Raw genomic sequence first — 56,084 nt, 5'->3', positions numbered from 1 at the left:
AGCAGGAGCCGGGATTTTCTGTGGCGGAGGATGTGGGATTTGAACCCACGAGGGGCGTGAACCCCGCACGCGTTCCAGGCGTGTGACATAGGCCGCTAGTCGAATCCTCCGAGAAGAAACATTAGCAGCCGTGGCAATTATTTTACCAATCGCCAGGTCAGGGCCTATTTTCGGCGATCTAAGGCCGTTTTGTGTCGAATGGTCCTTGGGCCGCGCGCCGGTGGGTGGTGGCGGACCGTGCGGCCGGAGGTCCATTTGGCTAAACCGGCGCGCGGACGTTAAAGTATGGGGCAGGATTCCGCGTGGCGTCCATCCTCTGAACTCCCCCAGGGCAGGAATGCAGCAAGGGTCAGGAGGCTCTGGCGGGTGCGCGGGGTCCCCTTTTTGTATGGCGTGCGTTACAATTGGGGGCTGAAAGTCGCCCTATACATGGAAGGTAGACATACGCATGTCGCTTCTTACTTTGGAATCGTCCGAACTCGCGGAGCTCGCCGCCCAGGTCCGTAAGGACTACGAGGACCTTAAGGCTAAGGGCCTGAAATTGGACCTGACCCGCGGAAAGCCGGCCAAGGCACAGCTGGACCTCTCCAATGATTTGCTGGCGCTGCCCGGCCCGGGCCATTACACCGATGCGGCCGGAAACGACCTGCGTAACTACGGCAACCAAAAGGGCATCAAAGAACTGCGCGATATCTGGGGCAAGCTGACCAACATGGACCCAGAGCTGCTCGTGGCCGCAGACTCGTCCTCGCTGAACATCATGTTCGACCTGATCTCTTGGGCGTTTCTCTTCGGCACCAATGATTCTGCGCAGCCGTGGAGCAAGGAAGAAAAGCTCAAGTGGATTTGCCCGGTGCCGGGCTACGACCGTCACTTTGCCATCACGGAGCAGTTCGGCTTCGAGCTGGTTACAGTGCCAATGGAGGAGGACGGTCCGGATGTAGAGGCCGTCGAAAAGCTGGTAGCGGATCCGGCAGTCAAGGGCATGTGGGTAGTGCCGATGTTCGCTAACCCCACCGGCGCCGTGATTTCTGAAGACAAGGCCCGCCGCCTCGCCCGCATGGAGGCCGGCGCGCCGGATTTCCGCATCGTGTGGGATAACGCCTACGCGGTGCACACCCTGACCGAGGACTTCCCGGAAATCCTGCCGATTCTGGATATCGCAGCGGAGGAAGGCAACCCGAACCGCTTCTGGGCCATGTCTTCTACCTCGAAGATCACCTTCGCGGGCGCGGGCGTGGGCTTCTTCGGCACCTCGGAGGACAACCTCGAGTGGTACCTGGAGCACGCGGGCATCCGCGGCATCGGCCCCAATAAGATTAACCAGCTGGCGCACCACGAGTTCTTCGGCTCTGCCGAGGGCGTGCGCGCGGTGATGCGCCGCCATGCCGCGCTGATCAAGCCCAAGTTCGATGCCGTGCTGCGCATCCTAGAAAAGCGCCTCGGCGAGTACGAAGTGGCGCAGTGGACCAACCCGAAGGGCGGCTACTTCATCTCCCTCGACGTCGTCGACGGCACCGCCAACCGCGTCTGGGAGCTGGCGCGCGATGCCGGCATCCTGCTCACCCAGGCCGGATCCGCCTACCCTTATGGCCAGGACGACAATGACCGCAATATCCGCCTCGCCCCAACCCTGCCGCCGCAGGAAGAGGTCGAGGCCGCGATGGACGGCGTCGCCACCTGCGTCCTGCTCGCCGCCGTGGAGAAGCTGGGGGCCTAAAATCAACGCCGACGAGTCTGCCCTGTGGCTGAGCGAGCTTATCCCGGCGCCGCTGGAGTTCCGCTACGTCGATAAGCGCCGGCTGGGCCTTGCCTCGCTTGCCGACGCCCAATCGCTCGCCCTCACCACCACCTTCAACACCACCGACACCGGCCTGCAAAACCAGGACGACGGCACCGATGTGCGCTGCGAGCTGCTCACGGTGGCGCGCACCGGGCAGCCCGAGGTGGCCGCCGCCATCAACGCCGCGGCTGACACCTTCGAAAAGGCCGACGGCCTGCTGCCGGCGCAGCCGGGCGTGATGCTGCCGTCCATCCTCGACGTCCCAGATATCACCGTGCACCACGGCCTGTTCATCGCCCCGTACCTGTGGGGCGGGCAGACCCCGCAGTTTCGGGAGGAGGGCCGCCTGACCCTCATCTTGCAGCTAGTCATGCTGACGGATTCGGAATATGCGTTTGGGGTAGAAGAGGGCGTCGGCAAGCTGCAGGAGGCGGTGGCCGAGCAGGGCATTGACCTGCTGGACTGGTCGCGCGAGGGTTAGCCGGTAAACTGGCTAACCGTGGCTTTATACCGGAAATATCGTCCAGCAACGTTCGCGGAGGTCGTGGGCCAAGAGCAGGTCACCACGCCGCTATCCGCCGCCCTTGACGCAGGGCGCATCAACCACGCCTACCTCTTTTCCGGCCCGCGCGGCTGCGGCAAGACCTCCTCGGCGCGGATTATGGCCCGCTCGCTCAACTGCGAGCACGGGCCCACCTCGACACCGTGCGGCAAATGCGATTCCTGCGTCTCCCTCGCCCCCGGCGGCCCCGGCAACCTGGACGTGACAGAGCTCGACGCCGCCTCGCACAACGGCGTGGAGGACATGCGCGAGCTGCGCGACCGCGCCTACTACGCGCCGGCCGAATCGCGCTACCGCATCTTCATTATTGACGAGGCGCATATGATTTCGCCCTCCGGTGCGAACGCGCTGCTCAAGGTGGTGGAAGAGCCGCCCGAGCACGTCATTTTCATCTTCGCGACCACGGAGCCGGAGAAAATCATCGGCACCATTCGCTCGCGTACCCACCACTATCCCTTCCGCCTGCTGACCCCGCCGGCCATGAAGGGCCTGCTGCAGCGCACCGTTGCGGCTGAGGGCGTACAGGTCGAGGACGCCGTGTACCCCATGGTCATTGAGGCGGGCGGCGGTTCCCCGCGCGATACTTTGTCTCTGCTGGACCAGCTGCTAGCCGGCGCCGGGCCCGATGGCCTGACCTATGACCTTGCCCGGCCGCTGTTGGGTGTCACCGATGTCTCGCTGCTTGACGACGCCATCGAAACCCTCGCCAACCAAGACAAACCCGGCCTCTTCGCGATGGTCGACCACGTCATCGAGGCCGGCCACGATCCGCGCCGCTTTGCCGTCGATTTGCTCGACCGTTTGCGCGATTTGATGATTCTGCAGGCCGTGCCCGGCGCCATCGAGGCCGGCCTCGTCTCCGCGCCCACCGACCGCGCCTCCGTGCTCACCGCCCAGGCGCAGCGCTTTTCCGGCCCGCAGCTGACTTACCTGGCCTCCACGGTCAACGACCGCATCAGCGACCTCACCGGTGCGACTTCACCGCGCCTGCTGCTGGAAATCATGTGCGCGCATCTGCTTATCGGGTCCACCGGCCCCGCTGCTGCCGCGCCGGCACCCGCAGCGGCTCCCGCCTCCGCCCCCACTGCCAACGCTGCCGCGGTCTCGCCTGCGCCGGCTGGCCCTGCGACCCCGGGCGGTGCTCCCGCGGCCAACTCCGCCGTCGCCGGTGCTCAAGACCCCCAGTCCGCCGCTGCTGCCATCATCGCTCGCCGCCGCGCCAAGTCCCAGGAGCAGCAGGCTTCTGCCCCGTCTTCTGCTCCAACCTCAGCACCGGCCGCTCAGCCGCAGCCGCAGGCCCCGTCGCAACCGGAATCGCAACCGAAGGCGCAACCCGAGCAGCCGGCGGCCGCCGAGGCGCAACGCACGCAGAAGCCTCAGAACCAAGAGTCGCAGCCGCAACCGCAACAGCAAGAGGCTGGAGACCCGTGGCAGCGTGAGCGGCAAATCCCGCAGGCAGAGGTGCCCGGGCAGCAAACGCCGCAGCCGACGCAGCCAGCACAGAGCGAGGCACCGCACTCAAGGCCGGCCCAGGAAGAGCAGCGCGAGCCACTGGAGAAGCCCGTGCCGGCCCGCGCGGAGGAATCTGTCCAGGAAACCAAGCCGGAATCTGGGGCGGAGTCTGGCGCAGAGAAGGCGTCGGAAATGGCGCAGCCGCAGGCGGCGGAGGAGCCGGCGGGCGACTTCGCAGAGGCCGTGAGGGAGAAATGGGTGGCGCTGAGGGGGAGCGTCGGAAAGCGGAATAAGGTGGCCGAAATCATGCTGGCCGAAGCCCGCGTGCTTGGCTTCCGCGATGGCACCCTGACGCTGGGGCACACCACCGGCGCGCTGGCCGAGCGCATCAACGCGCCCGCCAATAACGCCGTCATCGTGGAGGTGCTCAAGGAGGAGTTCCAGCGCGATGTGGCCGTGACCTGTGTGGTGGGCACCGACCCGAAGACCGCCGGTTTCGATGCCCCGCGGCCGCCACAGCGCAAGGAAGCGTGGACGCCGAATCAGCCGGCGCGCGAGCCGGCCGACGACCAGGAGGCGGAGAGTAAACCGGAAAGCAAGCCTGGCTGGCGCTCGCGCATCGCACGGGCGACGCAGGCCGCTAAGCAGCGCGATGAATCGCAGTTCAGCAATGGCGTGCCTCTTCCGCCCGAGCCTGAGCCGGACTTTGCAGCGCCGCCCGAGGAGCCGCCGGCCTACACCCGCGACGACGAAGAGCGCGACATGATGGAGGCTGCACAGTCCACCGGCGAGATGGATCATCGCAGCGCTACCGAGGTAGCTATGGAACTGCTGGAGCGCGAGCTGGGCGCGCGGCGTGCCTAACCGGCAAGCACGGTACACTCGGGCAGTAGCGAAATTTACAGTTGATTTAGAAAGGAAACGACATGGCTGACCAAGACCCAATGCAGCAGGCAAATGACATGAACGACCTCATCGCGCAGGCCGCGCAGGTGCAGGCAGACCTGCAGAAGGCGCAGGAAGAAATCCTCGCCACCAACGTCGAGGGCCAGGCAGGCAACGGCCTGGTTAAGGTGACCATGACCGGCGGCGCCGAGCTCGTGGACCTGCAGATCGATAAGTCCGTCGTGGACCCAGAGGACGTCGACACCCTGCAGGACCTGGTCATGGGCGCGTTCAAGGAGGCCCACGCTGCGGCCGGCCGCCTGGCACAGGAAAAGATTGGCCCGCTGTCCCAGGGCATGGGCGGCCAGGGTGGCCCGTCTTTTGAGGATGTCTTCGGCGGCAACCAGTAGTCCGCGCGATACGATAAAAGGCCGTTGCCCCGCGTTGGGGCCGCGGCCTTTTGCTGATTTGGGAGTAATTGATGTTTGAAGGACCTCTGCAAGACCTCATCGACGAGTTTTCGCGCCTGCCGGGCATCGGCCCGAAGTCGGCGCAGCGCATCGCGTTTCACGTTTTGCACATGGAGCCCGAGGACATCGAGCGGCTGCAGAACGCGCTGGGCGCGGTGCGCGACGGCGTGACCTTCTGCCGCATCTGCTGCAATATTTCCCGCGAGGATGTCTGCCGCATCTGCATTAATTCGCAGCGCGACGCCTCGACCATATGCGTGGTGGAAGAGCCGAAGGATATCCAGGTCATCGAGCGCACCGGAGAGTATGAGGGCCGCTACCACGTCTTGGGTGGCGCGCTGGATCCGCTAGCGAATGTGGGCCCGCGCGATTTGAATATTTCCACGCTGCTGCAGCGCCTGGGCGGCGTGCTGCCGGACCGCGAGCTGGCGGATTCCACCCCTGAAGCCCCGCTTTACGACGCCACCCCCACCATCCACGAAGTCATCCTCGCCACCGACCCCAATACGGAGGGCGAGGCCACCGCCGCATACCTGGTGCGGTTGCTGCGCGACTTCCCTGATTTGAAGATCACCAGATTGGCCTCCGGCATGCCGCTCGGAGGCGATCTGGAGTTCGTGGACGAACTCACCTTGTCCCGCGCGCTTTCTGGCCGCCTGACCATTTAGCGCGGGTGAGCGCGCGAGCGCGGACTAAGGTACGGCAGCCGTGGGGCCGGTTCGCCCGCGGCCGGTGAACACTGGCGGCCCGTGTGCTTTGCTTGCCGTCCCGTTATCTGCGCTGCTGTGTATACCGCTGTGGCCGCTATGCATGCTGCCTGGCGAAGCGTTGTGCCGGCTGGCGGGCGGGAGCCAGGCGATTCGGCCGTTGACGCGGGCCATGCGGCCGCGGCTCGGCAGCCCATTGATGGAGTTGTGATACGGGCACAGCAGCGTCATGTTTTCGGGGTGGGTGAGGCCGCCGCGGGAGTATTCGATGAGGTGGTGGGCTTGGCATTCGGCGGCGGGGCGTCGGCAAGCGGGCCAGGCGCAGTGAGCGCCTTCGGCCTCGAGCATGCGACGTTGCTTCGCGGAGGCCTGCCGGGTGCGGTAGAGATTGACGGGGCCGCGCTCGGGGTGGATGAGCGTGAAAAGGCCGGCGCCGGCTAGGGTGCGGCGGATGAGTTCGGCGCCGGTGATGGTCGCGCCATTGGTCATGGCGAGGCGGATGTCATCGCCGTCGCCGGCCAGGATTTTCAGGTAATCCGGCAGCTCGATGATGACATTAGTGGTCACGGTCGCGGGCGCGGCGGCGCGGGAACCGGTGAGCCAGGCCAGCGGGTCGGATTTGGCGGCGGCCCAGATATCGGCCATCTGCGCGGCGGGGCCGGTGAAACTCAGGGTAGTTTTCTCGCCGTGCATGATGCGGCGGCCGCCGTCTTCGCGCTCGGGCGGCGGGTTGATTTCGCGCAGCAGCCGGGTCGCCGCGCGCGAGACCTGCGCGGTGGTGCCGGCGGTGGCGCACAGCTTCTCGCGGAATTGCCAGCGCTTGGTGGGGTCAGAAATGCCGCGCGAGCGGCGGGCGATGAGCGCGAGGGTCTCCAGGCTGTGTTGGTTGCGGCGCGCGGCGGCCAGGGCGCGGGATTGGTAGCGCGAGTGGCTGGTGGGCGAGAGGAAGGCCGCGGCGGTGCGGCGCACGGTGCGCGCTTGGTCCGCGGGCAGGGGCAGGCTGGAGGCGGCGTGGGCCTCTTCGAGAAGTTCCACGCCGCGCTTAGCGATGTCGCCCAGCTGCTCCAATAACGTCATGCCCCGCAGCCTATGGGCGGGGGCAAGCCGCTACAAGGGGAAGCGGCCGAGCCTGTGGATAACTCGGGGGTTTCGCGGCCGCCGGGCGAAGTTATCCACAGGTTTGAGCCTATCTTTGGGAGCGCGGGGGCTCGGAGGCGTTGAAACGTTCGACGCGCAGGCGGTCGACGGCCGGAATCTCAATCGGCTCGAGGTCCGCGAGGGCCACGCCCATGGCCTGGGCGAGGAGGAGATCGGCCAGCTGCGGGTTTCGAGCCAGCGCCGGACCGTGCATATAGGTGGCGATGACGCTGCCTTGGACGGCGCCTTCGTAGGTGCGCTGGGCGGAGCCGTCGCTGAGATCGGCGGTGGCGGCCTGGTCGGCATTGCCATTGCCGCGGGTGAGCGTGCCGAGCGGCTGCGCGGAGGGGCCGAGGATGGTGGCACCTAGGTGGTTTTCGAAGCCGGTCAGCGGTTCGGTGAGGTCCGCGGTGACTCCGGCGCGGGTGGGCTTGGAGGCCACCTCGCCGATGGCGCGGTCCTGCATGCCGGCCGTGGTGGCGTCGAGCAGTCCGACGCCGTCGATAACGCGGCCGGAGGCGCGGAAGGATTCGCCGAGGACTTGCAGGCCGGCGCAAATGGCGAAGATGGGGCGGCCGGCGTTAGCAGCGCGGGTAAGGCCGCCGTCAGCGATGAGGTGGTCCGCAGCCAGGATCTGCGCGGTATCTTCGCCGCCGCCGAGGGTGTAGATATCCAGCGTCTCGGGCACGGGCTCGCCCAAGCGGATGGGGTGAATCTCCGCCTCGAAGCCGCGCATGCGGGCGCGCTGGCGCAGGACGAGGGCGTTGCCGTCGTCGCCGTAGGTACCGAGGACGTCGGGAAGCACTAGGCCGATATTAAGCATTGGTGGCCTCCTTGGATAGCGCCTTCTTCAAATCGCGGAAGGCGGTGTAGTTGGCGAGGACCTCGATGCGGCCCTCCGGGCAGGCGGCGAGCGCGTCCATTGGGTCCGGGATGAGCTCGTGGGAGATATCGGCGTAGACCAGGCGCACGGCCAGGTCGGTGCCGCGCTCGCCGGCGGCCTTGACGCTTAAGCCATTGAAGCCTTCGAATTTCACGTCCCAGAGCCAGGACATGTCGATGCCATCGGCCACCTGGCCGTTGGTGGCGATGACCAGGCCATCGGCGCTGCGGTCCACCATGGACAGGGCTTCTTGCCAGCCGGCCGGGTTCTTGGCCAGCAGCAGGCGTATTTCGCGGCCCTTCCAGTGGATGGTGGAGTAGCGGCCGGCGACGTCGTCGATGCCCTCAGCGGCCGCAATGGCCTTATCGAGGTCCACACCGAAGCCCTGCACGGCCGCGGCGATGGCTTGGGCGGCGTTGCCCCGGTTCGCGCGGCCGGGCAGCGCCAGGTTCAGCGGGCGCTTGGCGGTCGGGGTGATGATGCCATGCTTATCGACGCCCCAGGTAGGCTGCGGCCGGCGGAATTCGCGGCCGTCGGCAAGCGGCTTAACGGCGTACCAGTCATCCTCGGTGCGCACGACGTGCCCGCCGGTGCGGGGGCAGGTGACGGAATCGCCGAGCCAGCCGGCGCCGGCCGAGACCCAGATGACATTCTTGGCGTCATAGGCCACGGAGGTCATGAGCACGTCGTCGCAATTGGCGATGACGAGCATGTCTGGGTGAGCCTCCACGGCGCCGCGCAGGGCGCGCTCAATCTTGTTGATTTCGCCCACGCGGTCCAGCTGGTCGCGGGTGAGGTTGAGCAGGACTAGGGCCTGCGGGTTGAGGTTATCGGCTACGTGGGGCACGTGGAGCTCGTCCACCTCGAGGACCAGGTGCGAGGCGTCTTTGCCGGCCATGAGCGCGGAGATGATGCCGGCGTCCATGTTGTCGCCGCCGTCGTTGGTGGCTACGGTGTGCTCGGCGCGGACCGCGGCGGCCAACATGCGGGTGGTGGTGGACTTGCCGTTGGTGCCGGTAACCAGCACGGCTGGGCGCCCACCACCCAGGTTGGTCATGATGGAAGGGTCAATGGCATTGGCGATTAGACCACCGATCATGCCGCCGGCGCCACGGCCGGTGGCGCGGGAAGCGGTGGTGGCCAGCTTCGCGGCGGTAGTGGCGGTGGTGGTGCGCAACTTCTTCAACGCACCCGGGACTCTAAAACTCATGTCCCCTAGGGTAGTCGGGCGGGCGGCCTAGTCGTTCTTTTTCCCCGCCGAGCCGCCAGAATTTCGTCGGCCCCTGCCGCGACCTCCGCGGCCGCCGCGGCGACGACGGCGCTTATGGTTCTTGCCGCCGCCCTTTTTGTTGTTCTGCGGCGAGCGTTGGGCCCGCGGCGCAGGCTTAGCGGATTCGGGTTCGGGCTCGGCGTCTTCGATGCGCGTGAGGGCGTCAAGAAACGCCGCATCCGACATCAGCGGAATGCCCTTGCGGTGGGCATGCATGGGCTTGCCCACCAGATCCGTGGTGACATTGCAGACCACCAGCGAGGACTCGCGGGTAAGCTTTTCCGAATAATTGAGCTCCTCGCGCATGAGCGCGGCGATGATGGTGTCTGGGTCCTCGAGGATTTCCGGTGCGACCACGATTTCCATGCCGCGGCGCAGCTCCTTGCCCGGCTCGTACTTGCCGGGGTTGTGGTGCTGGACGGGGGCCTCGGCGGCGTCGACGCGCACGTGGGAGCGTTGCAGGCCGAAGCGATCGGCGCGCACGTCATCCGGCGCATAGCTGCGCACCGTGCCGCCTTCTTGCTGGCGGTAGAGCGCGATGAGCAGCTCGGTGTCCTCGCGGGAGGTTTCTGGCTCGGGCCGGCCGGCGCGCTCCACCGAGGCTTTCGGCGTGGCGTCCAGGCCGCTCTGCTTGGCGACGCCCCCCAACCGCACATCATTCGACCGCACCTGCTGCGCATAGGAGGTGGCCAAGGTATCGATAATGCGCACCGGCGTGGGGACGTGTCCGACCTTTTGGCGGCGCCGGCGGCCCTTGTTGCGGCCGCGGTTGCGCGCCCGGTTTTGGCGCGCGGCGGCCATCATGGCGCGGCGGGCCTCGGCGACGAGAAAGCCCCAGGTATAGGGGAGATCGTGGACGATGAGCGTGCGGCCGTCGATAAGCTTGTCCAGCGATTTAAGGATCTTGCCAAAAGCTGGTGCCTGCTCAATATCGGTGGTGCTCAGCCCGTGGAGGTGGCGCGGTCCGGCGTCGATATCGGGCTTGAGGACGGCGTGGAAGAGCTGGCCGTGTTCGCCGGCGTCGTTGAAAGCAACGGCGTCGATAGTCACGATGCGCCCGGTGCTGGGGTGGATGCCGGTGGTCTGTAGGGTCAGCGCCACGTAGGGGTAGTCGGCCGCATCGGTGGATGATTCGGCCTGCTGCGGCTGCTGCGGCTTCTTGTTAGCTGCCTCCGGCGCGGCAGGTCGCTCGTGATGGGCTGGTGGGTGCGGCTTCGGCTTCGGTTTTGGCTTGGGTTTTGCGGCGTCTGGTTCGCCGGACGGTCGCACCGCGCGGCGCGGCCGAGTGCGTCGCTGTTCTGCGCCCGGTTTGGGTGCTGTGGACCTGGCCGCGTGGCGCGAAGCCACCGTCGCGGGCGACGGCGCTGGGGCCGACGCCGGCGTGTGCTGCGGGGAGGGGCCAGGTGTGTTGTTCATTAAACTCAGTGTAGTATCCCGCATTTCGTGCAGGGGGACAGGACGCGCCGCTTAATTTTCGACGACGATGACAATGACCTTCGGCGGAGTCGTTGGCTCCTCGGGCTCCTCAGGTCGCCCCGGTTCCTCCGGCTCTGCGGGCTCTGCCGGTTCTGCCGGTTTCTCCGGTTCTTCCGGCTCTTCCGGCTCGGACGGTACCAGCGGCATCTCCGGTCCATCCGGTGCGCTGCGGTACGGCATAGGCAGCGCCGGTTCGAGCTCTACAGGGATCTCTGGTTCGGGGGTGGGGTCGATTTCTGAGCCAGGGATCGTCGTCGTAGGAGCAGTAGTCTCCGGCTCTGGCGTCGGCTCGAGCTCGGAACCTGCGATAGTGGTGCTTGGCGCGGTGGTAACCGGCGCCGGCTTAGGCTCGGGCTCGGACTCCGAGGTCAGCAACGGAGACGTCGTCGTAGGTGCGGTCGACTCCGAGGGCTTTGAATCCGAGGACGCAGGCTCTGAAGATTCGGGCTCGGGCTGTGCCGAAGTGGACGTAGAGGACGCAGAGGTAGACGTAGACGAGTCTGCAGCCTGGGTCGGCTCAGACGTTGGCTCGCTCGTGGCAGAACTGGTGGCGGAGCTGGAAGGCTCTGCGGTCTGCTTTTCCGTCGAGGCTGCGGTGGTGGTTTCAGTCGTCGTTTTCTCGGAAGTTGTCTTTTCCGAGGTAGATGTGCTTGAGGTCGGCAGATCGGACGGCTTGGCAGGCGAGGATGCCGCAGAGGACGGCTCCGCAGATGTCGTGCTCTTCGTAGACTCCGTGGTCTGGGAAGGCTCTGCAGACTGGGAGGACGAGGAGGTTGCGGTCGGCGTCTTGGCCGCCGCTACCTGGGGTGCGGGTTCTGAGCTGGAGGATGGCGTCGCGGCAGGCGTGGTCTGAGACGGTGCTGGGGCTGGGGCCGGGGCCGAGGCGACGTCATTGGCTGCGGCCATGGCGGCAGAAGCCGCGGCGGAGGCGGCGCGGGAAATTGACTGGGAATCCTCGCCGTGGTGGCCGCCGCGGGGTTCGCTGTGGTGGCCACGTCGGTTGTCGGAGGCAGGGGCGTGGGTCTGGGCACGGTCAGCGTGGGGAGAGTGCGTCGCGCTGGGCTTTTTCGTGGTCTGCGAAGTGAAGGTGGGGCGGTGCGGTGCTGGAGAGGAGGGGGCGTCGGCAAGCGGGGGCGGAGCCGAGGTACCGCTGGTGGGGCCGGCATCGTAGATGCGCGGCGTGGCGGGGTGCGCGGGGCGCTTGGGGCCATTGCCGTCGAAGTGGGAAGAATGGTTGCCTTCCGGAGCAGGAGCGGTGGAATGCGCGTTGGAGTCCGAAAGGGCTTCGTCGTCGCTCAGTAGGTTGGTGGCCACGGTGGCACCGCCACCAACGAGCACGGCGACGCCGGCTGCGGCCAGCAGGTTCGAGGTCACGGCACCGGAAGCGCCAGCAGCACCGGCTGCAGAGGTGACACTGAAACCGCTGGTTGCGGAAGCGCCGGCGGTGGTGGCACCGGCAGTAGTGCCGCCGGGAACAGCGGATGCGGCCTGTGCGCGGGCTGCGGTGGCTGCGGACATGACGGCGGCACCACCGGCGACAACGCCCAAAACTAGGCCGGCGTGGTGCTTATTGGCGGCGTTGTGCGCGTAGATGGTCAGCGCGGGGCGGTCATCGGCGTTGTAGTGGAAGTAGCCGTGGGCAATGGCGAGGCGGCCGGTCTTGGTGCAGTCGAGGACGGCGGGGGCAATCTCGCGGGCGGCGTCTCGCGGGAGGGAGCCTAAGAAGGTGCTATTGACATAGACATCAACGGTATTTCGACGCAGGAAACCGCGGGTGTGCAAAGAGACGAGATAGTGCTCGTCGGTTTGCGGAAAGCCGGTGACGTCCTTGGAAAATTCCGTCATCGTGGCGGTGGTCTCGCCGGGCAGCATGGTCCAGCGCTGCGTCGGCGGGTTATTGGCGGGGATGCACAGGTGCGGTGCCGGCAGGAGCAGGTTGAGCGTGGGCCATTCTTTGCCGGAGGCGTCCGTCATGCTCACATGGGCGGTGGTGTGCGGGCGTAGGCCGGCGCTGAGAATCCAGTCAAAGAGGGCGTAGGCCTGGGAGTCAGCGGCGCTGAGGCGGCCAAGGAGAGAATCGCCGATCCACACCGCGAAGCCTTCCTGGGCGGTGCGGGGACCGAGCTCCGCGGAGAAGTAACCGCCTTCCGCGGCGGTGGACTCGAGCAATTCGCTGAAAACTTCTGGCGGAACATCCCCGACGGGCAGATTATGGATCACGCCAAAACCGTGGTCGGGGACCACGTAGGTGGCGGAATCCAGCGAAGTCATTGGGGTCTTTCGATACGGGGGAATAGTAACACTGCATTTTAGGCGTTGACTTGGGCCATTTCCAATTTCCCCTGCCGGTGAATAAGGGGCGTTGTCCTGAGCAAAAGTTTCTACAGGATGAAAATAAGTACGGCGATAAGCGCTGCAATCATCAGTAGGGCAATGAGGGCAGGCCGCCACTGACGGCGCGGTGCGGAGTCATCGACGTTGACGGCGCGGAAGCTCGTGGTTTCGAAGGTTTCGGTGGCGGCGGGGGAGGTAGGGGTGGCGTCGGCAAGCGAGGCTTCCTTTGAATCCGGCAGCGGCGCTCCCGCATAGATGCTGAGCACCCGGCCAGTGCTGCGCGGCGCATGGTAGGCGTGGGCTAGGGTTATGCCCTGCTTGGCGACGTCCACCCCTTCCAGCCGCCCCACCCACTGCGGGCCCAAATAAGCATCGGCGCCGGAGCCGGTGGTGCTGGGTGAAAGCGTCACCAATACGTGCATGCGGGCGTGGGCGGGGATATCCAAATCCGCGGGCAGGTCGGTGATGTTGATGGGCGGGGCATAGCCCAGCATTGTCCACGGGCCGGCTGGCGGGTTATTGGCCGGCAGGCAGAGGCCCGGCCGAGGCAACAGCAGGGATAGGGATCCATCGGGCTGCGGCGCGGCGGTGGCCGCAGGGGTGAGCCCGGCGCGAAAGAGCAGATCTATCTCGGGGTATTCGGCGCGGTCTGCGCTGGTGATGTGCCCGATGGGGGAGTCGGTGCGCACCTCCAGGCCACCGTCCTGGCGGGGCGCCAAGGTGACGGTGAATTCCTGGTTTTCCTTCGTCTGCGCACCATAGATGGGCAGGGCCTGCACGGCGCCCAAGCCGCGGTGCGGAATGAGGTAGGTAGAAGAAGGCATACCCACCCTTCTACCACGCCGGGGCGCGGCGCTGGTGTGTAGCACCGGCGGCTGGGCTTAGGCCAAGGCGCGGTTGACGGCGGAGTTAATCGCGTTGATGGAAGCCCGCGTGGTGGATCCGGCGATGCCTGCTCCCCAGACCTTGTTCTGGTTGACGTCGGCGGCGATATAACAGGCGGCCTCAGCGTCGTCGCCGGCGGAGCGGGACTGCTGGGAGTATTCCATGACCTCGAAGTCGATGCCCAGGGATTCCAGCGCGTTGGCATACGCCGCGATGGGGCCGTTGCCGGTGCCGGAGACGGTGGATTTTTCCCCGCGGAAGGCAACCGTGGCGGTCACGGCGACGTCACCGTCAGCGGCCGGGGAGTTGTCCATGTGGAAGGCCTCCACAGCCAGCGGGGTCTCGCGATCAAGGAATTCGGTGGCGAAGATGTCCCACATATTCTTGGAATTGACCTCGCCGCCCTCGGAGTCGGTGATTTCTTGCACCACGGTGGAAAATTCCGCTTGCATGGCGCGCGGCATATTGATGCCGTGGTCGGTCTTCATGATGTAGGCAACGCCACCCTTGCCGGACTGGGAGTTGACGCGGATGACCGCCTGGTAGTCGCGGCCCACGTCCTTCGGATCGATAGGCAGGTAGGGAACCTCCCAGATGGCTGCGCGCAGTTCTTCCCACGAGACCTCGGTATTGTTCGCGCCGGGGCGGATGGTGGCTGCCAGCGCATCCAAGCCCTTGTTGATGGCGTCTTGGTGGGAACCGGAAAAGGCGGTAAAGACCAACTCGCCGCCATAGGGGTGGCGCTCCGGCACGCGCAGCTGGTTGCAGTATTCAACGGTTTCGCGAATCTGCGGCAGATCAGAAAAATCGATCTGCGGGTCCACGCCCTGGGTGAGCATGTTCAGGCCCAAAGTGACGAGATCGACGTTGCCGGTGCGCTCGCCGTTGCCAAACAGGCAGCCTTCGATGCGGTCCGCGCCGGCCATAAAGCCCAGCTCGGCGGCGGCGATTCCCTCGCCGCGGTCATTATGCGGGTGCAGGGAGAGCACGATGTCCTCGCGGCGGGCTAGATTGCGGTGCATCCACTCGATGGAATCGGCGTAGACATTGGGCGAGATCATCTCCACGGTGGAGGGCAGGTTGATGATCATTGGGTTATCAGGGGAGGGATCCATGATCTCTACTACTTCATTGCAGACCTCGCGGGCGTAGTCTAGCTCGGTGCCGGTGAAGGATTCGGGGGAGTACTCCCAGCGCCACGTGGTGTCTGGGTAGTCCGCGGCGATGGATTTGATGAGTGCGGCGGCGTCGGTAGCCAGCTTCTTGATGGCGGGCTTGTCCTTGCGGAAGACCACACGGCGCTGCAGCTTCGAGGTGGAGTTATAGAAGTGCACGATGACGTTCTTGGCGCCCTCGCAGGCCTCAAAGGTGCGGCGGATGAGGCGTTCGCGCGCTTGGACTAGCACCTGGATGGTGACGTCATCGGGAATCTTATTGCCCTCGATGATTTCGCGGACGAAGTTGAAATCCGTTTGGGAGGCGGACGGGAAGCCGACCTCGATTTCCTTGTAGCCCATCTTGACCAGCAGGTCGAACATGCGGTGTTTGCGCTCTGGGCTCATGGGATCAATCAGCGCTTGGTTGCCATCGCGCAGATCCACCGCGCACCACTGTGGGGCGTTCGTGATCTTCTTGCTGGGCCACGTGCGGTCCGCCAGGTCGATGTCTTCCACCTCGACGGCGAAGGGTTGGTAGCGCTCGTGGGGCATGGCCGAGCCGCGCTGCTTATTCCACATGGGCTGGCCTTCGCGGCGCGGGCCGTTAGGGGTGGTGATATCGCGAGGGGCGCTGATAAAAGAGTCAGTGGGGGACATGGTGGTGCGGTTTCCTTGTCTGTGGTGTCTATGGGGAGACGGCCAGCTGGGCTTGGGTAGCCGGACTCCGCGACGGGGCGCTGGCCAGTATTTAGGCCGAAATCCCGCCGCGGCAGATAAGGAGTAGGTCAATCCGCTGTGCCATATCGGTCACACTACAGGCTCTCTCACTATGTGGCAAGAGATTTCATTCAATGAGACGCGACGGCGGTGCGGTACTATGCCTTTCGTGTCTACCGCCCGCAATGCCGTGTCCAACTCGTCGTCCTTACTGCGCTACTTGTGGGCGCCTGCTGCGCTCGTTGCGCTCATCGGAGCCGCAGTGCGCGTGGGCGTGCTCGCGGCGGTGGCCGCCGTGCAGGACGATAAGCTCTGGGGACTGCTTAATAAGTGGGACGCCAAGCACTACGTAGAAATCGCCCGCGGCGGTTACTTCGGTGCGGATATCTCAACGGATGGGCCGGTCCATGAGACGACCATGGCCTTCTTCCCGGGCTTTCCCTTCCTGGTGCGCGCGGTAAGCGGCATCCTGGGAACCGGCGAGGCCGGCACCGCTATTGCGCTTAACGTGCTCTTTAGCATTGCGCTGGCCGCCGGGGTGATGGCCCTGGCCGCGCAGATGGGCATGGGGAAGTGGGCCCAGGTGCTCAGCGCCGTAGTGGTAACCAGCGCGCCGATGTCCATCGTGTTTTCTATGCCGTATACCGAGGCGCTTTTCGGGGCACTGGCTATCTGGGCGGTGGTGGCGCTGGTGGGCGAGCGCTGGTGGGCCGCCGCGGCGTATATCTTTGTGGCCGGGCTCGTGCGCCTTACCGCGGTGGACCTTGTTGCGGTCTTTGGGCTTATGGTGCTGCTGCGGGCCCGAAAGGACTGGCGAGCCTGGGCCGCGGTGGCGTTTTCGGTCGTGCCGCTGGTGGGGTATTTGTGGTGGTCGAGCAGCCATTTGAAAGATGTCGGCGGTTACTTTGGTATCCAGAAGGAACATTGGAATTCCGGCTTTGATGGCGGCAAAGCCACGGTGGTGTGGCTGTGGGAGACGCTCACCGGGGCCACCAATGGCGGCTACCTGCTTAGCGCCGGCGTAATGATCGCTGCCCCGGTATGCCTGGTGCTGGCGTGGCGCCGCCTGCCGCTGGCGGCCTGGCTATTTTCCGCCGTCCTCATGGCCAATGTGCTGCTTTCTGATGGCATCATGCACTCGCGGCCCCGGCTGCTCCTGCCGGCGGTGATCGTGTTGTTGCCGTGGGTGAAAAAGGGGGCGTCGGCAAGCGTGGCGGTTATTGCCTGGGCCCTGTTTGGCGCGTGGTTTTCGGCCTATATGCTCGGCGTATTTGAGTGGGCCATCTAGCCGCGCTGGCTCACCGGGCTGCGGGAGAGCACGATGGTGGATAGCACCATGACGGTCAGGGCGATGAGCATAATTGCCCAACCGACGGCCGTATCGATGAGGAATTTCTCTCCCAGCACCATGTATCCCAAGCCGAAGGCCACGATGGGTTCAAAGATGGTCATGGCCGGCAGGGAATGGGCCAGGGGGCCGGCGTTGAAGGAATATTGCTGTACCACCGTGCCGGTGAGCGCGAGGCCGATGAGGCCGTAGAACTGCCAGCTGGCCAGCAGGGTGGTGAGGCCTTCGTGGGTGAAAATATCCACCACGGCCTTCGAGAGCAGGGCGACGAAGCCATAGATAACGCCGCAGGCCGTGCCCAATGCCAGGGGGCGCTGATTCGGTAGCTTTGCGGCCGCCGCGCCGAGGATTGCGAGGGTGGTCAACCCCACGAGGAGCGCCGGCCACCAATCGCTCCATTCTGGGCGGGGATTGCCGGCAACCGGTCGGCCGTAGATGACCATGATGCCCACCGCGATGGTCAGCGCAATGGACCAGAAAACTTCGTGGAAGGGCATCTTGCGGCCGGAGTACCACGCCGATAGCGGCAGGGTAAACATCAAGGACAGCACCAAGATGGGCTGGACGACCAGCAAGGTGCCGAAGCCGAGCGCGATAACCTGCAGGCCGTAGGCGCCAATCGCGGCCGCGGTGCCCACCCACCACAAGGGGTTAGACATGGCGGCGCGCATGACCGAATCATCGGCGTCAAGGGCGATGCGGTGGCGGATGACTGTGCCCCAAGCAACCGTCAGCGCGGATGCGAGCGCGAAAAAGATGGCGAGGAGGTTGCTTAACACCCGCTCAACGGTAGTAAAGATTCCTGTTATATGCATATTCTGCGCTGTATGGCGCGCGTTTTTCTCCATGGGGGGCGGCCGGCGCATGGCGCGCTTTACGCTCGGGCGTGTGAATAAAAAGCAAGCATTGTCTAGGAATTATGATGAGGACTAGACCCCTGCGGGGTAGCATGGGTATTTGACTAATGACCGACAGATATTTCTGGACGCGCGCGAACGCACACTCCGGAAATGCCTGGAAAGACGAAAGGCGGCATCCTCACCGTGGCCCTGATCGTGCAAAAATATGGCGGCTCATCCCTCGAATCCGCAGACCGCATTCGCGCCGTTGCGGAGCGCATCGTGGCCACCAAGAAGCAGGGCAACGACGTCGTTGTGGTGTGCTCCGCCATGGGCGATACCACCGATGAGTTGCTCGACCTTGCCGCCCAGGTCAACCCCGTGCCACCACGGCGCGAAATGGACATGCTGCTGACCGCGGGCGAGCGCATCTCCAATGCGCTGGTGGCCATGGCCGTGGAATCTCTGGGTGCCCATGCTCAGTCCTTTACCGGCTCCCAGGCCGGCGTGCTCACCACCGAGCGCCACGGCAATGCCCGCATCGTGGACGTTACCCCAGGCCGCCTGACTGAAGCGCTGGATGAGGGCAAGATCTGCATCGTCGCCGGATTCCAGGGAGTTAATAAGGAATCGCGCGATGTCACCACGCTGGGCCGCGGTGGTTCCGATACCACCGCGGTGGCGCTAGCCGCCGCGCTGAATGCGGACGTGTGTGAGATTTATTCCGATGTCGATGGCGTGTATACCGCAGACCCGCGCATCGTCCCGGACGCGCAGAAGCTAGACAAGCTCTCCTTTGAGGAGATGCTGGAGATGGCCGCGGTAGGTTCCAAGATTTTGGTTCTGCGCAGCGTGGAGTACGCCCGCGCGTTCAATGTACCCTTGCGAGTTCGCTCGTCTTATTCAAATGACCCCGGCACCCTAGTGACCGGATCGATGGAGGATATTCCTGTGGAAGAAGCAGTACTCACTGGTGTAGCAACCGATAAGTCCGAGGCAAAGGTCACCGTCCTTGGAATCCCGGACCGCCCAGGGGAGGCAGCGAAGGTTTTCCGTGTCATTGCCGATGCGGAGATCAATATCGACATGGTCTTGCAAAACGTCTCCTCCCTGGAGGATGGCACCACCGATATCACCTTCACCTGCCCGCGTGCCGACGGCCCGCGCGCCATGGAGCTGTTGACCAAGCTGAAGTCCGAAGGCGGCTGGGCCAATGTGCTTTACGACGACCAGGTGGGCAAGGTCTCCCTCGTCGGCGCCGGCATGAAGTCCCACCCGGGCGTGACCGCCGAGTTTACCGAGGCCCTGCGCGACGTCGACGTCAATATGGAGCTCATCTCCACCTCCGAAATCCGCATCTCCGTGCTCACCCGCGAGGCTGACCTGGATAAGGCCGCTCGTGCGCTGCACGATAAGTTCCAGCTTGGTGGCGAAGAAGAAGCCACGGTTTATGCTGGAACCGGACGTTAAATACCCAAAAGCAACTACAGAGGATTTTTAAGTCATGACCACTGTTGCAGTCGTAGGCGCTACCGGCCAGGTCGGCCGCGTTATGCGCTCCATCTTGGAAGAACGCAATTTCCCGGCGGATAAGGTGCGCTTTTTCGCCTCGTCTCGCTCCGCCGGCACCGAACTGGAATTCCGCGGCGAGCAGATTACCGTAGAAGACCTCGCTGAGGTTACCGAGCAATCCGTTGCAGACGTTGATATTGCCTTGTTCTCCGCCGGTGGCTCCACCTCCAAGCAGTGGGCCCCGGTATTCGCCGCAGCCGGCGCGACCGTGGTGGATAATTCCTCGGCCTACCGCAAGGACCCAGAGGTTCCCCTCATCGTTTCCGAGGTCAACCCCGAGGCAGCCAAGAACACCCCGAAGGGCATCATCGCGAACCCGAACTGCACCACCATGGCTGCCATGCCAGTGCTGAAGGTCCTCCACGATGCCGCTGGCCTGAATAAGCTTCACGTGTCCTCCTACCAGGCGGTGTCTGGCTCCGGTCTGGCCGGCGTGCAGGCGCTGGCCGCGCAGGTATATTCCGTCGGTGAGCACAATGTGGGATTGGTCCACGACGGCTCCGCGATTGATGACGAAGACTTTGGGCCGTACGTGGCACCTATCGCCTATAACGCCCTGCCGATGGCCGGAAACCTCGTTGATGATGGCTCCCTGGAGACCGACGAGGAACAAAAGCTGCGCAACGAATCCCGCAAGATCCTGGACATTCCGGAACTCAAGGTAGCGGGCACCTGCGTGCGCATCCCGGTCTTCACCGGCCACACCCTGACCATTCACGCCGAGTTCGATAAGCCCATCACCCCAGAGCAGGCCACCGAGCTTTTGGGCGGCGCTCCGGGCGTTACGCTTGCCGACGTCCCCACTCCGCTCGCCGCCACCGGCATCGACGAGTCCTTGGTTGGCCGCATCCGCCAGGACCAGACGGTGGACGATAACAAGGGCCTCGTGCTCGTTGTTGCCGGTGATAACCTGCGCAAGGGCGCTGCTCTCAACACCATCCAGATTGCAGAGCTGCTCGTCTAGCACAGCGCTACATCGCCGCCTGTCGCACTACAAAGCTCGGTGCCCTCCTTCCCTGGTTGTGGGAAAGGAGGGCGCCGAGCTTTTGGCTTATTAGCCGTGGGCGAGGGGTTAGTCCTCAGAAACCGGCTTGGCGGTGCCAGTATCGGAGTCGGCACCAGTGCCCCTCTTGCCAAAGTCGAGGTCGCTAGTGGACGACGGAACCTCCGGCTTGGTGTGCTGCACGTAGGTCACGGACGGCTCCGGATCTTCGCGGTCATACTCAATATCATCATCATTTTCGAGCTCCTCGTGGATCTCTTCTGCGATATTGGTGACGAACTCGGTGGTTTCCATATTGGATGCTGCAGCCAGCTTGCGCAGCTCGCGCTCGTTCTTCTTGGTAAAGCGCTTGCGCGGATCCAGACGACGGGATACCAGCTCGTGTGCGCGCATGCGGCGGTCGGACTCATCCGAGAGCTTGCTGCCGTTCTTGATGCGGTTGAAGACCATCACCGCGATCATCAGCAGTCCGAGGTAGCCCAGGATTGGGTAGACGTTGCTGACCAAGGCCTGGAAGCCCACGAAGGACAAGATGAAGCCGATGATGCAGGCGCCGGCATAAACCGGGTAGAAGCGCTTGGGGTTATTGCGGGTCAAGCGCTTGCCCAGCGCGTAGAACATGCCGATGGCGGTGTTAAAGACCATGCCGTAAATGACAAAGGTCATCAGCACGCCCAAGACTGGGTGGATGCTGGTAATCAGGCTCAGTACCGGCATGTCCTGGCCGTTGACGGTCTCTGCCTCGAAGAAGAGGGCGAATACCAACAGTGCCAACAGGATGAGATAAAGCAGGCCACCGATGAGGCCTCCGACGCCAACTGCACGGTTATCCAGGAAGTTACCGCCAATAACGATGGACATGGATACTGCCGTCATCACGTTTAGGCCGGTGTAGTTCAGTGCGGCTAGCCACCAATTAGGCAGCGAGGTATCAACATTGTTGACCGCCCAGTCATTCATGGCAGAGAAATCAACGTCTGCATTCAAGATGGTATAGCCGGTGGCAAGCACCACGAAGATGATGATGAATGGGGTGATGGTACCGATGACTGCGGTTACGCGGTCGACATCCATCAGGCCGACGAGCAGCACCAAAATCAGCATGGCGGTGGCGCCCACCCATACTGGGATGGACGGGAACTGCTGATTGATATTCGAACCACCGCCGGCGAACATGACGAAGCCGATGGCGAACAAGGTCACCAGGGTGGACCAGTCCAAAATCTTGGCGGTAAATGGCGATGCGACCTTGTCGTAGACAGCGGTGTGCTCCTCGGCCTGGAAGTACGAGCCGAGCTGCAGGATGGAGATGCCGGTGATCATCATCAAACCAGCGGCCAGGGCGATGCCCCACAGGCCCCAGTTACCAAAGGCCACGAAGTACTGCATGGCCTCCTGGCCGGAGGCGAAGCCTGCGCCCACGACGACGCCGATAAACGCCATGGAAATTCCGATTGCGCGTTTTAACATGAAAGGGAGAAACTCTCTTACTCACACGCGCCGGGCCCGGCATTGGTATCGCGCGGGCCCGGATCGACGGTCGATTTATCACGTGTGTACACAACTAATAAACCACACATTGGACAGATATTTCGGGCAAGAATCGCCCTCATTGTGGCCTCGTTCACCCCACTCATTGCGCGTAAAGTGCAGCTAAGTGCCAATATCTGGGGCCCGCGGGATACAAGGTAACCAGAGCGTAACAATTTGAGAGTGAAATTAACTCCGCAATCGCAGGGGGCTATTTGGGGGTATTAACCTGTCCCCGCGATGAGATCCTTGCGGGCGCGCGCCACGCGGGAGCGAATGGTGCCCACGCGCACGCCGGCAATCTTGGCCGCCTCCTCATAGGTATAGCCCAGTACCTGGGTGAGGATGAGGGCTTCGCGGCGGTCGGCCGGGAGGGCGTCGATAAGCGTACGCGCGTCGATCCACTCGCTCCACGCCGTGGATTCTTCCGGCGCCGCACCCATCGCGTCTTCGTACTCGGTGGCAGATTTCCGCGGCCGGGCCATATCGTGGCGAATATTGTCCACCCACACGCGCCGGGCCAAAGACAGCAACCACGTGCGGGCGGAGGACCGCGCCGCAAAGCGCGGCAGGGCGCTGATGACGCGCAGATAGGTCTCCTGGGTGAGATCGTCGGCCCCCTCGGGCCCGCCCAGGTGCGCCAGCAAGCGCCACACATCATCCTGGGTGGCCTTGATAAACTCCGTCAGGGCCGCGCGGTCGCCGCGACCGGCCCGAAGAGCGAGGTCGGTGACGCGGGCGTCGTCTGCTGCGGAGTGGTGAGTCACCTGAATGAATCTACCAGCACCCTTTACTCTCTTTGGCGAGCCCTGACAACCGTGCAAAGTTTTGCCACACTGGGAAGAACTGACCGCGAATTGCCAGGAGGCAAAAATGAGTGAATTTACCGCTGATGACATCCTGAACAAGGGCCAGCGCCCCGCTGGCAAGGGAAATACCACCCGCCCCTCGGGCCAGCCGGTGCCGTCCGAAAACACCTCGGTGACCGCGGGCCAGCAGGGACCGGTGGCGCTCAATGATATCCACCTCATTGAAAAGCTCGCGCACTTCAACCGCGAGCGCGTGCCCGAGCGCACGCCGCACGCTAAGGGCCACGGTGCCTTTGGTGAGCTGCACATCACGGAAGATGTCTCTGCCTACACCAAGGCCAAGGTCTTCCAGAAGGGCACCGTCACCCCGATGATGGGCCGCTTTTCCACCGTGGCCGGCGAGCAGGGCTCCCCGGATACCTGGCGCGATGTGCACGGCTTTGCCCTGCGCTTCTACACCGAGGAGGGCAACCTCGACATCGTGGGCAATAACACCCCGGTCTTCTTCATTCGCGATGGCATTAAGTTCCCAGACTTCATCCACTCCCAGAAGCGCCTAGGCACCAATGGCCTGCGCGATGCCGATATGCAGTGGGATTTCTGGACCCGCAACCCGGAATCCGCACACCAAGTCACCTATCTGATGGGTGACCGCGGCACCCCGAAGTCCACCCGCCACCAGAATGGCTACGGCTCCCACACCTTCCAGTGGGTCAATGAAGAAGGCGAGGCTTTCTGGGTCAAGTATCACTTCAAGTCCCGCCAGGGCGTGGAGAACTTCACCGATGAGGAGGCCACCACCACCGCCGGCCAGAACCCGGATTGCCACCGCGAGGATCTTTACAACGCCATCGAGGAGGGCAACTACCCGATCTGGGACGTTAAGGTGCAGATCATGCCGCTGGATGAGGCGGAGAATTACCGCTTTAACCCCTTCGACCTGACCAAGGTCTGGTCCAAGAAGGACTACCCGCTGCACGATGTGGGCTACTTTGTACTCAACCGCAACCCGCGCAACTTCTTTGCCCAGATTGAGCAGGTGGCGCTCGATCCTTCCAATATTGTGCCGGGCGTTGGCCTATCCCCAGACAAGATGCTGCAGGCCCGCGCCTTTGCTTACGCTGACCAGCAGCGTTACCGCATCGGCGCGAATTACAAGCAGCTGCCGGTTAACCAGCCGCAGAATGTGAACGAGGTCAATACCTACGAGCACGAGGGCAGCATGCAGTTCCTCTTCAATGCTCCGGAGGATCCGGTCTACTCGCCCAACCGCCACGACAAGGGTACGGGCGTGCTTGACGACGCCGCTGTAAACGACCGCTCCCAGCTCGAGACCACCACCGCGGCGGAGCTCTACATCAATCCGGAGTCCCACGGCAGCGACTTGGTGCGTGCACCGTACGTTCGCCACGCCGAGGACGATGACTTTGTGCAGGCGCGCGATCTGTACGAGAACGTCTATGACGATGCCGCCAAGGAGCGCCTGGTCACCAATATCACCAACGCGATGGCCGGTGTATCCGAGGAGACCGAGGAGCGCGTCTACGAATACTGGACCAACGTGCACCCAGCCCTAGGCCAGCGCGTGCGCGAGGTCTACGCCGAGAAGAAGTAACCCTTCCCCGGCAGGGCCTGTGCGCTAACGACGCCGCCCCCGTACCGAGTTGCTTTACTGCACGGTACGGGGGCGGTTTCTTGCTGTGTGGCTAGTCGCAGCGGCGCATCTTTTCCGTAACAAAGGCGGGAGCGCCCTCGGCGGCCCACTTATCCACGTCGTAGCACGGGGCGGCCATGCCGGAGGTTGCCTCGCCAATGGATTCAATGGCTACCCACTGGCCGCCCTCATAGCGCGCCCAGGCAGTCCAGTCCGTGCTGTCTTTGCCAAAGTGGGCCCACTGGCCATCGCAGTTATTGACTCGGATATTGGTCATGGTGGGAGCTGCGGGCTGTAGCGCTTCTGGGGAGCAGTCGCCGCGGCCGGTGTCGGCGGGTACGGCGGCCGGGGTTTTGCTTTCTGCGTTGCCGGATTCCGCGGTGTCCTCAGCGGGAGCTGCCTCCGCAGAAGTGGGCTCGGCCGCCGCGGTCTCAGTGGCGGTGTCTGCGGCTTCCGAGGTAGCGGGCTCGCTCGTGGTTTCCTCGGACGAGGTCTCCTCGGCCGAGGAGCTTGCGGCGGTGGCGTCGGAGAACTCCGGTTCTGCCGAGGTATCGGCGTCGTTGGAGCAGGCAACAAGGCTGAAGCACAGCGGCGCGATGGCCGCAGCGGCGAGGTAGCGGGAAGGGGATAGGGAATAATTGTGGGACATGCCATATATCGTAGAGGAACTGCCAATGCGGGGGTGTTCGGCGCGCCTGCAACAGGGGAGTGACCTGCAAGGATAGGTTCATTACCATGACCTCACGCCTTGCCTCCCCAGACGCTGCGTCCCCCTCCCGGTGGCGCAGCGTCCTCTTGATCCTCCTGCTCGCCCTGCCGCTCATTATCGGCGCTGCGGTGGCGGGCCTTGCGCAGTGGGAACCCGCCCACACCTGGTCTAGCGCCGCGCAGCCATTTGGAGCGCCGCGGGAAAATTCCGCCTCGCCAGAGGTGAAGGAAGCCGCCGAGGCGGCCAGCCGCGCGCAGGCACAGGCGAGCATGCTTAAATCGGGCGCCACGCAGCTTGACGACGGCACAGGGGAGCTGAATAAGGGGGCGGATGAGCTCGGAGGGGGCGTCGACAAGCTGGCGACCGGCTCCCAAGAACTGGTGGCCGGCCTCAATCAGCTGCAGTCCGGAACTAATACGCTCGGTGGCGGTGCAACGGAGCTGGCCGATGGTGTCGGCGGTGCCGTGGACCAGGTGGTGGGCCTCGGTGCCGTCCAAGGGCAGATTCTGCAGGCCATCGATGGCACGATGCGCGACCTGGAAGGCAATAAGTCCAAGGAAGCGAAGGAAATTCGCTCGCAGCTGGGCGATCTCCGTGCACAGGTGAATAATTTCCGCCTGGATAATTCGGTGACTGATCAGCTCAAGAAGCTCAAGGACGGCTCGCGCGATCTATCCAATCAGTTGGCGGTCAATGGCTATGCCTATCACGATGGCGTGAACCAGGCCGTATCCGGTGCGCAGGAGCTCAACGAGGGAATTGCGGAGCTGAACAAGCGCGTTGGTGAGGCGCAGGAGGGCGTGGACAAGCTTGACGACGGCGCCGGCAAGCTCTCCACCATGGCAGCCCAAAACCAGACCAACGTGGGTGAAATTCAGCGTGCCCTGCCGCCGGCGCATACCGCGACCGACGGCCCGGCACATCTGCTCAGCCCCATCGTCGCGATGTTGGTCTCCGCTTTGGTCCTGCTCGCAGGCGCCGCGGCCGGTGTGGCCTGGCAGGTGGGATTCCGCCCATGGCTGACGGTCCTCGGCGGCACGCTGGCCGCGGTCGCCATCGGGGAAATCCTCCTCTTTGTGCTCGCCACCGGATTTACCCCTGTGGCTGCGGTGTGGGCCGGCGCGGCGCTCCTTCTGGGCGCGCTGTCCATGGCGGCCATCACCCGCGGCCTACTCGGGCTATGCGGTATTACTGCCGGCAGCATCCTCGCCGCGCTGTTTGGCATAGGCCAGACCGCGCTGGTGGGTTGGCTATGGAAATCCGCGGCAATTGCCGGCGTTTCTAAGGTTTGGCAGATTGTTTCTAATCTTTTGCCGCTGAATTGGACTACCGCGGCCGTCACGGCGGCGGGTAACGAAGGCGAACAGGCCGTGTTGTGGACCGGCGTTGCGGTATTGCTCGCCATCACTCTCATTGGGCTGAGTGCAAAGTGGTGGGCTCCATCCACAGGAAAATTCAAACCTACGGTTCATTAGGTCTGAAAAAGCACACCTAAGAATAAGAAACATTGGTGGAAACTGGGAATTTTGATTCGCGTTACCGTTTGCATTGTGCGAGTGCTACAGTTGGTCTTGCTCACAAAGCCTACTTAGGGGGTAGGCGAACGGTTTCTCCAATCCGTTGTGAGTGATAGGGAATAGGGACGACGCGGCGCTGTAGGGGCACCGCGTCGTTTCCCATATGTGGGGTGCCTAGCTGCAATTTTGCGGAAAATTCCGTGCAATTTGTTGAATGCTTTTGCTGGGGTGGGGACTTTTTCAAGCAGTGCGAAGTGCTTCGTGGTGACGATTATCTATAGGCAATTCAATTTAAACCGGTGTGAGCTTTGGGGATAGTAGTAGCGTTGTCGATAGTTGGGGTTTAACCTAGGGCACACTCGCTTGCCCGCGTAGCGTAGGGCATGGCAGATCGTCGGCGTGTGAAGCGACACTAAGGGGGCCTAGTCGGGCTTGCGGCCATGGGTCCGACCCTCACCTCTGCGGCGGCGGGACTTCTGATCTGCGGCCGAGTAAATCCCATTATTTCTATGGGGCTGGTACCCGTCGTTGGTGCCTTGATAAGTGGATTTGGTCTAGGTGAAAAACATCTGACTTTTCAGCGAGGTTTAAGTTCAGCGCTCAAGAGCACCCGGGGAAATGTAGGGATGCTGGCGTAACAACGAAAAGGCCCGCAGCAAAGCTGCGGGCTGTTGGTCGGGATAACAGGATTTGAACCTGCGACCTCTTCGTCCCGAACGAAGCGCGCTACCAACCTGCGCCATATCCCGGCGTTCCGCCTTGAAAAGCGGTACCTGGATACTTTAACGCAAGCTGAGCGCAATCAACAAAACGGCAGGTGGCCGGGTTTAGTCCACCTCGGTGATTTTCAGCAGAGTGGCGGAAGGGCGGCAGAAAAGGCGTACCGGGGCGAATTTGGAGGTGCCCAGACCATTGGAAACATGCATCTTCATCGGGCCGAAGTCGTGGAGGCCCTGCACGCGGTCGCGGTCGATGCCGCAATTGGTTACCAGTGCGCGGGAGCCGGGCAGGCAGATTTGGCCGCCGTGAGTGTGTCCAGACAGCGAGAGTTGGTAGCCGTCGGCCGCGAACTTTTCCAGCACGCGGGGCTCGGGGGCATGGAGGAGCGCCAGGGACAAGTCGGCGTCCTCGTTGGGCGGGCCGGCGATTTCGGAGTAGTCATCTAGATCATGGTGGGGATCGTCCACGCCGGCGACGGCAAGGCGGACATTGCCCACCTTGAATTCATGGCGGGCCTGGTTGGCATCGCGCCAGCCGTGCTCCAAGAAGGCGGCGCGCATACCGCGCCACGGCAAGTCCACATAGGAGGGCTCGCGCTTTTTGCCCAGCAGGTACTTGAAGGGATTGACCGGCTGCGGTGCCCAGTAATCATTGGTGCCGAAGACGAAGAGGCCGGGGCGAGCCAGCAAAGGACCGAGAGCGCGCAACGTATCGGGAACGGCCTGCTGGTCGGAGAGATTATCGCCAGTGTTGACCACGAGGTCCGGCTCTAGGGCGTCGAGGGCAGAAACCCAGGCAATCTTGGTCTCCTGGCCGGGGATCATATGCAGATCGGACAGATGCAGCAGCCGAAATTCCGACTTACCGCGCAGCGTGCCCTTGGGCAGGAGGGGGAGCGTATATTCCTTGAGCTCGAATTTGGTCAGTTCGCTATAGCCCCATGCCGCGGCGCCCAGGCCGGCAGCGGTGAGGCCGCCAAGAATACGTAAAAGTTTCACGGCTACCACACTACCTGGCGTACATTGATAGGCATGAGCGAGCTAAAGCAAACCATCCGTGCAGATCTGAAAACCGCAATGAAGGCCAAGGAGAAGCAGCGCACCAGCGCCATCCGCGCCTTGCTGGCCGCCATCCAGGCCGAGGAGACCAATGGCTCCCGGCATGAGCTGGAGGACGCCGATATCCTCAAGGTGATTGCGCGCGAGATTAAAAAGCGCCGCGAGTCCGCCGAGGTCTATGAGGAAAACGGCCGTCCGGAGCTGGCGGAAGCCGAGCTTGCCGACGTCCCCTTCTTCGAGGCCTACCAACCCCGCCAGCTGGACGAGTCCGAGCTTAAGGCCCTAGTGAAGGACTCTATCGCGGAGGTAGAGGCCGAAAACGGCGAAGCACCCACCATGAAGCAGATGGGTGCAGTAATGAAGGTGGCCAATGCCAAGGCCGCCGGCCAGGCAGATGGCAAGCGCCTGTCCGCTGAGGTCAAGTCCCAGCTGAGCTAAAGCGGACGAGACCGCAACGGGCGAGGCTTAGCGGCCAAGGAGGCTGCGGACATCGTTAGCAAAGCTATCGATGTCCTCTTGGCGGATGCCAAAGTCTTCCGGCGAGAACCCGCCGCCGGTATCGGTACCGCCACCACCGTTACCCGTTCTGCCGCCTGTGTCGCCAGTCGAGCGGCCCGGGCTCGTAGCACCGTCGGCATTACCGCCGCCGGTGCTATTTTGTGCGCCGGTGGAGTCGGCGTCGGCCACGCCGGAGGAAGGGGATTGGGAGGCCCCGGCGCCGTCGGAAAGCTGCAGCGTAATCTCCGCGCCCTTCTTCTTGCCGTCCTTGCCGGTAATCGCGCGAACCACGCGGCCATAAGGAACATTGCCGCCGATAACCCGGGAGGTCTTGACCACGTAGCCCTTGGACTCCAAGGTCTGGCGGGCCTCGGCCTCGGACTTGCCGCGCAGGCTATCAAGGGTCTTATCGGCCGTGGTGCCGTTGTCGTACTTCTTGTTGTAATTCGGCAGCCCGGCCTTGGTGGCTATCGGCAGCTGCGTAGCCATGCTGAAGAAGGTCTGCGCCGGCTCCAAGCCGCCGTAGAGGTTGCCCCAACCCGCGCACTGGCGCACCGGGCCGGTACACAGCGGGACGGTGGAGGTGCCATCGTTATAGATATACGGCGCGGCGGAAATGCCCTCGTTGAATCCCAAAAATGCGGAGGACTGGTTGGACTCGGTGGTACCGGTCTTGGCCGCGATAGGGCTGGAGTAACCGGCCGCCTGGGCGGCATTCTTGGCCGTGCCTTGCTTGGCGTCCTCGGACAGGGCGTTGCTCATCGCACGGGCAACACCCTTATCAACGGCCTGCTCACACGGGGTTTCCTTGAGATAGACCTCGTTGCCTTCCTTATCCGTGACCTGGGAGATGGGGTTGGGCTCGCACCACCTGCCATCCGCGGCCAGCGTGGCGCCGACATTGGAAAGCTCCAGCGGGTTGACCTGGTCCGGGCCCAAGGTGAAGGAGCCGGAGTTGGCGTCCTTGGTGTGCTGGGCAATCGAGGTGTCTTTATCAAAGCTGCCCTTGTCATCGTAGGAGCGCAGGCCCAAACGCACGGCCATATCGACGATGGGTGCTACGCCTACCTGCTCCGTGAGCTTGATAAACGGCGTATTGGGGGAGTGCGCCAGCGCTTCCTGCAGCGTCATCGTGGCCTTATAGGCACCAGCGTTTTCCACGCAGTAGCGGTCCGCCGGGCAGCCGTCGGCGCCGCCGTGGCCTAGGCCCTCCGCTTCGTAGCGGGTCGGCACATCCACGGTGTTTTTGATGCCATAGCCCGCTTCGAGCGCGGCCGCGGCGGTAAAGACCTTGAAGACGGAACCTGCACCGTTGCCCACCAAGGAGTAGGGCTGCGGCAGGATGGTCTCATTTTTATCCAGGTCCAGGCCGTAATCGCGCGAGGAGACCATGGCTAGCACCTTGCGGTCCGACCTGCCGGGCTTGATGACGTTCATGACTTCAGCCACGCCTTGGGCATCCGGGTTGGTATGGTTTTGGACGGACTCGAGGGCCTTATCCTGCACCGTTGGGTCCAGCGTGGTTTTGATGGTGTAGCCGCCGCGCGCTAGCTGCTCCTCGCTAATGCCCTTCTTATCCAGGTATTTCAGTACATAATCACAGAAGAAACCGCGGTCGCCGGCGCCGATGCAGCCATTGGCCAGCGTTTTGGGCTTCTTGCCGACGCCCAGCTTCTCCCCCTTATATTTATCCGCTTCCTGTTGCTTGATATGGCCGTTATCCGCCATGGATTGCAGGACTAGGTTGCGCCGGTCGGTTACTTCTTCAGCGTTGGTATAGGGATTGAGGCGCTCAGAGGATTGGACCATGCCGGCCAGCATCGCTGCCTGCGGCACCGTGAGGTCAGAAGCGTGCGTGCCGAAGTAAGTGCGGGCCGCCGCTTCGACGCCATAGGCATGGTTACCAAAAGATACCAGGTTGAGATAGTTGGTGAGGATGTCATCCTTATCCAATTCCGCATCCATCTTGGTGGCCATGCGCATCTCGCGCAGCTTGCGGGCCACGGATTGCTCGGTGGCCGCGGCGCGTTCTTCATCGGTGGTGGCAGAGACCAGCAATAGGTAGTTCTTGACGTACTGCTGATCGATGGTGGAGGCGCCCTGGGAGACGCCGCCCGAGGTTAGGTTGGTCCACAGTGCGCGGAAATTGCCCTGGAAGTCCACGCCCTCGTGATCATAAAAGCGCTCGTCCTCAATGGAGACGATGGCGTTTTTCATGGCCTTAGAAATCTTCTTGCTCTCCACCGGGTGGCGGCGCTGGCTGAAGACATAGGCCATGTCTTTGCCCTTGGCGTCTTTGATCGTGGTGACGCCTGGGATATTGCCGGCAGTCAGATCTTGCAGGTCAGATTGCATGGTTTCGTTAGTGCGGGCAATCGCCACGCCGGAAATGCCCGCGAAGGGGGCAAGAGCCAGGGCGATGAGCGCGCCTACCAAGACCGTAGACAGGGCTATCTTGGCCAAAGATTTGATGACAGTCACGCCCCATACCCTACGTGGTCGCCCTTGGTAGGTGGAAGATCACTCGCACCCCCTAAAGTGTGACGTGTTAGACAATCTTCTACCTGGATGAATAGACTCAGATGCGTTACATAGTATTCCGTCTGGGAAGGAGCACACTCACCCATGACCGTTCGTGTGAAGACTGCTGGAATGTCTAATACAGCCCGAAATCCCGAGCGTGGTGAGTGGGTCACCCAGGCCAAATGCCGCAAGGGCGACCCAGATGCCCTCTTCGTTCGCGGTGCGGAACAGCGCAAGGCGGCCGTCATTTGCCGCCACTGCCCGGTACTGACCGAATGCCGCGCTGACGCCCTGGATAATCGCGTCGAGTTCGGTGTGTGGGGCGGGCTGACCGAGCGCCAGCGCCGAGCTCTGCTGCGCAAGAACCCCCACATCACGGATTGGGCCCACTACTTGGCTCAGGGTGGCGAGCTCGTCGGGATTTAAGAATTTAGACGGCGTGGGGCGTATTTAATAGTTAGAATGGGCCCCATGACTAAATGGGAATACGCAACCGCACCTGTCCTTACCCACGCCACCAAGCAGATCCTCGATTCTTGGGGTGAAGATGGCTGGGAACTGGTCACCGTCACCCCGGGTCCTAACCCGGAAAACGTCGTGGCCTACTTCAAGCGCGAGGTGGCAGAGTAAATGGGCTTTCATGCTCGCTTGCGGGAGCTGGGGTATGAGCTACCGGGCGTCGCCAAGCCGCTAGCGTCCTATGTGCCGGCCGTACGCGTGGGTGATCAGGTCTGGACTTCTGGCCAGCTTCCCCTCGTGGAGGGCGCCTTGCCGCTAACCGGCAAGGTTGGCGCCGAAGTCACCACGGAACAGGCCCAGGAACAGGCACGCATCGCGGCGCTCAATGCGCTCGCTGCTATCGATGCCGAAGTTGGTCTGGACAATGTCTCCCGCGTGGTAAAAATCGTGGGGTTTGTGGCCTCCGATCCGGCCTATGCCGACCAACCGGTAGTTATCAATGGCGCCTCCGATTTCATCGGTGAGGTCTTTGGGGATGCTGGAACGCATGCTCGCTCTGCCGTGGGCGTAGCCGCGTTGCCTAAAAACGCCCCGGTAGAGATCGAACTAATCGTAGAAATTGCTGCTTGATCGGATAGGCTAGTAACTATGGAGCACCCCGCATATAGTCAATTGCGTCCCGTCAGCCAATCCGTTGGCGTAGTCCTTTGTGATAACCCCAGCTACACCGCCCTTGAGGGCACGAATACCTGGATTATTCGCGCCGCCGAAGACTCTCGGGCGATTGTCGTGGATCCCGGTCCCGAGGATGAAGGCCATCTCAACGTTGTGCACCGCAACGCAGGTGAGGTGGCTTTGATTTTGATTACCCACCGCCACGATGACCACGCTTCGGGCGCACAACGCTTGCGGCAGATGACCGGCGCCCCCATCCGCGCCTTCGATCCGAGCTACTGCAATGGTGCCGAGGCCCTTCAGGACGGCGAGCACATCTCCCTCGATGGCATCACCCCAAGTCTCGAGGTCGTGCACACCCCAGGCCATACCGCGGATTCCACCTGCTTTTTTGTGTGGAGCGGTGAGGTAGGAAATTCCCGCCTCGAAGGCATTATCTCCGGTGACACCATCGCCGGCCGCCACACCGTTCTGCTTTCGGAGACGGACGGTAACTTGGCTGATTACCTGCAGACCCTCGACACCTTGGAAGAGCGCGGCAAGGATATTGCGCTGTTCCCAGGACACGGTCCGGACTTGGATGACACCTCGCAGGTGGCCCGCAAGTACATTGACCGCCGCCACTACCGCCTTGACCAGATTAAGGAGATCCGCTCCCGCCTAGGCGATGATGTGGATTTGAATACCCTGGTCAACGAGATGTATGACGACGTGGACCCGGTGCTGCGCCACGCTGCGGAGCAGTCCACGCGCACCGCGCTGAAGTACTTGGACGGCGAGGCTAAATAAGCCTGTCTCCGTTCGCCCCTCTTCCTCTTTGGTGGGGAGAGGGGCTTAACTGTGTTTGTGGGCTGAGGCAGGAGGAGCGCAGGGCCGACGTATGGCCGCGGTGGGGCCCGCAGGCGGTGCGGAGTGGAGCGTACCGTGGCCACAAGTGCGGTGCGGAACTGGTTAAAAGGGGGTAAAACCAGCGAAACCCCGCCGGAGCGGGGTAGCGAACTGGCGCGGTCTTAGCGAGCGCGGCGGGCGAGGTGCTCGGTATCGACGATGAGCACGGACTTGCCTTCGAGGCGGATCCAACCGCGGTGCGCGAAGGTGGCCAGCGCCTTGTTGACGGTCTCACGGGAAGCGCCCACCAGCTGGGCAATCTCTTCCTGGGTGAGGTCGTGGTTCACGCGCAGGGCGCTGCCTTCCTGAACACCGAAACGGTTAGCCAGCTGCAGCAAGGTCTTTGCCACGCGGCCCGGAACGTCGGTGAAGATGAGGTCAGCCAAGTTGGCGTTGGTGCGGCGCAGGCGGCGAGCCAGCACGCGCAGCAGCTGCTGGGCGATTTCGGGGTGGTCACCAACCCACTTCTTGAGCAGCTCGGAGTTCATGGTGGCGGCCTGAACCTCGGTCACACACACTGCGGAGGAGGTGCGCGGGCCCGGATCGAAGATGGACAGCTCGCCAAACATATCGGATGGGCCCATGACCGTCAGCAGGTTTTCGCGGCCGTCCGGGGCGTGGCGGGCGAGCTTAATCTTGCCCGAGGTGATGATGTACAAGCGGTCACCGGGCTCGCCTTCGTCGAAGATGGTGGTTCCGCGCGGGTAGCGCACGGTCTCCATCTGCTCGATAAGGTGCTGCACTGCAACGGGATCAACGCCTTGGAAGATTCCGGCGCGGGAGAGGATGTCCTGTACGCCTTCCACGTTTTACTCCTTGGATGTCGACTACGAAAGTCCATAGATGAGCCTGTGCCACATCTGGGTGCGGTCTTTCATGCACTCGACAATGCGGAACAAGCGGGGTCACTGTGTAACGCGTTTCATCTTACAGTGTAATTGGTCACTTTTGGTACTTCACAGAAATTTTGTCACACTATAGAAACTCTACTCGTGCTAGTGCACGGTTCAGGCCAGCAGTTTTGCGGCCTAGTCAGCAAAAACGACTGCCTCGAGCTTTTCCATCAGGAGGGCGAAAAGGGCGATGGCAAGTGGTACCAGAATCACGAGTGAAATCATGTTTTCCTAGTCTACTAAGCTAAACCCCATGAATTCAGCACTGTCAGCGGCCAGCGCGCCGGAGCTACGCGCACCGGAAGTAAATCGGCGTTTGGCGCAGGAATATCCGGATGCACGGTGTGCCTTGGATTATGGCTCCCCGCTGCAGCTGCTCATTGCCACCGTTCTTTCCGCACAATGCACGGATGAACGCGTGAATTCGGTGACCCCTGAACTCTTTGCCCGCTACCCCGAGGCGGCAGATTATGCGGCTGCGCAGCGTTCGGACTTGGAGAGCATCCTGCGGCCGTTGGGCTTTCAGCGCGCCAAGGCGGGTCACCTTTTGGGCATCGGGGAGAAGCTGGTGGCAGATTTTCAAGGCGAGGTCCCGCGCACGGTCAAGGAACTGACCAGCTTGCCCGGTGTTGGTCGCAAGACCGCACTGGTGGTGCTCGGAAATGCCTTCGGGATTCCTGGGCTGACCGTGGATACGCACTTTAGCCGCCTCATGCAGCGGCTCGGGCTGACGGGGGAGAAGACCCCGGTCAAGATTGAGCGGGACATCGCTAAGCTCGTGTCGGAGGAAGAGTGGACGATGTTTTCGCACCGCGTCATCTTCCACGGGCGTCAGGTCTGCCATGCGCGCACGCCGGAGTGCGAAGCATGTGTTCTGCGGGATATGTGTCCAGCCGCTCGTGGGCGCTAGGCTAACGGTATGAAGAACTACGTCCTTGGCACGGTGATTGCCGCGATCCTCATCACCGTCATTGCGGTAGCTGGGGTCTCGCAGTTGCGGGGTGGGGACGGATCCGAGGAGGCGTCGCCAAGCGAGGCTTCCCCGCAAGAAGTCCCGCAGCGCCCAGACTGCCCGGCCGGCACTGTGGCTGGGGTAGAGCTGGAGTGCCTAGGCGGTGCGGCCGCCGGAAAGCCGGCCGATGAGGGCGTATCCGTGGTTAACGTGTGGGCGTGGTGGTGCGAGCCGTGCCGCGCGGAGCTTCCCTATCTGCAGGATGTGGCGGAAGCGCACCCGGACTGGCAGGTCGTAGGCGTGCACGCGGATAAGAACGCGGGAAATGGTGCGGCCTTCTTGAATGACCTGGGCGTGGAGCTGCCGAGCTTCCAGGATTCGGATAATAAGTTCGCCGGTGAGCTGGGCCTGCCGGGCGTGGTGCCGGTGACGGTGGTGCTCAAGGACGGTGAGGTGCGCAAGCAATTTGCGCAGCCGTTTAGCTCCGTAGCGGAGATTGAAAAGGCCGTGGAGGAGGCGATTGCGGCATGAGCCAACTCCTTCCCGAGCGCACGCCAGAATGGCTCAAGCCGGCGCTGGGGGTAGACCCCAGCCAGGTGCAAGAGCTCATTGGCAACCGCCAGGCTTCGTCCCTCAATGGCACCAATGTGCAGGTGCCGGTCAAGCGGGAAGCGGCCGTGCTCATGCTGCTGAGCGGTGAGAGCGCGGAGGAGGCCAGCATCTTGCTCACCCATCGATCGCCGTCCATGCGCTCGCACTCGGGCCAGATTGCCTTTCCCGGGGGCCGCCGAGATCCCGCCGATACCTCCCTGGTGGATACCGCGCTGCGGGAAGCCTGGGAGGAAACGGACCTGCAGCGCAACTCCGTGACCCCGCTGGAGCAGTGGGAGCAGCTGCATATCCGCGCCACCGGCAATCCGGTGAGCCCCATTTTGGCGCATTGGACCCAGCCGGGGGAGGTCTATCCCGCCAGCCCCGATGAAACCGATGACGTGTTTCTCGTGCCTATCCGGGAGTTGGCCGATCCGCGCAACCGCTTCATGGTGGGCTTTAGAAAGTGGCAAGGACCAGCATTTCACGCCAATGGTTACGTCATTTGGGGTTTTACCGCCGGCGTGCTCTCGGCAATATTGCAGCACGCTGGGTGGAGCGTTCCATGGGATAACAATTCAGTCATGGACCTGCGTGACTCCCTCACAAACTCCCGCAATAATGAGAAGATGTCCTAACCGCTGGTGCCGCGGTACGCATACGTCTTAAACCCCAGATAGAAAGAACCCATAGCCATGACTCCTGCGCTCATCGTTGACGGCCTGATTGTGGTCGCCGTCCTCATTGCGCTCCTGAGTGGGTGGCGCAATGGCGCCCTCGCGGCGGTATTGGCCTCCATTGGTGTGGGCGCTGGGGTAGTGCTAGGCATTGCCGTGGCCCCGGCCGCCCTGCGCTTGGTGGATCAGCCCTCGCTGCGCTTGCTGCTGTTAGTGGGAATCCTGGTGCTTTTTGTGGGCGTCGGGCAGCTTATCGGATCCTCGTTGGGTGGCAGCGTGCGCGATCGCATGAAGGCGCGCAAGACGCAGCGTCTTGATTCCGCCGTGGGTGCGGTTTTTCAAGCCTTTGCCGCCTTGGTGGTTATTTGGCTCATTTCTATCCCCGTGGCCACCAACTTAGGTGGGGTGGCCGGCCAGGGCCTGCGCGATTCCCGCATCTTGGGCAAGCTCAACTCGGCCGCACCGGCGCAGGTAGCGTCGCTGCCCAATGGGGTGGCGGCGATGCTCAACGAGTCCGGCCTGCCGCCGCTAGTCTCGCCGTGGCAAAACTCGATTAGCACCGAGGAAGTAGAAGAGCCGGACCCAGACGTGCAGGATCCGGAGATGGTGCGGCGCATGCGGCCGTCTATCATTCACGTGCTTGGCGACGCCGAAGAGTGCTCCCGCCGCCTCATGGGTTCCGGCTTCGTGGCGGCCGATGACTACGTGATCACCAATGCTCACGTAGTGGCCGGCACGCAGACCGTGCGCTTGGATACCAAGGTGGGCCTCAAGGACGCGACCGTGGTCTACTACAACCCGGATGTGGATGTGGCGGTGCTGCACTCGCGCGACCTGGGCATCGATCCACTGCCATGGGCCCAGGCCCCGGCCCAGACGGGCGATGATGCCATGGTTATGGGCTTCCCGCACTCCGGGCCTTTCGACGCCGAGATGGCGCGCGTGCGCGATCGCATCACCATTTCCGGCCCGGATATCTACTCGCATGGTCGCGTGGAACGCGATTCCTACACCGTGCGCGGCAAGATCCAACAGGGAAATTCCGGCGGGCCGCTGGTCAACACGGCCGGCGAGGTCCTCGGCGTGGTCTTCGGCGCCTCGGTGGATGATTCCGAGACGGGCTATGCCTTAACCGCCGATGAGGTCAACGCCCAGATCGGGGAGATCACGCGGCTTACCCACCCGGTAGATACCGGCGAGTGCGTGGCGCACTAGCTATGTTCTTGTAGCCACGCCGCCAGCGTGGCAACGAAATCCGCTGGTACTTCCAGGTGCGGAAGGTTCTTCGCGCCGGGGACGGTCGTGGCGGTAAATCCGCGGCGGGCGCGCAGGGCGGCGCGGCGGACCACGGGGTTCCACAGTCGCTGCTGGGCGTGGATGAAAAGTACGGGACGCTCTACTGCCAGTTCCACCCAGGTCAAGGGAACCACGGCGGTGCGCATGCGGTGGTTCCACAGGATTCCACGGCGGACGCTGCCGATGCGGGAGGCGCGCAGGCGGAGATCGAGGATGCGGTCTAGGGTGGCGTCGGCAAGCAAAGGCCCCGTATCCAGCTCCAGCTCTTTGCGGTAGGCGCGCGGGCTAAGCAGTAGGTTCTGGGCGCGGGTAACGCGCGGCAGGCGGCACAGCAGCGAGCGCAGGTTAATCCAGCCAAAATCCCACGGCCGGGCGGCAATCGCGCGGCGCAGATCTACCGGGTGGGCGGCGGAAATGGAGGCCAGGCCGCGCACCCGCTCAGGGCGTTCTGCGGCCAAACACCATGCCACCGCGCCACCCGTATCGGCGCCCACCACAAAGGCATCGTCATGGCCCAAGGCCTGAATGAGCCCGCTAATATCGCCCACCAAGGTGCGGATATCCTGCCCCGCATCAATGGGCGGCTTATCGGACATACCAAAGCCTCGCATATCCACGGCCGCGACGTGGAAGCCGCGTTGGGCAAGCGGCGCTATGACGTCCTGATAATCGAACCACCCGCCAAAAGCGCCGTGGATGAGCACCACGAGTGGCTGCGTGCTATCGCCTGCCGTGGCGACGTGGAGGCGGATGCCGCGGGTGTGGACGAACTCATGCGCATAAGGTCCATCCAGCTCCACCGTTGAGGGAGGCAGGGGTGCGAAGGCCATGGTGCCGCCTTTCTATAGTTGGGGCAGAAACGGTAGAGAAAAGGGGGAGGAAGTACACAAAATCCGCCCCAGGCTAGCTAGGGCGGATAGAGGGGTGCACGTACGCGTGGCGCCTGCCGGTTTAGGTGTAGAGGCCGTGGGTGTTCTTACGGTCCAGGGACTTCTGCGCCTTGCCCGGAACCAGGTTCTTGAGCTCCTTGGTGGAGTCAATGGTCTTTTGCGGGGCCTTGACCTGCTTGACATTTTTCAGACCAACGAAGGCCAGGATGCCGGCGAGGACGATCATGATCAGGAAGACGATCAGGAACGCTGCCCAGCGGTCCAGCCAGATGGCGAGGAGCTCAGCCAGGAAGAAGAAAAAGAAGAAGGAGCTATACAGTGCGATGGTGCCTGCGCCGCCGAAGAGGCCTGCACCGATGCCGCCCTTCTTAGCAGACTCTGCCAGCTCGGTCTTGGCTAGCTCCACCTCGGAGCGTACGAGCTGGGACATCTGCTCGGTGGCGTTGGAGACCAGCTGGCCTACCGAGGTCTCGGACGAGGACGTATCCACGTCACTCAAAGGGATCGAGTTCACCTTCGGTGCAAATTGATCAGTACCGTCGGTAAAAAGTCCGTCGTTGCTCACGATTAATTCTCCTCGCGTTTATCTAAACCTTGTAATGTCCCCAATAATAATGGAATCACTATTATCCCATGGTGCCACGCATACTTAGGGACTTCCACGGCTATCCTAATGGATATGTCAGAAAATGACGCGTTATCCCCGCTGTTTCGCCTGCCGGGGGTGAAAGAAAGTGCAGAAAAGGCCGCCGCTGCCATTGCTCGTGCACACCGCCGACCTGCAGGATTGCGCAAGTTTGAGGTTATCTCTGCGGAGTCCCTTATGCGCGGCGCCCGTGCCAGCGTGGCGCTGGACGGCCACGCCATCCCCCCACATCCGGGACCAGAAGATATGGAAGAAGGGCCGCTGGCCAGCGCAGTCAGCGCCTATTCCGTGGCCGCCCCGGAACTCTTAGAAGCCACGGTGCGCTCCTTTGCTAGGGCACCGCTGCAGGTACTGGCGCGCATTGACGTCGCGGCCGGCGGTACCGGCATTCCGGCCGGCGAGAGTGCGCGCTTGCAAGGGCTGGGCCGGCTCATCGCGCAGGGTGGCGGCCCTGCCTTCGATCTCTTGCTGCCGAGCGTGGTCCATGCCGAGATTGCCGCCGGCGAGTTCTTCGGCCCTCGCAGTGGCCTCGTCGCCCGCGTTGCCTCCCGCCTAGCCGCGGTGCATACGGGCTTTGACCCGCGCGGTTTCGCCGTGCCCGAGGTCTACTACACCCGTCACCGCGCCGAGTATGCCGCCGCGGTGGGCAATTACCGCACCGCGCTTGCCGACGCCCTCTTAACCCACCTCGCCGCCTGGACCGCCGGCGGCAAAGAAGCCGACGCGATTGCCCGCGCGGCCTAGGAGGCGCGCCGTGGGCCCCGCTTGGGCGGGCCGGGGCGGCCCGGGTGCTGGGCGAGCCACAGGCCAGCGCCGATAACTGCCGCGGTACCTGCCAGAACGGAGGCGCCGATTCCAATTTCTTTGGCGGTCGGTGCAGGCAGGAGCGGCTCTGGGTCCTTAAAGGAGCGGATCTCCCATTGGTGGGTGAGAGCGTGGCGCTTTAGTTGCTTGTCTGGGTTGACGGCGACGGGGTGGCCTACCTTTTCCAGCATCGGGATATCGGTAGCGGAATCCGAGTAGGCGTAGCTGGCATTAAGGTCGAGGTTTTCTGCCGCTGCGGTCCGCTCCAGGGCCTCTGCCTTATTGGGGCCCTTGCAGTAAAAGAGCACCTCCCCGGTAAAACGGCCGTTTTCTTCTGCCAATTCGGTGGCGATGACGTGCTCGACGCCGAGTTCCTCTGCGATGATGTCCACCAGTACGGCCGCGGAGGCAGAGACGATGACCACGTGGTGGCCAGCGGCGCGGTGGGCGCGGATGAGTTCGCGGGCCTCGGCATAAATGGAGGGTGTGACCACGTGATGCATGGTGTCGCGGGCGATGGCGCGCACCTCGTCCACGGACCACCCGGTGACCAGTGCGGTGAGTTGGTCGCGGGTGGAATCCATGCCTTCGCTGGTCAGGCCGGAAAACATATAGCTGGCCTTAGCAAGTGAGAGCTGCAGTGCTTCGGCCGGCGAGATGAGCCCGTTGTGGAGGAACTCGCGACCAAACGCATAGGCCGAGGAGGTGGCGATGATGGTCTTATCGAGATCGAAAAACGCCGCGGTGCGTGCGGGGTCGCCGCCGGTGCGGGTTGCGCTGGCGGGGCGGGGATGACGGGGCTCGCGGGAAGTAGGCATGATGTGCTGCCGAGTGTAGCCGCCCTCAGCGCTTGCTGGTGTAGAAGTGGCTGGCGTTAACGGTGATTTGTATGTCACTAATGTGGGATTGGGAACCCGCGTGGGGGTGGCGCTGAGTGAACATGCATTCGGTGCAGGTCAGCGCCGTGACCGTGGAAATCTGCTGTTAGCTGTTGTGATTGGGTGGCGAACATGTCATAATAATGCGTGCAAGGCCCCGATATACTGTGCGGCCTGCCCCGGCTCACCCCCCGAGGCCGGGTTACTGACGGCCCGCGCGCACACCCCCCGATGCGCGGGCCGTCACCTATATCTACCGCCGTGCGGAGCGGGTTATCCACAGATTTTTGGTTGAAACGACAACCAAACTAGGTCCACATGGTGACGTCTGGCGGGTTATCCACAACGCTGCTGCCAGAGCCTCGCTGCGGTTGCGCGACTGCTTCAGGCTATGAGGCATGAACGCATTACACCCTGATTCCGCCGTCATCGTTGTCGCTATTGGTGACGAAGCGCTGCGCGCCGAGGCCGTTCACGCCGCGGCTGCGACCAGCCACGATGTGCTGACCGTAACCGATCCCCGCGATGTCCCGCGCAGCTTGCCCGGCGCCTATGCGGTGCTGGTTGATTCCTTGATGGCCCGCGTGGTGGCAGCAGCGCGGCGCACCCACACCGCGCCTGCGCCCGTGCTTTTCCTGGCCGCGGACCCCGGGCCGATTGACTACGAGGCGGCGCTCGCCTGCCACGCGGAGAGCGCCTTTATCATCCCCGCCCAGGTGAAGGAGTTGCTGGCGAGCATCGCCGCGGCGGGCGCGCCGCAGGAAGCGTGGCCGGGCAGTGCGACCATCGCCGTGGTTGGCGCGAGCGGTGGGGTGGGCGCTTCTACCTTCGCGGCCGCGCTGGCCCGCACCCAGTGCGCAGCCGACGGTCGCGCCCTGCTTATCGACGCCCACCCATACTCCGGCGGCCTCGACCTCCTGCTCGGCGTAGAAGCGGAACCGGGGGCGCGTTGGCCGGAGCTTACCGTGGGCGATGGCAGCATCGATGCCGCCGATCTCTACCGCGCGCTGCCATCCACGCCTGATGGGGTAGCGGTGCTCTCGGCCGCGCGCAGCACCGTCGCGGATCCCTTCCGCTTGGACATGGACCTGCTTGCCCGGGTGGTAGGGGCGGCCCATGCGGGCGAAGGGGTATGCGTGGTGGATTGCACCCCGGAGACTATCCCGGATGCCTGTACCCACGTGGTCATCGTGGTGGCCGCGGAGGTGCGATCGGCCGCGTCGGCCGCGCAACTTCTGGTGCGTCTCGATGCTGCGCGGCGCAGATGCGTGGTGGTGCTGCGGCAACGCCAGTGGGCGTCGTTAAGCGCGGCAGAAGTAGAACGCATCGTCCACAGCACGGTGCTGGCAGAATTGCCGACGCTCCGGGGCCTCACCCGCGCGGTGGAAATCGGCGGCCTGCCGCAGCGCCTCCCCGCACCCTTGCGCAAGGCCGCCCGCGCGGTCCTCGAGGAGGTCGGCGTATGAGCGAGCATAAAGCAGCACAAGAAACGCTGGAAAAGATGCAGCGCATCATTGCCGCCGAGCCCGAATTGGTGCATGATGCGGCAGCTCTGGCCCGGCGCATTCGCGCAGAAGCCGGCGTGATTAGTGACGTTGCAGTGCTCGACCTGCTGCGCCGCCTGCGCCAAGACGCCACCGGGATGGGCCCGCTCGATGCGGTGCTGGGGCGCGAGGGTGTCACAGACGTCGTAGTCAACGGGCCACACGCGGTATTCATGGACCGCGGCGAAGGCCTCGAGCGCACCGATATCACCTTCCGCGATGATGCCGAGGTCCGCCAGCTGGCCAGCCGGCTTGCGGCAGCTTCAGGCACGCGCCTCGATGATGCGCAGCCCTTTGCCGATGGCCGCGTCACTCGCCCCGATGGTGTCGTATTGCGCGTCCACGCACTGCTGAGCCCGCCCGCAGTGGCCGGGACTTGCCTGAGCCTGCGCGTATTGCGCCAAGCGCAGACCACCCTGCCCCAGCTTGTAGACAATGGCACGCTGCCAAAAGACATCGCGGCGCTGCTGCGCGCCGTGGTGGACAAACGCATCTCCTTTCTAGTCATCGGCGGCACTGGTTCCGGCAAAACCACCCTGCTCTCCGCGCTGTTGGGAACCGTCTCCGAGCGCGAACGCATCCTCGTTATCGAGGACACCGCCGAGCTCTCCCCACACCACCCGCATTGCGTCAGCGTGGTCTCGCGCCGGGCCAACGCGGAAGGAAGCGGCGAGGTCACGATGTCACAACTGCTGCGCCAAGCGCTGCGCATGCGGCCGGACCGCATCGTGGTGGGAGAGATCCGCGGCCGCGAGGTGGTGGATCTCCTCGCCGCGCTCAACACCGGCCACGACGGCGGCGCCGGCACGCTGCACGCCAATTCCCTCTTTGAAGTACCAGCCCGCATGGAGGCGCTCGCCGCCCTCGGCGGCGTGGACCGCGCGGCGCTGCATTCGCAATTGGCGGCGGCTGTGCACATGGTGCTGACCATGGAGCGCACCCCGCAGGGCCGCCGCCTCGCCCATATCGGCCTGCTCGAGGGAAACCCAGTGACCCCGCGCATCATCTGGAGCGCCGAAGATGGCCCGGCAGACGGCTTCGCGGAATTCTCCGCGCAGCTGCTGGGAGAGCATGCCGGGGAGGCCAGCCGTGCTTAGTTACCTCATCCTTGCCGCTGCGCTGCTTATACCCGCGCCCTCGAGTGCCGGCCGCCTGGCCTCGGCCACGCGCCGGGCACAGACCAGCTCCGTGGTGATCCTAGGCGCGGTCTTTTGCGGCAGCCTGGTCTTCTACTCGGTGGGCCGCATCAGTATCGCCATCGCCGCCGCCATTATCGCCTGGTGCGTGTCCTGGTACGTCAAAGACTTAGTGGCCGCGCGGGCGGAGCGGCGCGGCCGCGAGGGGCTGGCCGCTTACCTGGGCGTGGTCACCGCGGACCTGCGTGCGGGGGCGACCTTGGCCGGTGCGCTCGCCCGCGGCGTGGAGTCCCTGCCAGCTACCACCCCGCGCGAGGTATCCGCCGCACTAGAGTCCACGGCCGCCCTTGCCGCGAGCGGTGCGCCGCCGCACATGGCGCTGATAGATCCGCAGGGCGGCAAGGCTCTGCCAGAGTTTCACCGCTTGGGTCACTTATTAGAGCTTTCCACCTACCACGGCATAGCGGTGGCCAGGTTGCTCGACCAAGCCCAAAGCCGCCTCGACGCTTCCCGACGCCACCAGCAATCCACCGCCGCTAGCCTGCAAGGCCCCCAAGCCACCGCCACGGTGCTCGCGTGCCTGCCCATAGCCGGCATCGCCATGGGAGGGGCCATGGGTGCTAACTCGCTCGGATTCCTTTTAGGCGGTGGATTAGGCGGCATTCTCCTCGTGGTGGGCGTGGCGCTGGCCTGCGGCGGATTCGCCTGGTCGCGCGTCATCATCCGGAAGGCGGCCGCATGACCCCGCTCATCTTTATCGCCCTCGCCGCCCTTATTGGCCTGCCGCCGCACACCGCCCGCCTGGCACCTGCCAGCGCAACCGAGACCACCGCCAAGACCCCGCGCGATGGCCCGACCGCACGCGGGGGACTGATAAGCAAGCTCAAGCCCGCCGCACCGCTGGATCCACTGGCAGTAGCTGGCGACGTCGAGCTCTTCGCAGCGTGCCTGGCCGCAGGGCTTTCCGTACATGGCGCCACCACCGCGGTGGCCCGCACCGCGGATGCCCAGACTAAGGAACTGTGGGAGACCGTCGCCGCGCTGCTCGGCGTGGGCGTTCCCGCGCACTCCGCGTGGGGCCACATGAAGGGCCATGCGGGGCTGGAGGACTTAGCGCAGCTTGTCATCATGTCGGGCCAATCCGGCGCCACCATCGCGGCCGGGTGCCATCGAATCTGTACTTCTTTGCGCGCGGAAGCATCCGCTCATGCCACGGCGCAGGCGGAGCGCGCAGGAGTATTTATCGCCCTCCCGCTGGCGGTGTGCTTCCTGCCAGCATTCATCGTTCTAGGACTTGCGCCCGTAGTTATCAGTTTGGGCGCACAACTTCTCTAAACCTCACATGAAAGGACACTAATCATGCACGCACTAAATAAGTATTCCCAGCTCATCCGCAATGACGAGGGGATGAGCACCATCGAATATGCCATGGGATCTTTGGCGGCCGCCGCGCTTGCCGGGGTGCTCTACATGGTCATCAACGGCGGCGGGGTGGTCGATGCCATCGAGGGCATCATTACCGACGCCCTCTCGAATACCCCGAGCTAGCGCCGCTCTCTAACCGTGGCCGGCGGGCCCAGCCTGCCGGCAGAAAGGAGGAATGATGCACAGGGTATTTGATGACGATGGCTCCGTGACCATCGAGGCCGCCTTGGCTTTAAGCTCCCTGGTCTTGGTCGCGGCGGGAATCGTGGGTGCCATTGCCACGCTGGCATCCTATATCGCCGCGGTGGACATGGCGGGCGCGGCCGCGCGTTCGCACGCCATCGGCGTCGAATACCATCCCCCGCGCGAGGATGCCCAGGTCAGCGTGGAAGAAAGCGGTGGGTTGGTGAGGGCGTCGGTAAGCGTCGATGCCCCCGTCGGCACCATGCGCTCCGAGGCGGTATTTCCGGCCGAGGTAGGCGGAAATGAGTAGGCCGAGGCGCTGCGGCGAGGAAGGCTATGCCACCATTGCCGCGGCCGGTATCATCGTCGCCATAGTGAGCCTGCTGCTTATCGTGGCGGCAGTGGGCTCGCGCGTGGCCGCGCGCCACGAGGCCCAAGTGGCGGCCGACCTCGCGGCGGTTGCCGGTGCCTGGGCCCTCGCTACGGGTGAAGATGCTTGTACCGCCGCGCGCGATACCGCCGAGCTTAACGACGCCACCTTAGAAACCTGCACCGAATCCGGCCGCGACGTCATCGTCACCGCTGCGGTCCGTGGCCGGTCCACTCAAGCGAAGGCGGGGCCGGTATGAGCTGGCAGGAAGCAGTAGTGCGCCTTATCCCCACCGCAGTGGCAGCCGTAGCAGGCTTCATTGCTTGGCGGGAATATCGCCGAAAGACTTACTGGATGGTATTTTCTCCCCACAATTCTGGGATTATTATCGGACGTTGAAGGAGATTCCCCTTTTATCAACACACTGTGGGATTTTGCCCAAGAGTTTAAAGAGGGTGAGCTCGACAAATCTGCCCCGAAAAAAGAAAGAGGCGATGCTCCATGAGACATCCGCAAGGCTCGCCTTTTTATGAGCCGGATCCGGAAGTGCGGCGCACTCGCGCACGTGCAGCGGCGGAAATTCAGCGCATAATTTTGGAGCGGTTCCCTCATCGGCGTGAGGAGCTGTTGCAGCGCAGCGCGGACTATGAACACGCGCGGGCGCAGCGAGTAAATGAAGAAAAAGGCAAAACCGCTTAAGTTGAGGCTAGCCCTGCGTCATGGTGACCAGCGCACCCAGTAGCTTGATGGCGCCGTCCTTGCTCAGCGGATTGTTTCCGTTTCCGCACTTGGGCGACTGGACGCACGACGGGCACCCGGCTTCGCACGGACAAGAGCGCACCGCCTCGAAGGTAGCCGCGATCCATTCGGGGAAGCGGCGGAAGCCTTCCTCCGCAAAACCGGCGCCGCCGGGGTGGCCGTCGTAGACAAAGACGGTAGGTAGCTGCGTATCGGGGTGCAATGCGGTGGACACGCCGCCGATGTCCCAGCGGTCGCAGGTGGCGATAAGCGGTAATAGGCCAATGGCGGCGTGCTCGGCCGCGTGTAGGGTGCCAGGAGTATCGGAGGCGGTAACCCCCATCGCGGCAAGCGCCATTGGATCGATGGTGTAGGCCACCGCCCGGGTGACCAGGCGCTGTTCGGGGAGATCGAGGGGGATGACATCGCCAATGGTGCCATCGGCAAGCCGCACCTGGTAGCCGGTGACACGGTCGGTGACCTCCAACTCCACGTCCGCCACCCACAGTCCTGGGGAGTAATTGACCAGGTTATCGGCCTCCCGCAGGATGCGGATATCCGTGGTGGAGCGCGGAGTCGTGGAATAGTCCGGGGTCTCGGGCCGGGCCAGCGCCAGGTAGTCGCTGAGGATGAGCTCCTCGATGACAAAACTCTCGCCTTGGTGCAGGTACACCGCGCCGGGGTGGACCTGGCTGGTAGCGCGGGCGGCGTCGATGGTGCCGAGCAGGCGGCCGTCGGAGGAATCTACGATCATGACTTCCTCGCCCGCCCCGCCGCGCAGCGACACCGCGGTATGGGCCGTCTCTGGGGAAAGCTCTTCCGGCGAATGGGCAGGGACGGGCACGGCGAACCAGCCGCGCTCGCGGCGGCGCAGCAGGCCAGACTTGGCCAGCTGGTGAACCACATCCTGAGCACCCCAGGCGGCAATCGTGGCATCATCCAGCGGCTTTTCCACCGCGGCGCAATAGACGTGGCCGAAGAGGATATACGGATTGGCCGGATTGAAGACGCTGGCCTCCACCGGCCGGCCCAGCAGGGCCTCGGGGTGGTGGACTAAGTAGGTATCCATCGGCTCATCGCGGGCAATGAGCACCACGAGCGAGCCCTGCCCGCGGCGGCCGGCGCGCCCGGCCTGCTGCCAAAAGCTTGCGACGGTACCCGGGAAGCCGGCCGTGACCACAGCATCGAGCCCACCGACGTCGATACCCAGCTCGAGGGCGGAGGTGGTGGCGACGCCGAGCAAGGAGGCGTCGTCAAGCGCGCGCTCCAACTTGCGGCGGTCCTCGGCCAGGTAACCGGCGCGGTAGGCGGCGATGCGCTGGGCAAAATCGGGCCGGCCGAGGCTACCGGAGAGCACCTCGGCCGCGCGCATGGCTACTACCTCGGCCGAGCGGCGCGAACGCACAAAGGTCATGGTGCGCGCGCCCTCGGCGATGAAGGAGGCCATCATCTCGGCCGCCTCGGTGGTGGCGGCGCGGCGCACCGGCGCCCCGTGCTCGCCCTCGGCGCCCTCGATAAAGCCCGGCTCCCATAGCGCCACGGTGCGCGCGCCGGTGGGCGCGGTGTCCTCCGTAATCGCGCGGGTGGGCCGGCCGGTAAGGCGCTGCGCATGCCGGCCCGGGTCCTTCATAGTGGCCGAGGCATAAATTACCGTCGGCCGCGAGCCATAGTGCGCGCACAGGCGCAGCAGGCGCCGCAGCACCAGCGCCACGTTCGCGCCAAAAACGCCTCGGTAGGAATGGCATTCATCGATGACGATGAACTCCAGGTGCCGCAGCAGCCGCGCCCACCGCGCGTGCGCCGCCAGCAGCGACATATGCACCATATCCGGGTTGGAGAAAATGAACCGCGAATGATCGCGCACGCCCGCGCGGGATTCCTGCGGCGTATCGCCGTCATAAGGCGAGGGCACCACGCCCTTGAGCGCCGGAATGCCCCGGCACAGCTCGAGCACCGCCTGCAGCTGGTCAGATCCCAGCGCCTTGGTGGGGGTGAGATACAGCGCGCAGGCGGTCGGCTCCTGCGCTAGCCGGCTCAGAATGGGCAGCTGATAGCCCAGGGACTTACCCGAGGACGTACCGGTAGAAATCACCGCATCCTCGCCGGCCCAGGCCGCCTGCGCCAGCTCCGCTTGGTGGCTATACAGCTTGCCGACGCCCCCTTCTACCAGCTTTTCCCGCAACTGCGGCAGCACCCATTCGGGCCACTCGGCATACTGCGCGCGCTGCGGCGGCAGGGTGGTCTGAAATGTGAGAGTGGACTCATCGAGGCGGCACTGGATGAACTCGAGGAGCTCTTCTCCCAGGGGATTATCCGTTTCCGGGTGAGTCAATTTTTACCCCCTCGTGGGTTAGGCCTATCGCTTTGGCGTGGAACGTGTCACACTGAGATGAGGCCAATGATGTCTTGGTGCGGTGTTTACACTTTAAGGTACTGCTAAAGGACGCATTTACCGAACCCCTCGGCGCGGAATCGCCGCACCGCCAATCAAGAAAAGGACTGCACACCATGGCACAAGGAACCGTTAAGTGGTTTAACTCTGAAAAGGGCTACGGCTTCATCGAGCGCGCGGACGGCGAAGGCGATATCTTCGTCCACTACTCCGAGATCCAGGGCAGCGGATTTCGCACCCTAGAAGAAAATCAGCAGGTCACCTTCGAGGTAGGCTCCGGTCCGAAGGGCGAGCAGGCCCAGTCCGTGTCCGTAGTTTAGGCGGCCGGTTGCCTCGCTCAGGTCTTCCCGCTACGGCGTTTCGGCGTAGCCGCGCCGGGTATCCCACCACTCGGTGAACTTATTCTGCAGTTTCTGCAGGCCCACGCCGATGACCACGGCGGCGATGATGCTGACCACCACCGCCAGCACCGGCGAATTGGAAAAGGCCATGCCGCCCAGGTAGCCAATGGCGAGCGCTTCGGCCGCCCAGAGCGCGACGCCGATGGTGTCGAAGAAGACAAAGACGAGCCACGGGAAGCGCATCGACCCCAGCAGGATGGTCATAAACAGGCGCGCTGAAGGAATGAAGCGGGCAATAATAATGGCCGCACCGCCGCCGCGGCGCATATTGCGCTTGACCCACTTGAGCCCCTCGTAGGCCTTCGATCCCTTAGGTACGCGCTGGAGCAGGGGCATGAAGCGCGTGCCCAGTAGGAAACAGAGATTATCGCCCATCATGGCGGCAATGAGCGCCACGAAAAACATGGTGGGCAGGTGCGGAAAGCCCTGGGAGCCGGACCAGGCGCCGGCCATATTGAGCGGGATTTCAGAAGGCAGCACGGGGAAGAAGCAGTCACCAAAGATCAGTGCGCCTACCAACGGGTAGATCCACTCTGTGGACATGACGGTTTCGATCCACATAGTGATGGTGTCGACCATGAATCCTCCGCGGGCGTCGTCTTGGGTGTGCTATCGTGCCCCACAATGCTTTCACAGCTACTGGGCGTTCTAAGTAGGCCAGTATAGACCGGTTCCGTGGGGGTACATAGTGCCCCTGAAAACGGCCTTTTGGCACAACCGCGTATATGGTGCGAGAAAGAAAACGCAGATCATCTGTGTACGCTAGGGGCGATTGCTGAAAGCGTGCAAACCTTATTGTTCGCATCATCGAAAGGGATGAAGTCGAAGTGGCAGAAGCAGCCGGGCCGGGAAAGACCTTGGTGATCGTCGAGTCGGCGACGAAGGCGAAGAAGATCCAGCCTTACCTCGGAGATAAGTACATCGTGGAGGCCTCCGTGGGCCATATCCGCGATCTTCCCCGCGGCGCTGCGGATGTGCCGGCTAAGTATAAGAAGGAATCCTGGGCGCGCCTCGGCGTGAACCCGGAGGACGACTTCGCCCCGCTATATGTGGTGAGCCCCGATAAGAAGAAAAAGGTCGCGGACCTAAAATCCAAGCTGAAGCAGTGCGACCAGCTCTTCCTCGCAACAGACCCCGACCGCGAGGGTGAAGCCATCGCGTGGCACCTGCTCGAGGTTCTAAAGCCTAAGGTCCCGGTACGCCGCATGGTGTTCAATGAGATCACCAAGTCAGCCATCTTGGAAGCTGCGGATAATACGCGCGATCTGGATTACAACCTTATCGACGCCCAGGAAACCCGCCGCATCCTCGACCGTCTCTACGGCTATGAGGTCTCCCCGGTGCTGTGGAAGAAAGTCATGCCGCGGCTTTCTGCCGGTCGCGTGCAGTCGGTGGCCACCCGCGTCATCGTCGAGCGCGAGCGCGAGCGCATGGCGTTCATCCCGGCCGATTACTGGGACCTAGCCGCCACGCTAGATACCGGCGCTGCGGATGCGGATAACCCCGCTACATTCGACGCCCGCCTTACCGCCGTCAATAGCAAGCGCGTGGCCCTCGGCCGCGACTTTGATGACCGCGGAAACGTGAAGAGCAAGGACGTCATCGTCATCACCGAGCCGCAGGCCAAGGCGCTGGAAACCGCACTGAGCGGCGCGGAAATGCAGGTCGCTGGCGTCGAGCACAAGCCCTATACGCGCAAGCCTTATGCGCCGTTTATGACCTCTACGCTGCAGCAGGAGGCCGGCCGACGCCTGCATTTTACCTCTGAGCGCACCATGCGCATTGCGCAGCGACTGTACGAAAACGGCCACATTACTTATATGCGTACCGATTCCACCTCGCTGTCCAAGCAGGGTCTATCAGCCGCGCGCAACTCCGCCACCAGCATCTATGGCGCAGAGTACGTTTCTGATTCCCCGCGCGTTTATGACCGCAAGGTGAAAAACTCCCAGGAAGCCCACGAGGCCATCCGCCCCGCCGGCGAGTCCTTCGCCACCCCGGGCCAGCTCTCCGGTCAATTGGATGCGGAGGAGTTTAAGCTCTATGACCTGATTTGGAAGCGCACCGTCGCCTCCCAGATGGCCGATGCCAAGGGAACCTCCATGAAGGTCACCGTGGCCGGCACGGCTACCACGGATAATGGCAGCTATGACGTGGAATTCTCCGCCACCGGCCGCACCATTACCTTCCCCGGCTTCCTGAAGGCCTATGGCGCGGATGACGCCAAGGGTGACAAGAAGGGCGAGACCCGCCTGCCGCATCTGGAAGAAGGCCGCGCCCTTAGCGCCAAGGAAGTCTCCGCCGAGGGCCACTCCACCAACCCGCCGGCGCGCTATACCGAGGCCAGCCTGGTCAAGAAGATGGAGGATCTGGGTATCGGTCGTCCGTCCACCTACGCATCCATCATCAAGACCATCCAGGACCGCGGCTATGTGGTCTCGCGCGGCAATGCGCTGGTGCCATCGTGGGTTGCCTTCGCCGTCGTGGGCCTATTGGAGGAAAACTTCACCGAGCTGGTGGACTATGACTTCACCTCTTCTATGGAGGATGAGCTGGACCAGATTGCTACCGGTATCGAGGACGGCACCGCCTGGCTCAACGGCTTTTACTTCGGCAACGCCGAGGCCAATGAGCAAAAGGCGGCCTCTATTGCCCGTCACGGTGGTTTGAAATCACTTATCGACGTCAACCTAGAAGCCATCGATGCTCGCAAGGTCAACTCCCTGCGCCTTTACACCGATACCGAGGGCCGCGATGTCTTCGTACGCGTGGGCCGCTATGGACCGTATATCGAGCGCGCCGTCGGCACCAATGACGACGGCAGCATCGAGTACCAGCGCGCTAACCTCTCGGAAACCGTCACTCCGGACGGATTGAACGAGGAGCTGGCGGAAAAACTCTTTGCCACCCCACAGGGCGGCCGCGAACTGGGTGAAAACCCGGCAAATGGGCGCATGATTGTGGCTAAGGAGGGCCGCTTCGGCCCGTATGTCACCGAGGTTGTCCGCGATGATGAGCGGGAGAAGGCCGAGGGTGAGGCCGAAGAGGTCGTCGCCAAGGAGCGGGCCGAGGAGGATAAGCAACGCGCCGAGGAGGGCAAGCGCGCCAAGAATTGGGAGACCAAGACGGCCGCAAAGCAGAAGGAAAAGCGCGTCAAGGAGTACATCGAGAATAAGCTGAAGCCGGGTACGGCCTCGCTGTTTAGCTCGATGGAACCCTCTACGGTGACTCTCGAAGAAGCCCTCCAGCTGCTGTCCCTGCCGCGCGAGGTGGGCGAGGATGACGGCGTGATGATCACCGCCCAAAATGGCCGCTATGGCCCGTACCTGAAGAAGGGGACCGATTCGCGCTCCTTGGCCAAGGAAGAGCAGATCTTCACCATCACCTTGGACGAAGCCCGCCGCATCTATGCCGAGCCGAAGCGCCGTGGTCGCGCCGCGGCCCAGCCGCCGATCAAGCAGCTGGGCGATAATGACGTCTCCGGCAAGCCGATGACCGTCAAGGACGGCCGCTTCGGTCCGTACGTCACCGACGGCACCACCAATGCCTCCCTGCGCCGCGGCGATGACCCGGAGCAGCTGACCGACGCCCGCGCGAACGAGCTCCTCTCCGAGCGCCGTGCCAAGGAAGCTTCCGGCGAGACCAAGAAGAAGTCCACCAAGAAGTCCTCTAGAAAGACGACCAAGAAGAAGGCGACTAAGAAGGCCACCAAAAAGTCCACGAAGAAGGCCGGCAAGAAGGCAACCAAGAAGCCTTCGCCCGGCACGAAAAACGTGGTGAAGGCCGGCTCGCGCAAGAAATAACCGCGTAAGGTGGCGGGCATGAACGATTTTCTTGCCCGCACCCACGAAGGCGCTGCGGCTCTGCGGCGCGCCGTATCCGATATCAGCGCACAGCCGCAGCTGCTCGCCTCGGTCTGCGAAGAGCCCGCCGTTGACACCGCAGTCTTGGCCGGAGTCCTTGCTCAGGTGGAAAAGACCCGCCGCCTGACACGCCCCTCTGTGCTGGGCGTGGCGGCCGTGGCTGCGAGCCACGCCGCCTATGCCTGGAGTTTGTATCGCCGCGGCGCGCGCAATGATGCCTTAGGTTGGGGCCTGCGCGCGGCCGCATGGGGCGCGGGCGTTGCCAGTACCCGTAGCCAGCCGACGTCCGCCGCAGTGGCAGTGGGTGGCGCGGCCGTGCTGGCCACCTCGGCACTGGCGGGCGACCCAGCGCTGCGCACCGACGCCGGCAAGGGCATGAGCCACGGCGCCAACCTGCTCGTCGCGGCCGAGGGGCTAACGGCCTTGCGTGCGGCGCTGCAGCAGCGAAAGCGCAAGGTGCGGCTAGTGCGCGCGGCCGAAGCCGGCACCTTAATTCTCGGCCACCTGCTGCTGATTGACGGCCTTAGCCGCACCCGAGCGCGGTAGCTGCGGCTGCATCGTCGGGCCATAAGACAAGCGGCGATGCACGGCCTCGAAGGGACCGCGGCGGCCGCCGGCCTCCAGCACGCAGGCAAAAATGAGCGTGGCCAGCCATACCGCGAAGGCTAGCGCGGCCTGGCCGAAGGCGCCCAGATCGTGGCCGAAGTCCAGCGTGAACGGGTGCACGAGGAAGAAAAAGAGAATGGACTGCCCTACGTAGCCGCTCATGGAGCGCTTGCCCAGCGCCGCAAAAGGCCACAGCACTGTGGGCAGCGGCGCGCCGGCCGAGAGCCGCTCCTGCACCGGCTGCAGCAGCAGCGCGAGCCCGGCCAGGATGCCAGGCCCGGTAAAGACACCGATGAAAGCGTTGGCATTATTGGCTGCATTGGCCCAGCGCTGCTCGATGACCCCCAGCGTGCTCAAAGACCACAAGCTACCGATTACGACGGTAATGGCCACCGCGATGGCGACCCAGCGCAGGAGGGTGGGGCGGTGAGAGGGGACGTCGGCAAGCACGCCCTGGCGCGCCCACACAAAGCCCACCAGCATGACGGGCAGGTACATCAGCACAATGATCGGCGTGGCAACGGCCTGGCTGCCCAGGGTAATAAGCTGACTGAGCAGCAGATCTGGATAAGACTCGATGGTGCCTATGCCCTCCGTGGCCACCACGCCGAGGGGATCCAAGGCACCGGAAATAAAGGCCACAACCCCGCCCAGCGCGCACAGCGCAAACAGAATATAGGCAACGAGCATGAGGGTAGAATCCCGTTTGCGCAGCAGGAATGCGATGATAATTCCGGCCACGCCATAGAAGAACATAATGTCGCCCCAAAACAGCAGCACCAAGTGCACCGCGCCCATCACCGCCAAGAAGGCATAGCGCTTAGCGATGACCCCGCGCGCCGCCCGCACCGGAAACCCGCGCCGCCACAGACTCATCGCAATGAGCCCCACGCCAAAGCCGAGCAGGGTAGAAAACATGGGAAGGCCGCGGTTGTGGACAAAGAAGGCGCCAAAGACGACGGCCGCCTTATCCCACGCGCTGCCATCGATGATGCCGCCGAAATAGCTGCCCGGCCGGTGGTGATGATCCATGCCGTGGTCATATTGGCCATGGCGATGCCTAGAAGGGCCATGCCGCGTGCCACATCGGGCACGATCATGCGGGGCCGGGGAGCTGAACTCACTTAAAAACCTCGTTATACCTCGGAACGTTCTGCCAGGGTAGCGCGGATAGGGCGAGCCAGCTGGGTCATGCGATGGCGACCGCGCAACTCAATGGATTTCATCATAGTCCACCGGGCCTGCTCGGCCTCGTTAGCGGTCTTGAGTGTGGCGGCATTGGTGAGCACTTGGCCCGGGGTGTCCTTGGCCAGCTCGGTCAGGCGCGCGGCTTCATTCACAGCATCTCCAATGACGGTGTATTCGAAGCGGTCCGCACCACCGATATGCCCGGCGACGACGTGTCCTGCGGCCACCCCGATGCCGGCTTGCAGTTCCAGCCCACGCAATTCACTGCGCAGCTCCCGGGCGGCCTGTAGCGCCACAGAGGTGGAATCATAAACGTTGAGCGGGGCGCCAAAGACAGCCAGGGCGGCATCACCCTGGAATTTATTAATAATTCCTTTATTGCGGTGCACCACCTCGATGACGTGCTCGAAGAACTTATTGAGTTCCTCCACCACCTCCTCGGGGGAGTGGTTGACGGCGAAGGTGGTGGAACCGATGACGTCAATAAAAAGCACCGCCACCTTGCGATCCTCTCCGCCTAATTCTGGGCGTTCCTCCAGCGCACGTTGGGCCACCTCGCTGCCGACGTAGCGGCCGAAAATATCGCGCACGCGGTTGCGCTCCCGCAGGCCACGCATCATTTCGTTGAAGCCGGCCTGCAGCACGCCTAGCTCGGAACCATCATAGATATCGACCTCTGCATTAGTATCGCCGCGGCGCACCCGATTGATGGCGTCCTGCAGCTCCACAATCGGGTCCACCACGCTCATCACCGCAAAGCTAGTACCGATAAACCCGGTAGCCAGGGCGGTCAGTGCGAGTGCGGTAATGGCAGGGACTAGGTCTCCTGCAGTGCTGGGAAAAAGTCCGGTGCGCTGCGCGATGAGGACGAGGAGGATACCCACCAGAGGCACGCCGGAGGTCATTAACCAGGTAGAAATCAGGCGGTATTTGATGGGCGGCTCGAGCGTGGAATCCTCAAAGCGCCGTGCCACCGCTTGGGCGGCGACCGGGCGCACGAGGCGTTCAGCCTGTAGATAAGTCAAGATAATGACCACGAGACCGGCGAGTGTTGCGGAAACGCCCACGACGAGCCCGAGCTTGGCGGATTC

General features: G+C 63.4%; 50 protein-coding genes, 2 tRNA genes, 1 other RNA gene and 1 pseudogene (1 of these 54 only partly in view). 31 read left to right on the top strand and 23 right to left on the bottom strand.

The window, feature by feature from the left end; genetic code table 11:
* Positions 1–21: 21 nt before the first annotated feature.
* A tRNA-Ser gene (locus I6J28_RS01995) sits at positions 22–110 on the bottom strand.
* A 179-nt stretch (positions 111–289) separates the two neighbouring features.
* Here I6J28_RS01995 and ffs point away from each other — a divergent pair.
* The 6 genes from ffs to recR all read left to right on the top strand — a co-directional run bounded on the left by ffs (position 290) and on the right by recR (position 5,820).
* An RNA gene (gene ffs, locus I6J28_RS01990) (signal recognition particle sRNA small type) lies at positions 290–388 on the top strand.
* Between the two features lie 60 nt (positions 389–448).
* The gene (locus I6J28_RS01985; protein WP_204610470.1) at positions 449–1,720 is read left to right on the top strand and encodes an aminotransferase class I/II-fold pyridoxal phosphate-dependent enzyme; all 1,272 of its coding nucleotides are present in this window, start codon (positions 449–451) and stop codon (positions 1,718–1,720) included.
* On the top strand, positions 1,605–2,264 hold the full coding sequence (locus I6J28_RS01980) for a suppressor of fused domain protein (RefSeq protein ID WP_239454641.1): 660 nt from the start codon (positions 1,605–1,607) through the stop codon (positions 2,262–2,264). The genes I6J28_RS01985 and I6J28_RS01980 overlap by 116 nt, the downstream gene beginning before the upstream one ends.
* 18 nt (positions 2,265–2,282) lie before the next feature.
* Entirely contained in the window at positions 2,283–4,661 is a 2,379-nt protein-coding gene (locus I6J28_RS01975) for a DNA polymerase III subunit gamma and tau (RefSeq protein WP_204610469.1), read from the top strand.
* Positions 4,662–4,723: 62 nt separating this feature from the next.
* Positions 4,724–5,092 carry a YbaB/EbfC family nucleoid-associated protein gene (locus I6J28_RS01970; RefSeq protein WP_005327377.1) on the top strand — a complete coding sequence of 123 codons (369 nt, stop codon included), beginning with the start codon at positions 4,724–4,726 and terminating at the stop codon, positions 5,090–5,092.
* A gap of 71 nt (positions 5,093–5,163) precedes the next feature.
* A complete protein-coding gene (gene recR / locus I6J28_RS01965) occupies positions 5,164–5,820 on the top strand; it encodes a recombination mediator RecR (protein WP_005323161.1) in 657 nt (218 codons plus the stop codon).
* 24 nt (positions 5,821–5,844) lie between these two features.
* On the opposite strand, the gene I6J28_RS01960 is transcribed toward recR, so the two are convergent.
* From I6J28_RS01960 to leuA, 7 genes are all read right to left on the bottom strand, one after another.
* Entirely contained in the window at positions 5,845–6,936 is a 1,092-nt protein-coding gene (locus tag I6J28_RS01960) for an HNH endonuclease signature motif containing protein (protein WP_204610467.1), read from the bottom strand.
* 109 nt (positions 6,937–7,045) lie between these two features.
* Entirely contained in the window at positions 7,046–7,819 is a 774-nt protein-coding gene (locus I6J28_RS01955) for a type 1 glutamine amidotransferase (RefSeq protein ID WP_204610465.1), read from the bottom strand.
* Entirely contained in the window at positions 7,812–9,089 is a 1,278-nt protein-coding gene (locus tag I6J28_RS01950) for a Mur ligase family protein (RefSeq protein ID WP_005323158.1), read from the bottom strand. The genes I6J28_RS01955 and I6J28_RS01950 overlap by 8 nt, the downstream gene beginning before the upstream one ends.
* 27 nt (positions 9,090–9,116) lie before the next feature.
* Positions 9,117–10,418, bottom strand: a complete 1,302-nt coding sequence (locus I6J28_RS01945; protein WP_204611384.1) for a DNA polymerase III subunit epsilon — start codon at positions 10,416–10,418, stop codon at positions 9,117–9,119.
* Between the two features lie 198 nt (positions 10,419–10,616).
* The gene (locus I6J28_RS11700; RefSeq protein ID WP_239454639.1) at positions 10,617–12,896 is read right to left on the bottom strand and encodes a hypothetical protein; all 2,280 of its coding nucleotides are present in this window, start codon (positions 12,894–12,896) and stop codon (positions 10,617–10,619) included.
* 110 nt (positions 12,897–13,006) lie between these two features.
* Positions 13,007–13,783, bottom strand: a complete 777-nt coding sequence (locus I6J28_RS01935) for a hypothetical protein (protein ID WP_204610463.1) — start codon at positions 13,781–13,783, stop codon at positions 13,007–13,009.
* Positions 13,784–13,840: 57 nt separating this feature from the next.
* The gene (gene leuA, locus I6J28_RS01930; RefSeq protein ID WP_204610461.1) at positions 13,841–15,658 is read right to left on the bottom strand and encodes a 2-isopropylmalate synthase; all 1,818 of its coding nucleotides are present in this window, start codon (positions 15,656–15,658) and stop codon (positions 13,841–13,843) included.
* A 220-nt stretch (positions 15,659–15,878) separates the two neighbouring features.
* Here leuA and I6J28_RS01925 point away from each other — a divergent pair, with 220 nt between their 5' ends.
* Positions 15,879–17,006, top strand: coding sequence for a mannosyltransferase family protein (locus I6J28_RS01925; RefSeq protein WP_204610459.1), 1,128 nt, complete (start codon positions 15,879–15,881; stop codon positions 17,004–17,006).
* Here I6J28_RS01925 and I6J28_RS01920 read toward each other — a convergent pair.
* Positions 17,003–17,881, bottom strand: a complete 879-nt coding sequence (locus I6J28_RS01920) for a DMT family transporter (protein WP_204610457.1) — start codon at positions 17,879–17,881, stop codon at positions 17,003–17,005. The genes I6J28_RS01925 and I6J28_RS01920 overlap by 4 nt on opposite strands.
* 228 nt (positions 17,882–18,109) lie before the next feature.
* Here I6J28_RS01920 and I6J28_RS01915 point away from each other — a divergent pair, with 228 nt between their 5' ends.
* Positions 18,110–19,375, top strand: a complete 1,266-nt coding sequence (locus tag I6J28_RS01915; RefSeq protein WP_005323151.1) for an aspartate kinase — start codon at positions 18,110–18,112, stop codon at positions 19,373–19,375.
* A 34-nt stretch (positions 19,376–19,409) separates the two neighbouring features.
* Entirely contained in the window at positions 19,410–20,441 is a 1,032-nt protein-coding gene (locus I6J28_RS01910; RefSeq protein WP_204610455.1) for an aspartate-semialdehyde dehydrogenase, read from the top strand.
* 108 nt (positions 20,442–20,549) lie between these two features.
* Here the strand turns inward: I6J28_RS01910 and I6J28_RS01905 are convergent, their stop codons facing one another.
* Both I6J28_RS01905 and I6J28_RS01900 read right to left on the bottom strand, forming a co-directional pair.
* A complete protein-coding gene (locus I6J28_RS01905) occupies positions 20,550–21,950 on the bottom strand; it encodes a YkvI family membrane protein (protein ID WP_204610453.1) in 1,401 nt (466 codons plus the stop codon).
* Positions 21,951–22,234: 284 nt separating this feature from the next.
* Positions 22,235–22,777: an RNA polymerase sigma factor gene (locus I6J28_RS01900; RefSeq protein WP_204610451.1), complete on the bottom strand. Its 543-nt coding sequence runs from the start codon at positions 22,775–22,777 to the stop codon at positions 22,235–22,237.
* A gap of 106 nt (positions 22,778–22,883) precedes the next feature.
* On the opposite strand from I6J28_RS01900, the gene I6J28_RS01895 reads away from it, so the two are divergent.
* Complete coding sequence (locus tag I6J28_RS01895) at positions 22,884–24,434, top strand: catalase (RefSeq protein WP_204610449.1); 1,551 nt, start codon at positions 22,884–22,886, stop codon at positions 24,432–24,434.
* Positions 24,435–24,525: 91 nt separating this feature from the next.
* On the opposite strand, the gene I6J28_RS01890 is transcribed toward I6J28_RS01895, so the two are convergent.
* On the bottom strand, positions 24,526–25,122 hold the full coding sequence (locus tag I6J28_RS01890; protein ID WP_204610447.1) for a hypothetical protein: 597 nt from the start codon (positions 25,120–25,122) through the stop codon (positions 24,526–24,528).
* Positions 25,123–25,208: 86 nt separating this feature from the next.
* Here I6J28_RS01890 and I6J28_RS01885 point away from each other — a divergent pair, with 86 nt between their 5' ends.
* A complete protein-coding gene (locus I6J28_RS01885; RefSeq protein WP_204610445.1) occupies positions 25,209–26,657 on the top strand; it encodes a hypothetical protein in 1,449 nt (482 codons plus the stop codon).
* 714 nt (positions 26,658–27,371) lie between these two features.
* On the opposite strand, the gene I6J28_RS01880 is transcribed toward I6J28_RS01885, so the two are convergent.
* Positions 27,372–27,448: transfer RNA gene (locus I6J28_RS01880), tRNA-Pro, on the bottom strand.
* A gap of 78 nt (positions 27,449–27,526) precedes the next feature.
* Positions 27,527–28,417 (bottom strand): metallophosphoesterase, encoded by an 891-nt coding sequence (locus I6J28_RS01875; protein WP_204610443.1) that lies wholly within the window; start codon positions 28,415–28,417, stop codon positions 27,527–27,529.
* Positions 28,418–28,450: 33 nt separating this feature from the next.
* Here I6J28_RS01875 and I6J28_RS01870 point away from each other — a divergent pair, with 33 nt between their 5' ends.
* Positions 28,451–28,915, top strand: a complete 465-nt coding sequence (locus I6J28_RS01870) for a GatB/YqeY domain-containing protein (protein WP_204610441.1) — start codon at positions 28,451–28,453, stop codon at positions 28,913–28,915.
* A 27-nt stretch (positions 28,916–28,942) separates the two neighbouring features.
* Here the strand turns inward: I6J28_RS01870 and I6J28_RS01865 are convergent, their stop codons facing one another.
* Complete coding sequence (locus tag I6J28_RS01865; protein ID WP_204610439.1) at positions 28,943–31,456, bottom strand: transglycosylase domain-containing protein; 2,514 nt, start codon at positions 31,454–31,456, stop codon at positions 28,943–28,945.
* A gap of 144 nt (positions 31,457–31,600) precedes the next feature.
* Here I6J28_RS01865 and I6J28_RS01860 point away from each other — a divergent pair, with 144 nt between their 5' ends.
* Genes I6J28_RS01860 through I6J28_RS01845 form a run of 4 tightly spaced genes read left to right on the top strand, consistent with a single transcriptional unit; the run spans position 31,601 to position 33,421 of the window.
* Positions 31,601–31,924 (top strand): WhiB family transcriptional regulator, encoded by a 324-nt coding sequence (locus I6J28_RS01860; RefSeq protein WP_005323132.1) that lies wholly within the window; start codon positions 31,601–31,603, stop codon positions 31,922–31,924.
* A 45-nt stretch (positions 31,925–31,969) separates the two neighbouring features.
* Positions 31,970–32,128 (top strand): DUF4177 domain-containing protein, encoded by a 159-nt coding sequence (locus I6J28_RS01855; protein WP_005323131.1) that lies wholly within the window; start codon positions 31,970–31,972, stop codon positions 32,126–32,128.
* Positions 32,129–32,587, top strand: a complete 459-nt coding sequence (locus I6J28_RS01850; RefSeq protein WP_204610437.1) for a RidA family protein — start codon at positions 32,129–32,131, stop codon at positions 32,585–32,587. It begins immediately after the preceding gene.
* Positions 32,588–32,605: 18 nt separating this feature from the next.
* Entirely contained in the window at positions 32,606–33,421 is an 816-nt protein-coding gene (locus tag I6J28_RS01845; protein ID WP_204610435.1) for an MBL fold metallo-hydrolase, read from the top strand.
* 221 nt (positions 33,422–33,642) lie between these two features.
* Here I6J28_RS01845 and glxR read toward each other — a convergent pair whose 3' ends face one another.
* Complete coding sequence (gene glxR, locus I6J28_RS01840) at positions 33,643–34,326, bottom strand: CRP-like cAMP-activated global transcriptional regulator GlxR (protein WP_005323128.1); 684 nt, start codon at positions 34,324–34,326, stop codon at positions 33,643–33,645.
* A 340-nt stretch (positions 34,327–34,666) separates the two neighbouring features.
* Here glxR and nth point away from each other — a divergent pair, with 340 nt between their 5' ends.
* The 4 genes from nth to I6J28_RS01820 are packed head-to-tail and all read left to right on the top strand — an operon-like array spanning position 34,667 to position 37,848.
* The gene (nth, locus tag I6J28_RS01835) at positions 34,667–35,323 is read left to right on the top strand and encodes an endonuclease III (RefSeq protein ID WP_204610433.1); all 657 of its coding nucleotides are present in this window, start codon (positions 34,667–34,669) and stop codon (positions 35,321–35,323) included.
* A gap of 9 nt (positions 35,324–35,332) precedes the next feature.
* Positions 35,333–35,896 (top strand): TlpA family protein disulfide reductase, encoded by a 564-nt coding sequence (locus tag I6J28_RS01830; protein ID WP_204610432.1) that lies wholly within the window; start codon positions 35,333–35,335, stop codon positions 35,894–35,896.
* On the top strand, positions 35,893–36,594 hold the full coding sequence (locus tag I6J28_RS01825; protein ID WP_204610431.1) for an NUDIX hydrolase: 702 nt from the start codon (positions 35,893–35,895) through the stop codon (positions 36,592–36,594). The genes I6J28_RS01830 and I6J28_RS01825 overlap by 4 nt, the downstream gene beginning before the upstream one ends.
* Positions 36,595–36,651: 57 nt before the next feature.
* Positions 36,652–37,848 carry a MarP family serine protease gene (locus I6J28_RS01820; RefSeq protein ID WP_204610430.1) on the top strand — a complete coding sequence of 399 codons (1,197 nt, stop codon included), beginning with the start codon at positions 36,652–36,654 and terminating at the stop codon, positions 37,846–37,848.
* Here I6J28_RS01820 and I6J28_RS01815 read toward each other — a convergent pair.
* A complete protein-coding gene (locus tag I6J28_RS01815) occupies positions 37,845–38,759 on the bottom strand; it encodes an alpha/beta fold hydrolase (protein WP_204610429.1) in 915 nt (304 codons plus the stop codon). The two genes, I6J28_RS01820 and I6J28_RS01815, sit on opposite strands and share 4 nt — an antisense overlap.
* 121 nt (positions 38,760–38,880) lie before the next feature.
* Complete coding sequence (locus tag I6J28_RS01810) at positions 38,881–39,384, bottom strand: phage holin family protein (protein WP_410493207.1); 504 nt, start codon at positions 39,382–39,384, stop codon at positions 38,881–38,883.
* Between the two features lie 108 nt (positions 39,385–39,492).
* Here I6J28_RS01810 and I6J28_RS01805 point away from each other — a divergent pair, with 108 nt between their 5' ends.
* On the top strand, positions 39,493–40,209 hold the full coding sequence (locus tag I6J28_RS01805) for an oxidoreductase (protein ID WP_204610428.1): 717 nt from the start codon (positions 39,493–39,495) through the stop codon (positions 40,207–40,209).
* On the opposite strand, the gene I6J28_RS01800 is transcribed toward I6J28_RS01805, so the two are convergent.
* The gene (locus tag I6J28_RS01800) at positions 40,206–41,087 is read right to left on the bottom strand and encodes an HAD family hydrolase (protein ID WP_204610427.1); all 882 of its coding nucleotides are present in this window, start codon (positions 41,085–41,087) and stop codon (positions 40,206–40,208) included. The genes I6J28_RS01805 and I6J28_RS01800 overlap by 4 nt on opposite strands.
* A gap of 458 nt (positions 41,088–41,545) precedes the next feature.
* Between I6J28_RS01800 and ssd the strand changes: the two genes are divergently transcribed.
* The 7 genes from ssd to I6J28_RS01765 are packed head-to-tail and all read left to right on the top strand — an operon-like array spanning position 41,546 to position 46,064.
* Positions 41,546–42,613, top strand: a complete 1,068-nt coding sequence (gene ssd, locus I6J28_RS01795) for a septum site-determining protein Ssd (RefSeq protein ID WP_204610425.1) — start codon at positions 41,546–41,548, stop codon at positions 42,611–42,613.
* The gene (locus I6J28_RS01790; RefSeq protein WP_204610424.1) at positions 42,610–43,788 is read left to right on the top strand and encodes a TadA family conjugal transfer-associated ATPase; all 1,179 of its coding nucleotides are present in this window, start codon (positions 42,610–42,612) and stop codon (positions 43,786–43,788) included. The genes ssd and I6J28_RS01790 overlap by 4 nt, the downstream gene beginning before the upstream one ends.
* Positions 43,781–44,569, top strand: a complete 789-nt coding sequence (locus tag I6J28_RS01785) for a type II secretion system F family protein (RefSeq protein ID WP_204610423.1) — start codon at positions 43,781–43,783, stop codon at positions 44,567–44,569. The genes I6J28_RS01790 and I6J28_RS01785 overlap by 8 nt, the downstream gene beginning before the upstream one ends.
* Positions 44,566–45,162 (top strand): type II secretion system F family protein, encoded by a 597-nt coding sequence (locus I6J28_RS01780; RefSeq protein ID WP_204610422.1) that lies wholly within the window; start codon positions 44,566–44,568, stop codon positions 45,160–45,162. The genes I6J28_RS01785 and I6J28_RS01780 overlap by 4 nt, the downstream gene beginning before the upstream one ends.
* Before the next feature lie 24 nt (positions 45,163–45,186).
* Positions 45,187–45,375, top strand: coding sequence for a DUF4244 domain-containing protein (locus I6J28_RS01775; protein ID WP_005327144.1), 189 nt, complete (start codon positions 45,187–45,189; stop codon positions 45,373–45,375).
* A gap of 55 nt (positions 45,376–45,430) precedes the next feature.
* Entirely contained in the window at positions 45,431–45,745 is a 315-nt protein-coding gene (locus I6J28_RS01770; protein ID WP_005323101.1) for a hypothetical protein, read from the top strand.
* The gene (locus tag I6J28_RS01765; protein ID WP_005323100.1) at positions 45,738–46,064 is read left to right on the top strand and encodes an Rv3654c family TadE-like protein; all 327 of its coding nucleotides are present in this window, start codon (positions 45,738–45,740) and stop codon (positions 46,062–46,064) included. The genes I6J28_RS01770 and I6J28_RS01765 overlap by 8 nt, the downstream gene beginning before the upstream one ends.
* 447 nt (positions 46,065–46,511) lie before the next feature.
* Here the strand turns inward: I6J28_RS01765 and I6J28_RS01760 are convergent, their stop codons facing one another.
* Entirely contained in the window at positions 46,512–48,875 is a 2,364-nt protein-coding gene (locus tag I6J28_RS01760) for a Zn-binding domain-containing protein (RefSeq protein ID WP_204610421.1), read from the bottom strand.
* A gap of 176 nt (positions 48,876–49,051) precedes the next feature.
* Between I6J28_RS01760 and I6J28_RS01755 the strand changes: the two genes are divergently transcribed.
* A complete protein-coding gene (locus I6J28_RS01755) occupies positions 49,052–49,255 on the top strand; it encodes a cold-shock protein (protein WP_204610420.1) in 204 nt (67 codons plus the stop codon).
* Positions 49,256–49,285: 30 nt separating this feature from the next.
* Here I6J28_RS01755 and I6J28_RS01750 read toward each other — a convergent pair whose 3' ends face one another.
* A complete protein-coding gene (locus tag I6J28_RS01750; protein WP_204610419.1) occupies positions 49,286–49,915 on the bottom strand; it encodes a DedA family protein in 630 nt (209 codons plus the stop codon).
* A gap of 248 nt (positions 49,916–50,163) precedes the next feature.
* Here I6J28_RS01750 and topA point away from each other — a divergent pair, with 248 nt between their 5' ends.
* A complete protein-coding gene (gene topA / locus I6J28_RS01745; RefSeq protein WP_204610418.1) occupies positions 50,164–53,139 on the top strand; it encodes a type I DNA topoisomerase in 2,976 nt (991 codons plus the stop codon).
* 18 nt (positions 53,140–53,157) lie between these two features.
* Positions 53,158–53,745: a hypothetical protein gene (locus I6J28_RS01740; protein WP_204610416.1), complete on the top strand. Its 588-nt coding sequence runs from the start codon at positions 53,158–53,160 to the stop codon at positions 53,743–53,745.
* Here I6J28_RS01740 and I6J28_RS01735 read toward each other — a convergent pair.
* Together I6J28_RS01735 and I6J28_RS01730 are read right to left on the bottom strand one after the other, a co-directional pair.
* Positions 53,689–54,905: pseudogene (locus I6J28_RS01735) on the bottom strand (DUF418 domain-containing protein). The gene I6J28_RS01740 and the pseudogene I6J28_RS01735 sit on opposite strands and share 57 nt — an antisense overlap.
* Before the next feature lie 36 nt (positions 54,906–54,941).
* On the bottom strand, positions 54,942–56,084 hold the 3' portion of the coding sequence (locus I6J28_RS01730; RefSeq protein ID WP_204610414.1) for an adenylate/guanylate cyclase domain-containing protein. It continues 390 nt past the right edge of the window; 1,143 of the gene's 1,533 nt are visible here — the last part of the coding sequence; the start codon falls outside the window, past its right edge — the gene reads right to left on this strand; its stop codon occupies positions 54,942–54,944.

It is taken from the genome of Corynebacterium tuberculostearicum, from assembly GCF_016894265.1.
In the GTDB taxonomy this organism is placed as follows: domain Bacteria; phylum Actinomycetota; class Actinomycetes; order Mycobacteriales; family Mycobacteriaceae; genus Corynebacterium; species Corynebacterium tuberculostearicum_D.
The sequence above is the reverse complement of the archived record's forward strand: the minus strand, read 5'-3'. Positions and strand labels throughout refer to the sequence as shown.

What these genes read in the sequence shown, in the direction of transcription:
- I6J28_RS01985 (WP_204610470.1), top strand. Translation starts at nt 449, where the DNA reads ATGTCGCTTCTTACTTTGGAATCGTCCGAACTCGCGGAGCTCGCCGCC.
- I6J28_RS01980 (WP_239454641.1), top strand. Translation starts at nt 1,605, where the DNA reads ATGACCGCAATATCCGCCTCGCCCCAACCCTGCCGCCGCAGGAAGAGG.
- I6J28_RS01970 (WP_005327377.1), top strand. Translation starts at nt 4,724, where the DNA reads ATGGCTGACCAAGACCCAATGCAGCAGGCAAATGACATGAACGACCTC.
- recR (WP_005323161.1), top strand. Translation starts at nt 5,164, where the DNA reads ATGTTTGAAGGACCTCTGCAAGACCTCATCGACGAGTTTTCGCGCCTG.
- I6J28_RS01960 (WP_204610467.1), bottom strand. Translation starts at nt 6,936, where the DNA reads ATGACGTTATTGGAGCAGCTGGGCGACATCGCTAAGCGCGGCGTGGAA.
- I6J28_RS01955 (WP_204610465.1), bottom strand. Translation starts at nt 7,819, where the DNA reads ATGCTTAATATCGGCCTAGTGCTTCCCGACGTCCTCGGTACCTACGGC.
- I6J28_RS01950 (WP_005323158.1), bottom strand. Translation starts at nt 9,089, where the DNA reads ATGAGTTTTAGAGTCCCGGGTGCGTTGAAGAAGTTGCGCACCACCACC.
- I6J28_RS11700 (WP_239454639.1), bottom strand. Translation starts at nt 12,896, where the DNA reads ATGACTTCGCTGGATTCCGCCACCTACGTGGTCCCCGACCACGGTTTT.
- I6J28_RS01935 (WP_204610463.1), bottom strand. Translation starts at nt 13,783, where the DNA reads ATGCCTTCTTCTACCTACCTCATTCCGCACCGCGGCTTGGGCGCCGTG.
- leuA (WP_204610461.1), bottom strand. Translation starts at nt 15,658, where the DNA reads ATGTCCCCCACTGACTCTTTTATCAGCGCCCCTCGCGATATCACCACC.
- I6J28_RS01925 (WP_204610459.1), top strand. Translation starts at nt 15,879, where the DNA reads ATGCCTTTCGTGTCTACCGCCCGCAATGCCGTGTCCAACTCGTCGTCC.
- I6J28_RS01920 (WP_204610457.1), bottom strand. Translation starts at nt 17,881, where the DNA reads ATGCATATAACAGGAATCTTTACTACCGTTGAGCGGGTGTTAAGCAAC.
- I6J28_RS01910 (WP_204610455.1), top strand. Translation starts at nt 19,410, where the DNA reads ATGACCACTGTTGCAGTCGTAGGCGCTACCGGCCAGGTCGGCCGCGTT.
- I6J28_RS01905 (WP_204610453.1), bottom strand. Translation starts at nt 21,950, where the DNA reads ATGTTAAAACGCGCAATCGGAATTTCCATGGCGTTTATCGGCGTCGTC.
- I6J28_RS01895 (WP_204610449.1), top strand. Translation starts at nt 22,884, where the DNA reads ATGAGTGAATTTACCGCTGATGACATCCTGAACAAGGGCCAGCGCCCC.
- I6J28_RS01890 (WP_204610447.1), bottom strand. Translation starts at nt 25,122, where the DNA reads ATGTCCCACAATTATTCCCTATCCCCTTCCCGCTACCTCGCCGCTGCG.
- I6J28_RS01885 (WP_204610445.1), top strand. Translation starts at nt 25,209, where the DNA reads ATGACCTCACGCCTTGCCTCCCCAGACGCTGCGTCCCCCTCCCGGTGG.
- I6J28_RS01870 (WP_204610441.1), top strand. Translation starts at nt 28,451, where the DNA reads ATGAGCGAGCTAAAGCAAACCATCCGTGCAGATCTGAAAACCGCAATG.
- I6J28_RS01860 (WP_005323132.1), top strand. Translation starts at nt 31,601, where the DNA reads ATGACCGTTCGTGTGAAGACTGCTGGAATGTCTAATACAGCCCGAAAT.
- I6J28_RS01855 (WP_005323131.1), top strand. Translation starts at nt 31,970, where the DNA reads ATGACTAAATGGGAATACGCAACCGCACCTGTCCTTACCCACGCCACC.
- I6J28_RS01850 (WP_204610437.1), top strand. Translation starts at nt 32,129, where the DNA reads ATGGGCTTTCATGCTCGCTTGCGGGAGCTGGGGTATGAGCTACCGGGC.
- I6J28_RS01845 (WP_204610435.1), top strand. Translation starts at nt 32,606, where the DNA reads ATGGAGCACCCCGCATATAGTCAATTGCGTCCCGTCAGCCAATCCGTT.
- nth (WP_204610433.1), top strand. Translation starts at nt 34,667, where the DNA reads ATGAATTCAGCACTGTCAGCGGCCAGCGCGCCGGAGCTACGCGCACCG.
- I6J28_RS01830 (WP_204610432.1), top strand. Translation starts at nt 35,333, where the DNA reads ATGAAGAACTACGTCCTTGGCACGGTGATTGCCGCGATCCTCATCACC.
- I6J28_RS01825 (WP_204610431.1), top strand. Translation starts at nt 35,893, where the DNA reads ATGAGCCAACTCCTTCCCGAGCGCACGCCAGAATGGCTCAAGCCGGCG.
- I6J28_RS01820 (WP_204610430.1), top strand. Translation starts at nt 36,652, where the DNA reads ATGACTCCTGCGCTCATCGTTGACGGCCTGATTGTGGTCGCCGTCCTC.
- I6J28_RS01815 (WP_204610429.1), bottom strand. Translation starts at nt 38,759, where the DNA reads ATGGCCTTCGCACCCCTGCCTCCCTCAACGGTGGAGCTGGATGGACCT.
- I6J28_RS01805 (WP_204610428.1), top strand. Translation starts at nt 39,493, where the DNA reads ATGGATATGTCAGAAAATGACGCGTTATCCCCGCTGTTTCGCCTGCCG.
- I6J28_RS01800 (WP_204610427.1), bottom strand. Translation starts at nt 41,087, where the DNA reads ATGCCTACTTCCCGCGAGCCCCGTCATCCCCGCCCCGCCAGCGCAACC.
- ssd (WP_204610425.1), top strand. Translation starts at nt 41,546, where the DNA reads ATGAACGCATTACACCCTGATTCCGCCGTCATCGTTGTCGCTATTGGT.
- I6J28_RS01790 (WP_204610424.1), top strand. Translation starts at nt 42,610, where the DNA reads ATGAGCGAGCATAAAGCAGCACAAGAAACGCTGGAAAAGATGCAGCGC.
- I6J28_RS01780 (WP_204610422.1), top strand. Translation starts at nt 44,566, where the DNA reads ATGACCCCGCTCATCTTTATCGCCCTCGCCGCCCTTATTGGCCTGCCG.
- I6J28_RS01775 (WP_005327144.1), top strand. Translation starts at nt 45,187, where the DNA reads ATGCACGCACTAAATAAGTATTCCCAGCTCATCCGCAATGACGAGGGG.
- I6J28_RS01770 (WP_005323101.1), top strand. Translation starts at nt 45,431, where the DNA reads ATGCACAGGGTATTTGATGACGATGGCTCCGTGACCATCGAGGCCGCC.
- I6J28_RS01765 (WP_005323100.1), top strand. Translation starts at nt 45,738, where the DNA reads ATGAGTAGGCCGAGGCGCTGCGGCGAGGAAGGCTATGCCACCATTGCC.
- I6J28_RS01755 (WP_204610420.1), top strand. Translation starts at nt 49,052, where the DNA reads ATGGCACAAGGAACCGTTAAGTGGTTTAACTCTGAAAAGGGCTACGGC.
- I6J28_RS01750 (WP_204610419.1), bottom strand. Translation starts at nt 49,915, where the DNA reads ATGGTCGACACCATCACTATGTGGATCGAAACCGTCATGTCCACAGAG.
- I6J28_RS01740 (WP_204610416.1), top strand. Translation starts at nt 53,158, where the DNA reads ATGAACGATTTTCTTGCCCGCACCCACGAAGGCGCTGCGGCTCTGCGG.